Genomic DNA, 57,057 nt, shown 5'->3' with positions numbered 1-57,057 from the left:
CGTACTCGTTGTACGCGAGCGTCAGTCGCCCGTCGGAGACCTGCAGCGCGTATCCGCCGCCCTGGTCGCCGTGCGCGACCAGCGTGCCCTCTCCCGAGGCCAGGTCGGCGCGCACCTCCACGTCGAAGCTGCGCAGCTTGGTCAGCTTGCTCGCCCGGAACCGCTCCAGCGTCGGGGTGCCGGGATAGAGCGTGACCGGCCGTTCCAGCTCGAGTTCGGTCGACGGCCGGTGCGTGAACAGCGAGCCGTCGTCGCCGAGCGGGAACACCGTGTTGCTCCACGCTGACGCACGCCACTTCCCGGCCAGCTCGGCCACCCGCTCCGGATGCTCCCCCGCCAGATCCACGCGTTCGGTGGGGTCGTCCGCGAGGTCGTACAGCCGCCACTCGGCGTCGGTGAACGCGTCGGTCCAGCGGTGATCCGTGACGATCTTCCACCGGCCGCTCACGAAGGCGCGGTTGCCGGCGAACTCCGAGTACTGCTCCGTGCGGGGCGCCGGAGCGTCCGCATCCCGCAGCACCTCGTCGAACGGGACGCCGTCCACCTCTTTCGCCGGGAGCCCGGTGCGCGAGGCGAGCGGTTTGACGCCCGCCAGCGACAGCAGGGTCTGCCCGAGATCGGTCACGAAGGTGTACTGGTCGCGCACGCCGTCGTCACCCGCGTCGCGCGGCAGTCCGGCCGGCCAGGAGACCACGAGCGGGACGCGGATGCCGCCCTCGTACGTCGCCCCCTTGTAGAGCCGGAACGGGGTGTTCGACGCGTACGCCCATCCGGCCGGGTAGTGCGCGAACACGCGGGGGCCGCCGATCAGCGACGGGTCGCGGTCGACGTCGCGCTCCCAGTCGGCGGGCAGTCCGGCGAGCTGCACGAACTGGCTGAAGTAGCTGCGTGTGCCCTCCGCACCTCCCTCGCCCGTGCCCCCGTTGTCGGAGGCGACCACGATGATCGTGTTCTCGTACTCTCCGCTCTCGCGCAGCGCATCCACGAGTCTCGCGAGGTTCTGGTCGACGTTGTCGACGGCGGCCGCGTACACCTCCATGTAGCGGGCGAACAGCGCGCGCTGCTCGTCGCCGAGGTCGTCCCACGCCGTGACGGGAGCGAGCGGTTCCTCGTTGCGCGGGGCAGGCACCGTCTGCGGCGGGAACAGCCCGTCCCGCACCTGCCGGGCGAACCGCTCCGACCGGATGTGGTCCCAGCCGCGCTCGTACGCCCCGCGGTACTTCTCGATGTCCGCCGCCTTCGCCTGGATCGGCCCGTGCACGGCGTGATGCGCGAAATAGAGGAAGAACGGCTTGTCCGCGTCGTTGGCGCGCAGGCCGCGGATCATGCCGACGGCGCGGTCGGTGAGGTCGTCGGTCAGGTAGTAGTCGTCCGGGAACTCGTCGACGGTCACCGGGCTGTTGTCGCTCACCAGCCGGTGCGGGTGGAACAGCGTCGTGAAGCCGTCCATCGAGCCGTAGTACCGGTCGAAGCCGCGCTGCAGCGGCCAGGAGGCTTTGTCTGCGCCGTCGTGCATCTTCGACTCGGTGGTGAGGTGCCACTTGCCCACCATGAACGTGGCGTACCCGGATGCGCGGAACGACTCCGCGATGGTCGGGACGTCGTCCGCGATCTCCATCACGTAGCCCGGGAACCCCGGATCGGCGTGCACCACGGAGGCGAAGCCCGCCCTGTGCGGGTTGAGCCCGGTGAGCAGCGCGGCGCGCGCCGGGGAGCACACCGGCGTCGAGTGGTAGTTGGTGAACCGGTAGCCGGACTCGGCGAGCTGCTGCACGGCCGGGGTGTCGATCTCGCTGCCGAACGGCGACAGGTCGCTGAACCCGAGGTCGTCGAGCAGCACCACGATCACGTTCGGCGCACCCTCCCGCGCGCGGACGCGCGGCGGCCACGACGGGATGGATGCGCTCGCCACCTCGGCGACGAACCCGCCGAACCCCTCGTAGCCCCTGCTGTCCGCCGGCGCCCCGTTCGCGCCTGCCCCGGTCCCGCTCGCGCCGCTCACGCCGCCTGCTCGCGCAGCTTCAGCCACGCCGCCCGGCGCTCCGCCTGCCCGGCAGGGTCCGCGACCGGCGACGCCATCAGCAGCCGCTTGCTGTACGGGTGCTGCGGGTCGCGCGTGACCTGCTCGCCGTCGCCCGTCTCGACGATCTCGCCGCGGTACATCACAGCGACGCGGTGGCAGATCCTGCGCACCACCCCGAGGTCGTGCGAGACGAACAGGTAGGAGACGCCGGTGTCGCGCTGCAGCTCGATGAACAGGTCGATGATGGTCGCCTGAGTGGTGAGGTCGAGTGCGCTCACCGGTTCGTCGCAGACGATCAGGCGCGGCTTGCGCACCAGCGCGCGGGCGATGGCGATGCGCTGCCGCTGCCCGCCGGAGAACTCCTTCGGGTAGCGGTCGATCACCGTCGACGGCAGCTTGACCCTGTCGAGCATCTCCGAGACGGCCGCCCGCGCATCCCGCCGGCCGGTGCCCGCCGTCGTCAGCGGCTCCGCGAGGATGTCCCCGATGGTCATGGCCGGGTTGAGCGAGCCGTACGGGTCCTGGAAGACCACCTGGATGCTCGACGCGAGCGCCCTCCGCTTCGCGCCCTTCAGCCGGGTGATGTCCTCGCCGTCGAACCGGATGCTTCCGCTCGCGACGGGCACGAGGCCGAGGATCGCCTTGCCGAGGGTGGACTTGCCGGAGCCGGACTCCCCCACCAGGCCGACGCACTCTCCCGCGCCCACATCGATGGAGACCTCTTTCAGGGCGCGGAACGTCCCGCGCCGGGTGCCGTAGTCGACCACGACGTTGGAGGCGCTGAGCAAGGGGGTGTTCATGCGAGGACCGCCTTCCGCGGTTCGGTGGGTTCTGTCGGCCCGCTCGATGCGGCGAGAGACGCATCCAGTTCCGACCGGCTGGCCGCGCCGTCGAGCGAGGCGGCGATCAGCTCGGCCGTGTACGGGTCGGCCGGCTGCGAGAAGATGCGCTCCACCGTGCCGACCTCCACGATGCCGCCGTCGCGCATCACCACGACGCGGTCGCAGATGTCGGCGACGACGCCGAAGTTGTGGGTCACGATCACGAGCGCCATCCGGTACTCCTGCTGCAGTTCGCGCAGCAGTTCGAGAACCTCGGCCTGCACGGTCACGTCGAGCGCCGTGGTCGGCTCGTCGGCGACGAGCACCGACGGCTTCCCGGCGATGGCCCCGGCGATCAGCACGCGCTGGGCCATTCCACCGGAGAGCTGGTGCGGGTACGACTTCATCACCCTGACAGGGTCGACGATGCCGACCCTGTCGAGCATCGCCAGAGCCCGGGCTGCGGCGTCCGCCTTCGACAGCTTGTGCACCGAGCGCAGCGGCTCGGTGAGCTGGTAGCCGATCGTGTACGAGGGGTCGAGGTTCGACATCGGCTCCTGCGGTATGTACCCCACCTCGTGGCCGAGCAGTTTCTGCCTGTCGGCGTGCGCCATCCTGGTCACGTCGGCCCCGCCGATCCAGAGGGCGTCGGCCGTGTACTCGCCGCCGGCCGGCAGCAGGTCGAGGATCGAGAACACCGTCTGCGACTTGCCGGAGCCGGACTCGCCGACGATGCCGAGCACCTCGCCGGGGGCGACGTCGAGGGTGATGCCGTGCACCACCTCCACGGTCCCGCCCTCCGGCGTCACGTAGTTCACCCGCAGGTTCTGCAGCTGTACAGCGGAGTCGACGGACTTGTGGGCGACGGAGCCCGTCGACGCGGTGACGACCGCCGGCTCTGCACCGGATCGCCGTACGCGCCGCGAGGCCTTCCTGCGCCGCCCGATCGGAGTGCGCACGCTCACCACGTCGGCGAGCGTCGAGCCGAGCACCGCCAGCGCCGCGATGGTGATGCCGAGGGCCAGCGACGGCCAGAGCAGCAGCAGAGGGGTGGTCAGCATCGTGCGGAAGCCCTCGTTCATCATCGCGCCCCAGCCGGGCGTCTTCGCCCCGCCGATGCCGAGGAACTGGAGGCCCGCCTGCATGCCCATCGCCATCCCGGCGGTCAGCGCGGTCTGGATGATGACCGGGGCGTATACCGCCTTGACGATGTGCTTCGCCATGATCCTGGCGTTGCCGAGGCCGGAGACCTTGGCGGCATCCACGTACGGCTCGTTGCGCACCGCCAGCACGGTGGAGCGGGTGAGGCGGAAGTAGCCGGGCGCCATGAAGACGCCGAGCGTCGCCATCAGCACGGTGAAGTCGTTGCGCGTCCCCGCCGCGACGATCAGCAGGATGATCATGGCCGGGATGGCCTGCAGGGCGTCGCTCACCCAGGTGGCCGCCCTGTCGAAGAAGCGTCCGTAGTATCCGGCGGCCAGGCCGGCGGGAACGCCGACGACGACCGCGACCACGATGGTCACGAAGGCGCCCCACAGGGTCGACTGCGTTCCCCAGATGAGGCGGCTCAGCACATCCCGGCCCGCGCTGTCCCCGCCCAGTGGATGCGCGGGGCTCGGCGGCGCCTTCGTCAGCGCGAGGTCGACGAAGTTCGGGTCGTGCGGCGCGAGCAGCGGAGCGAAGAACGCGACGAGCACCACGAGCACCAGCACGGCGAACGAGATCGCACCGGCCGGTCGCTTGATGAAGCGGGCGAAGGTGGAGCCGCGACGCCCGGCGCGCGGGTCGATGATCACGTCGGTCGGAGTCGTCATTGCACCCTCGCTTTCGGGTTGATCCAGCCGAGCGCCACGTCGAGGACGAAGTTCACGATCACCACGAAGATGACCGTGACGACCGTGATGCCGAGCAGGATGGGGATGTCGCCGTTCTGCGACGAACCGCTGGTGAGCGCTCCGATGCCCGGCAGGGAGAAGATCTGCTCCACCACGATGGCGCCGCCGAGGAGGCCGACGAACATCAGCGCGAGCACGGTGAGGGATGCCGGAGCCGCGTTCCTGATCAGGTGCACGACCACGCGACGCTGGGACAGGCCGCGGCTGCGCAGGGTGCGCACGTAGTCCTGGTTGTTCGCGGAGATGATCGCGTTGCGCAGCTGCTCGGCGATCATCACGATGGCGCCGAGCGAGAGGGCGATGGACGGCAGGGTGATCGAGCGCAGCCACCCGTCGATGCTCTGCGACGGCTGCACGTAGCCGACGGCGGGGAACCAGTGCAGGTTCACCGCGAACCAGATCACCAGCACGAGGCTCACCCAGAAACCGGGGAGCGCGAACAGGATCACCGAGGCCGCCTTGATCACCTTGTCCAGCACGGAGCCGGGCCGGAGCCCGGCCAGCACGCCGAACAGGGCACCGAACACGGCGGACAGCAGGGTGGCCGCCGTCACCACGGAGAGGGTGACGGGGAGCTTGATCGCGATCTGCGCGTTCACAGGCTGGAAGTTGCGCCAGGACGTTCCGAAGTCGCCGACGATCGCGTGCGAGCCCCACTCCCAGAACTGCACGAGGAGCGGGCGGTCCGTACCGATCTTCGCAGCGAGCGCGGCCTGCTGCGCGGGCGTCGCCGACGAGCCGAGGAGCCCCGCCGTCGGATCGCCGATGGCGGCGTGGGCGAGGAAGAACGTGCCTGTCGCCACGACGAGCAGGAGGATCACGCCGGAGACGAGCCTCTTGACCGTGAATCTGATCATGTCTTGTCCTGTCGGAGACGGGGAGGGAGTGGAGCGGGAAGTGGGATGAAACGGGATGGCGGGCCGCGCTCTCACGCGGCCCGCCTGGGGTGCGTCAGCCCTTGGCGGTGATCTGGCGCAGGGTGGGGAACATCATGCCGGTCACCGGGGTGATCGAGATGTTCGAGGTGGAGACGTAGCTGTTGTTCGCCTGGTACCAGACGTCGAACCACGCCTTGCCGGTCACGAGCGTGTTCAGCTTCTCGATCTCGGCGGTCTGCTTGCTCGGGTCGGCGGAGAGGACCTTCTCGACCTGTGCCTGCACATCCGGGAACTTCTCGACCTGCGGGGTCGGGTTGAACCACTGCGGCAGGTTGATCATGCGCTGCACCGTCGCGACCGGGTTCGAGTCCATCGCGAGGAAGGAGACGAACATCGGGTAGGTCGGCGCGTTCTTCTGGTAGTCCATGTACTGCATGTCGTCCCAGGTGACTGTGATGCCGAGCTGGCCGAAGGTCTGGTCGACGACCGGCTGCCAGACCTGGAAGACCTGGGACATCGGCATGTGCAGGTCGAACCCGTCGGCGTATCCGGCGTCGGCGAGAAGCGACTTGGCCTTGGCGATGGAGAACTTGTACTCGCTGTTCAGGCTCTTCACGTTGCCCGGCGTGCCGTCGGGGAACACCTGGTTGGACACCGCTCCTGCTCCGCTGCCGACCGACTTCAGGATGCTCGCACCGTCGAACGCGTAGTTCAGCGCCTGGCGCACCTTCTCGTTGCCGAGGGGCTTGAACTTCTCCCCCGCACGGTCGGTGAACTGCAGACCGACCCAGCCGGAGACCTTGGCCGCGACGTTCCAGTTGTTCTCCTTGGCCTGCTTGAGAGCCGTATCGTCGGCGTAGTTCACGTTGATCTGACCGGAGGCCATCGCGTTGTCGCGGGCCGTCGCATCCTGGATCGGGTAGATCGCCAGCGGGTCGAACGGGAACTGCTTCGCGTCCCAGTGGTTCGCGACCTTCTTGAAGTGGTACTCGGATCCGGCGACGCTCGAGGTCTCGAGCGTGTACGGGCCGGAGCCCTCCGGGGTCTTCGCGAGCGTGCCGGCCGCGATGGCCTTGGGCGCCATCATCCAGCTGCGGCCGATGCCCATGAAGTAGAGCAGGGTGTCGTCGCGCTTGGTGAGGTCGATCTCCAGGGTCTTGTCGTCGACGGCCACGAACTTCGCGACGTTCTCGTACGCCTCGCCGGAGCGCGCGCCCTTCTTGAGGTAGTCGAGGCTCTTCACCGCTGCTGCCGCGTCGAAGGCCTCCCCGTCGCTGAACTTCACGCCGGTGCGGAGGGTCATGGTGACCTTCAGGAAGTCGTCGGAGACCTTCCAGGAGGTGGCGAGGGCCGGCGTGGGCTTGCCGTCGCCGTCGACGCTGACCAGCGGGTCGTAGACCGCCGACAGGTACGGGCCGTCGAAGCCGATGTCGGCGAGCGACGGATCCCAGCTGGTCACATCGGCGAAGTTCCCGATGTTGAGCGGGCCACCGGATGCGCCGGTCGTGGCCTTGGTGTCGCTTCCCCCTGAGCCGCATGCGGTCAACGCAAGCGCGGTCACGGCGGCGACGGCCACCGCGATCATTGCTTTCTTCATGTCTTCTTCTCTCGGTTGGCAAGGCAGGAGCTAAAACATCAATCGAACGCTGCGCAGGCGTACGACACAGCAGTTACTGATCCGGTCGTCAACCGAGGTTGGCTACACATCGCTGTGTCGTGGCGGTAATTCTACAGTTGTTGACAAGAAAAACAACCTGTGGAGAAAAACGGGGTGAGACGAGCTTTCCACGACTCGGCCGCTCCGCGAAATCGCCAAGATGTACGGGATGATATACGATTCACCCGAGGCTGCTCCGGCGGCCAGAACCTCCGACGACGAAGGGACCATCCGGTGCTCGAAGACTCGACCATCCACTCGATCGCGGACGAACTGGCGGCCGCAGAACGCGACCGCAGCACCGTGCCGCTGCTCACCGCCCGCCATCCGGAGATGAACGTCGAGGACTCGTACGCGGTCCAGAACGTCTGGAAGGAACGCGGCATCGCCGCTGGACGCAGACTGGTCGGCCACAAGATCGGCCTCACCTCCAAGGTGATGCAGCAGGCGACCGGGATCACCGAGCCCGACTACGGCGTCATCTTCGACGACATGGTCTTCGAGACCGGTTCCGTCATCCCGTTCGACGCGTACTCCAACGTGCGCATCGAGGTCGAGCTGGCGTTCGTGCTCGGCGAGAGCCTCACCGGCCCGGACTGCACGCTCTACGACGTTCTCGACGCGACGAAGTACGTCGTCCCCGCGCTCGAGATCCTCAGCTCCCGCATCGAGATGGCAGGGCGCACGATCGTCGACACCATCTCGGACAACGCCGCGATGGGCGGCATGGTCGTCGGCGGCCGACCCGTGGCCGTGGATGCTGTCGACCTGCGCTGGGTGTCCGCCCTCCTCTACCGCAACGAGACCATCGAGGAGTCCGGCGTCGCCGCCGCCGTCCTCAACCACCCGGCCTCCGGCGTCGCGTGGCTCGCGAACAAGCTCGCGGCCCACGGCACCACCCTCGAAGCCGGCGAGATCGTCCTCGCCGGCTCGTTCACCCGCCCGATGTGGGTGGAACGCAGCGACACCGTCCACGCAGACTACGGAACCCTGGGAGCCATCACATGCCGATTCGCCTAGAACCAACGCCGACGCTCGCCGACCGGCTGCGCACAGCATCCCGTCCCCAGTTCGGCATCTGGTCGTGCTCCGGCAGCGCGCTCGTCGCCGAGATCTGCGCGGGGGCCGGGCTGGATGTCGTGCTCATCGACGGGGAGCACTCCCCCGTCGGCCTCGAGTCGATCCTCGCGCAGCTGCAGGCCGTCGCCGCGTATCCGGTGACGCCGCTGGTGCGCGCGCCGATCGGCGACACGGTGATCGTCAAGCAGCTGCTCGACCTCGGGGCGCAGAACCTGCTCATCCCGATGGTGAACAGCGCGGAGCAGGCTGCCGAGATGGTCGCCGCCGTCCGCTACCCGCCGGCGGGCGTCCGCGGCGTCGGCAGCGCCCTCGCCCGCTCCGCCCGGTGGAGCAGGATCGACGACTACCTCTCCCGGGCCGACGGCCTGGTCTCCCTGTACGTGCAGATCGAGACGGTGGATGGGCTGGCGAACGTCGACGAGATCGCAGCGGTCGACGGCGTCGACGGCCTCCTGGTCGGTCCGGCCGATCTCGCGGCGTCGATGGGACTCCTCGGCCAGCAGACGCATCCCGACGTCGTCGCCGCGGTCGAGACGGCCATCGCGGCAGGCACGGCGGCGGGCAAGCCGGTCGGTGTGAACGCGTTCGACCCGGTCGCCGCCGACCGCTATCTCGCCGCCGGTGCGCGCTGGGTGCTGGTCGGCGCCGATGTCGCCCTGCTGGCGCGCGCCTCGGAGGCGCTGGCCGATCGCTTCATCGGCGGCGGTTCCGATGTCGCGCCCGCGAGCTACTGATGCGCGCTGGCGCACGCCTCACGGATCGTATACAATCTCAGATACAGTCCCCGATGACGAGGAGAACCACCCCGTGAGCGACATCAGCCTCCCCGGCAAGATCATCGCCGTGCACCTGAACTACCGTTCGCGTGCCGCGCAGCGAGGTCGCACACCCGCCACTCCGTCCTACTTCCTCAAGCCGGCCTCCTCCATCGCCGCCTCCGGCTCCGAGCTGGAACGCCCGGCGGGAACCGAACTCCTCGCCTTCGAGGGCGAGATCGCGCTCATCATCGGCCGACCGACCCGCCGCGTCTCGCCCGAGGACGGCTGGGCGGCCGTCTCCGGCGTCACCGCGGCGAACGACTTCGGCGTCTACGACCTGCGCGCGGCGGACAAGGGCTCCAACGTCCGCTCCAAAGGCGGCGACGGCTTCACACCCATCGGCCCCCGCATCATCCCGGCGGACGCCGTCTCCCCCGACGCCCTCCGCGTGCGCACCTGGCTGAACGGCGAACTCGTGCAGGAGGGGACGACGGACGACCTGCTCTTCCCGTTCGGTCAGCTCGTCGCCGACCTCTCCCAGCTGCTCACTCTGGAGCCGGGAGACATCATCCTCACCGGCACCCCGGCAGGCTCGTCCGTCACGCAGCCGGGCGACCTGGTCGAGGTCGAGGTCGACGCGCCGACGGCCCCGGATGCGCCGAGCACCGGCCGCCTCGCCACCCGCATCACCGAGGGCACCGTCCCGTTCGGCGACTTCGGCACCAAGCCCGCCGTGGACGACTTCCAGCGGTCGGAGGCCTGGGGCACTCCTCCCGCCCCCGCGGCTCCCGGATTCGAGTTGACCGACACCGTGCGCGCCCAGCTGCTCTCCGTCTCCACCGCCACCCTCAGCTCCCAGCTGCGGAAGCGCGGCCTGAACAACGTCTCGATCGACGGCCTCAACTCCACCCGGCCGGACACCAAGCTGGTCGGCCGCGCCAAGACGCTCCGCTACCTGCCGAACCGCGAAGACCTCTTCGCAGCGCACGGAGGCGGATACAACGCCCAGAAGCGCGCCTTCGACGCCCTCGGCCCCGGCGACGTGCTCGTCATCGAGGCCCGCGGCGAGCGCGGCAGCGGCACCGTCGGCGACGTGCTCGCCCTGCGGGCGCAGGTCGCCGGCGCTGCGGGCATCGTCACGGACGGAGGCGTGCGCGACCTCGCGATCGTCGCCGCGCTCGACATCCCCACCTACCACGCGGGCGGTCACCCGGCCGTCCTCGGCCGCAAGCACGTGCCGTGGGATGCGGACATCACCGTCGCCTGCGGCGGCGCGGCCGTGCAGCCGGGCGACGTGATCGTCGGCGACGCCGACGGCCTGCTCGTCATCCCGACCGCCCTGGTCGAGGAGGTCGTGGCCGACGCGCTCGAACAGGAGCGCGAAGAGGAGTTCATCGCCGAGCAGGTCGCTGCCGGCGCGACGATCGACGGTCTGTTCCCGATGAACGCCGAATGGAAGGACAGGTACCGCGTGTGGCTGACACAGCAGTAGGAACCGCGAAGACGGCGACGCCGAGCAAATCCCAACTCGCATACGACTGGATCAGGGAGCGCATCGACGACGGCAGGTACGTGTCCGGATTCCGGCTCGTGCTCGGCCAGATCGCCGGGGAGCTCGGCATCAGCGTCGTGCCCGTCCGCGAGGCGATCCGCCGGCTGGAGGCGGAAGGGCTGGTGACGTTCGAGAAGAACGTCGGCGCCCAGGTCGCCCTGCTGCACGACACCGAGTACACGTACACGATGGAGACGCTCGCCCTGGTCGAGGGCGCAGCGACCCAGATGTCCGCTCCCCTGCTGAACGGCGACCACCTGCACAGGGCCCGGTCGATCAACCGCGAGATGATCGCGTGCCTCGACGACTTCATCCCGCACCGGTTCACGGAGCTGAACCTGGAGTTCCACTCCGTCCTGTTCGAGGAGTGTCCGAACCCGCACATCCTGGATCTGGTGCACCGCGGCTGGAACCGGCTGAAGGTGCTGCGCGACTCCACCTTCAGCTTCGTTCCCGGCCGTGCCCGCGAATCCGTCGAGGAGCACGAGCAGATCCTGAAGCTCATCGAGCGGGGGGCCGAGCCTCTCGACATCGAGCTGGCTGCCCGCCGCCACCGCCTCGCGACCCTGGATGCGTTCCACGCCTATCAGGACGAGCACAAGCACCCGCAGCACTGAGACCACTACACATCAATTCACCGACCGCCGAAGGAGGCGTGCGCCCATGACGCAGCACTACATTCCGGAGAATCTGCCAGACAGCATCCAGCACTTCATCGACGGCGCCTTCGTCGACAGCGTTTCCGGCGCGACGTTCGACGTGCTCGACCCTGTGTCGAACGAGACCTACGTCACCGCCGCGGCCGGCCAGAAGGAGGACATCGACCTCGCCGTCGCCGCCGCCACCCGCGCCTTCAAAGAAGGCCCGTGGCCGCGGATGAAGCCGCGCGAGCGCGCCCGCATCCTGAACCGCGTCGCCGACGCCGTCGAAGCGCAGGATGCACGCCTCGCCGAACTGGAGACCTTCGACACCGGCCTCCCGATCACCCAGGCGCTCGGCCAGGCGCAGCGCGCTGCGGAGAATTTCCGGTTCTTCGCCGACCTGATCGTCGCCCAGGCCGACGACGCGTTCAAGGTGCCCGGCTCGCAGCTCAACTACGTCAACCGCAAGCCGATCGGCGTCGCCGGGCTCATCACGCCGTGGAACACGCCGTTCATGCTGGAGAGCTGGAAGCTCGCCCCCGCGCTCGCCTCCGGCTGCACGGTCGTGCTCAAGCCCGCGGAGTTCACGCCGCTCTCCGCCAGCCTGTGGGCGCAGATCTTCCGCGACGCCGGGGTGCCGGACGGCGTGTTCAACCTCGTCAACGGCCTCGGGGAGGAGGCGGGAGACGCGCTGGTCAAGCATCCGGATGTCCCGCTCATCTCGTTCACGGGTGAGAGCCGCACCGGCCAGCTGATCTTCGGCAACGCCGCTCCCTTTCTTAAAGGCCTGTCGATGGAGCTCGGCGGAAAGTCACCGGCCGTCGTCTTCGCCGACGCCGACCTGGACGCCGCGATCGACTCCACCCTGTTCGGCGTGTTCTCGCTGAACGGCGAGCGCTGCACGGCGGGCAGCCGCATCCTGGTCGAGCGCAGCGTCTACGACGACTTCTGCGCCCGCTACGCCGCCCGCGCCAAGAACATCGTCGTCGGAGACCCGCACGACCCGAAGACCGAGGTGGGCGCGCTCGTGCACCCCGAGCACTACGACAAGGTGATGAGCTACGTCGAGCTGGGCAAGCAGGAGGGCCGGCTCCTCGCCGGAGGCGGCCGTCCGGAGGGCATCGACCACGGCAATTATGTGGCGCCCACCGTGTTCGCCGATGTCGCACCGGATGCGCGGATCTTCCAGGAGGAGATCTTCGGCCCCGTCGTCGCCATCACGCCGTTCGACTCCGACGAGGAGGCCCTCGAGCTCGCCAACGGCGTCCGCTACGGCCTCGCCGCATACATCTGGACCAGCGACCTGAAGCGCGCGCACACCTTCGCCCAGAACGTCGAGGCCGGGATGGTGTGGCTCAACTCGCACAACGTCCGCGACCTGCGCACCCCGTTCGGCGGCGTCAAGGCGTCCGGGCTCGGTCACGAGGGCGGCTACCGCTCGATCGACTTCTACACCGACCAGCAGGCCGTGCACATCACCCTCGGCCCGGTGCACACCGCACGCTTCGGCGCCAACTGACCTTCACCCCTTACTCCCCCCTCAACGAAGAGAAAGCGATTCACCCCATGACCACCACCGCCATCCCCACCCCGAAGGCGACGCCGCCGGACGTCGTGCGTTGCGCGTACATGGAGCTCGTCGTCACCGACCTGCAGGCCAGCCGCGACTTCTACGTCGACGTGCTCGACCTGGTCGTGACCGAGGAGGACGAGAACGCGGTCTACCTGCGCAGCTTCGAGGAGTTCATCCACCACAACCTGGTGCTCCGCAAGGGACCTGTCGCCGCCGTCGCGGCGTTCGCGTACCGGGTGCGCACCCCGGAAGACCTGGACCGCGCCGTCGAGTTCTACACCGAGCTGGGCTGCCGCGTCGAGCGCAACGCCTCCGGATTCACGAAGGGCGTCGGCGACTCCGTCCGTGTCGAAGACCCGCTCGGCTTCCCGTACGAGTTCTTCTACGACGTGCAGCACGTCGAGCGCCTCGCCTGGCGGTACGACCTCTACACCCCCGGCGCGCTGGTCCGTCTCGACCACTTCAACCAGGTGACCCCCGACGTGCCCCGCGCCGTCAAGTACATGGAGGACCTCGGCTTCCGCGTCACGGAGGACATCCAGGACGAGGCGGGCACCACCTACGCCGCGTGGATGCGCCGCAAGCCCACCGTGCACGACACCGCGATGACGGGCGGCGACGGCCCCCGGATGCACCACGTCGCGTTCGCCACGCACGAGAAGCACAACATCATCGCGATCTGCGACAAGCTCGGCGCCCTCCGCCGCAGCGACGCGATCGAGCGCGGCCCCGGCCGCCACGGCGTCTCCAACGCGTTCTACCTCTACCTGCGCGACCCGGACGGCCACCGCGTCGAGATCTACACCCAGGACTACTACACCGGCGACCCGGACAACCCCGTCGTCACCTGGGACGTGCACGACAACCAGCGCCGCGACTGGTGGGGCAACCCCGTCGTCCCGTCCTGGTACACCGACGCCTCCCCGGTGCTCGACCTCGACGGCAACCCCCAGCCGCTCACCTCCCGCACCGACGACTCCGAGATGGACGTCACCATCGGGGCCGACGGCTTCTCGTACACCCGCAAGGGCGAGGAAACCCAGGGCTTCAAGCTCGGAGCCACCCTCTAACCGCGAGCCCCCTCCCCAAACAATCGAGTCCGAACTTGTTCACGCGACACGCCGGTGTCAGGCGTGAACAACTTCGGACTCGATGTTTTCGGGGGGGGGGGGTCAGAACGCGACGTCGGCCGCCGGAACGACGGCGAACGTCTGGTCGGGGTAGCGCAGCCCGGAGAAGTACCTGTTGGTGTGCGCGATGATCTGCTGGGCCGTCAGTTGCTCGCCGTCCCACTCCGCGTCCGTCGTGGTGTGGGCGTCGCCCACCAGCGTCACGTCGTAGCCGCGGACGGCGGCGGCCTGCGTCGTGGTCCTGATGCAGTAGTCGGACTGTGCGCCGGCGACCACGATGTGGGTCACGTCGAAGCCTTCGAGCAGCTCGTCGAGCCCGGTGTCCGCGAACGCGTCGCGGTACGACTTGCGCACGAGCGGCTCCCCGAGCGCTCTGGTGAGCCCCTCCGCGAGTCCCCAGCCTTCACTGTCCTGCGGGAAGTCGTGCTCGTCCTGCACCCAGATGATCGGCACCCGCTCGTCCCTCGCCCGATCGACCAGTGCGGCCGTGCGGCTGACGACGCCCTCTGCGTCGAAGCACTCCGCGAGCACCCCCCGCTGCAGGTCGATGACGATGAGGACGGTGGGGTTCACAGATGAGCGCACCCCCTCATCTTGCCGCACGGCACCGACACCCGCCCTCAGAAGGTCTCGACGTATTCCTCCCGCTCCCCCAGCTCCGGTCGTGCGCGGAATTCGACCGTCGTCCCCGAGCGATGGAGCTCGAGCACGGTCACCGTGTTCTCCCCCTCCACCAGCAGAGGAGCGGGGACATACAGGGTCCGCTGGGGGCCGATCTCCCAGTAGCGCCCGAGCAGGAAGCCGTTCACCCAGACGAATCCCTTGCCGAAGCCGGGCAGCGCGAGGAAGGCGTCGGCCGGTTCGCCCGCCCCGAGCACGACCCGCGCCGTCGAGAACCCGGCGGCGTCCGCATCCCTGGTCGCTGCGTACGCACAAGCGAAGCCGGCGACCTCGCTCGCCGTCCACTCGTCGAGCGGCAGCGCCCTGGCCGTCCAGCCGTGCACCAGCCTGCGCCCGACCTGCACACCGCCCAGGATGCCCTTCCCCTGCCCGAGCAGAGGCCCGTAGTTGATGCGTCCCTGGTTCTCCACCAGCAGCTGCAGCGCGATCGTCTCGCCTCTGCCCGTCACCGGGACGGATCCGTCGGCGTCGAGCGTGCCGCACGGCACACCGTCCACGAACACCTGGGCCCGGTCGTGCAGCCCGGTGACCGTGATCGCGTTCTCCCCGCGCGGCAGCAGCGGAGAAGCACTGTAGAGCACCATCCCGGAGGCGATCCCCAGCTCGTCGAAGCTCGGCGGCGCTGGGTGCTCGGCGGTCACGGGCGCCGACAGGAGCGCCTCCAGGAGCCCGGCGCCCTTCGTCACCCGCACGCTGCGTCCGGTCAGGATGCGCGGATCGCCGGGCACGGCGGGAACCGGCCTCCCGCTCACGGCCGAGAACCGCTCGCGGAAGGCGTGGAACTTCTCGGTGACCGCCCCGTGCTCCGCGATCGGAGCGTCCGAGTCGTAACTGGTGATCGTCGGCTGCAGCCGTCCATCGTGGTTCGCGCCCGCCCACAGCCCGAAGTTGGTGCCGCCGTGCGCCATGTACAGGCTCACCGAACCCCCCGCCTCCAGGATCTCGTCCAGGGTGGCGTCTGCGCTCGGCACAGAGCGCACGTGGTGCAGCTCGCCCCAGTGGTCGAACCAGCCGTTCCAGAATTCGGCGCAGAGGAACGGCTCCCCGTCGCGCCGTGCGCTGAGCAGAGCGGACGCCTCCCGTGCACGCGACCCGAAGGTCGCCGTGGCCAGCACCCCGGGGATGCTCCCCCCGTCGAGCATGAGGTCGGTCGGCCCGTCGGCGGTGTAGAGGAGTTCCGTCACGCCGCGCTCGGTCAGCGCGTCACGCAGCCAGGTCAGGTATCCCGCGTCGTCGCCGTAGCTGCCGTACTCGTTCTCCACCTGGACGGCCACGATCGGGCCGCCGTTCGACGCCTGCAGCGCCGCGAGGCGCGGGATGAGGTCGTCGAACCAGGTGGACACGGCGGAGAGGAACACGGGCTCCGAGCTGCGTGCCCGCATCCCGATCCTGCCGGTGAGCCAGGCGGGAAGGCCGCCGTTGTCCCACTCGGCGCAGATGTACGGGCCCGGCCGCACGATGACGTCGAGCCCCACCTCCCCGGCCAGCAGGATGAACGCTTCGAGGTCGCGCCAGCCATCGAACGACGACGGCCGATCTGCATGCCGCTGGTGGAAGTTCCACGCGACATAGGTGTCGACGGTGTTCAGCCCGAGCGCCGCGATCCGCTCGAGACGGTCCCGCCACTGCTCGGGATGCACGCGGAAGTAGTGCATCGAGCCGGACAGCACCCTGTGCGGCTCTCCCGCGCGCAGCAGCGTGCCGTCCCGGTAGCTCAGCAGGGCGGTGGTGGCCGTCAGCGTCATTTCACCGCTCCCGCCGTCATGCCGGCACGCCAGAACCGCTGCAGGGCGAGGAACGCCACGATGAGCGGGACGACGGAGACCAGAGAGCCGATCACCACGAGGGGCGGGGGCACAGCGACGTGGCTGGCGTTCCAGCCGACCAGGCCGACCGTGACCGGCTGCATGTGGTCGTCGCCGAGCACCATCGCGGGAAGGAGGTAGTTGTTCCAGATGTCGACGAACTGGAACAGGAAGATCGTCACCAGCGCCGGCAGCATCATCTTCGTGGAGATGGCGCGGAAGATCCGGAACTCGCTCGCGCCGTCCAGGCGACCGGCCTCGATCACCTCGTCCGGCACGGACTGCGCCGCGAACACGCGCGCCAGGTAGACGCCGAACGGGCTGACGATGCTGGGCAGCAGCACCGCGAGCGGGTTGTTGATCAGGTGCACGCCGGAGAACATCAGGTACAGCGGGAGCGTGAACAGGATCTTGGGCACGAGCACGGCCGCGAGGATCACGCCGAACGCCGCTCCCCTGCCGGGGAAGTCATATTTCGCCAGCGCGTATCCGCCCATCGCGGACAGGACGGTGCCGATCGCGGCGCCGACGCCGCAGTAGAGCAGGCTGTTCAGCATCCACTGCCAGAAGATCCCGTCGTTCTGGGCGGTGAGCCTGGCCAGGTTGTCGAACAGGCCGAACCCGTCGAACCAGAGACCGCTGCCGGAGAACTGCTCGCCGAACGGCTTGGTCGCCGCCACCAGCAGCCACCAGAGCGGGAAGAGGAAGTACACGGTGGAGACGGCGAGCAGCACCATCACGACGGTGCGGCTGAGCGGGGAGGTGTCCCTCCTGCTCCTGATGCCGCGAGGGCTGATGGCGGTCACGCCTTGTCTCCTTTGCTGGTGAGACGGAAGAACACGAACGAGATCACGCCGACGAGCACCGCCAGGATGACCGACTGCGCCGCCGCGTACGGATAGTTGCCAGCGCCGACGGCTGCCTGCGCAGACATGATCGGGGTGAACGTGGACGAGACGGACCCGCCGGAGATGGGCTGCAGCACCGTCGGCTCGTTGTAGAGCTGGGCGGACCCGATGATCGAGAACACCGCTGTGAGCACGATCGCGCTGCGCACCATCGGGATCTTCACGCTCCACGCCGTGCGGAATGCCGACGCCCCGTCGAGCTTCGCCGCTTCGAGCACCTCGGCGGGGATCGACTGCAGCGCGGCGTAGATGATGATCATGTTGTATCCGGTCCAGCTCCAGGTGACGATGTTCGCCACCGACCAGAGCACGGTGCCGTCGTCGAAGAACGGCAGCTGGATGCCGAGGGGCTCCAGCAGGTGGTTGATCGGGCTCGACGTCGTCGAGTACATGAACGACCAGACCAGTGCGGCGCTCACGCCGGGGATCGCATACGGGAGGAAGCTCGACAGCCGGAAGAAGCCCTTGGCGCGGGCCGACTTCGAGTCGATCAGCAGCGCAAGGGCCAGCGCGAGACCGAGCATCAGCGGCACCTGCACCACCCCGAACAGGGCCACCCGGCCGAGCGACGCCGTGAAGTCGGGGTCGGAGAACGCGTGCGCGTAGTTCGCGAACGGGTCGAACACCTGCGTCGGCGCCGTCAGCCCCAGTCCGGAGCGCTTCACCGTGAACAGGCTGCTGATGAAGGCATAGACGATCGGCGCGATGTACATGCCCAGGAAGAGCACGAAGAACGGCCCGAGGAACAGCAGCGGCGCCCGCCAGTCGAACGAGCGGCGCCTGCGCGGCGCCCGCCCGGTCGACGGCGCTGCGTCCGCGGTGGTCGCCATGCGCTCGGCGACGGCCAGGTCGGTCACGTTTCCTTCTCTCCGCACACGGGATGCGCGTGCTCGTCCACGGTGGATGCGGCGGCCGCCCGCGTGGTCGGCGCGCCGCATCCACCTGTCACTACTGGGAGACCGTCAGGCCCTGCTTCTTCAGCTCCGCCACCGTCTTCTGCTGCGCTGTCTTCAGCGCGTCGGCGATGGTGCCCTGACCGGCCCAGGCTTTGCCGAGGCCGTCGTCGAGGTCGGCGGCGGTCTTCGTCATCACCGGGCCCCATGTCCAGTCCTGGTTCACTTTCGGCGCCGCCTTCGCGAAGACATCGAAGATCTTCTGGCCGCCGAAGTACGGGTCGGCTTCCGTGAGCGCAGGCAGGTCGGTCAGCGCCGTCGCGGCCGGGTAGAGGCCGGCCTTCTGCACGAGCGTCGCGTACGTGTCCTTGTCCGTGCTCAGCCAGTGCGCGAACTCCCAGGCCGCCTTCGGCGTCTTGCAGCCCTTCAGCACGGCGGTCGCGGAGCCTCCCGCGTTGCCGACCTGGTCGTCCCCCGCCTTCCACTGCGGCATCGGCGCGACGGCCCACTTGCCCGAGCCGTTCGCCGCACCGCCCTTGATGACCCCCGCCTGCCAGACGGCCCCGACGACGGTGGCGATGCTGCCGTCGCCGAGGCCCGTGTACCAGGCCTGGTCGTACATCGGGGCGCTGCTGATCAGTCCTTCGGTGACGAGCCCCTGCCAGTAGTCGGCCACCTCCGCGTTGGCGTCGGAGGCCATCGAGACCTTCCACGCGTCACCGTCGACGCTGAACCACTTCGCGCCGGTCTGCCAGGCGAGCCCGGCGTAGTCGTAGTCGAGGTATGGGGACGAGATGAACTTCTTCGGGTCGGAGGCGTGGATCTTCTCCGCGTCCGCCTTGTACTCGTCCCAGGTGGCCGGGGCGGAGAGGCCGAGCGAGTCGAACAGCTCCTTGTTGTAGAACAGGCCCATCGGCCCCGTGTCGACCGGGGCGCCGTAGACCGCGTCGCCGATGCTCACCGAGCTCCATGCGGCGGGCTGGAAGTCCTTTTTGTCATCGTTCGCATACTGCGAGACGTCGTCGAGTGCCCCCTGCGCCGCGAAGCTCGGCAGGGTCTCGTATCCCACCTGCGCGAGACACGGGGCGTTGTTCGCGGTGACCGCGTTGAGCATCTTCTGGTAGCCGCCCTTCGAGCCGGGCTGCACCTCCTGATACGTCACCGTCACGTCCTTGTGCGATGCGTTGAATGCCTTGACGGCGTCGGCGTATCCAGGGGCCCAGCCCCAGAACGTGACCTTCGCCGTGCTCGGCTCGGTGGATCCTGCGCTGCCGGAACACCCGGCGAGCGACATCAGGCCGAGCGCAACCGCCCCCGCCGCGCCCGCCATGCGGATTGCTGCTGACTTCTTCACTGCCTCTCCTTTGATCACAGGAACCCGAGAGCGGGTTCGAGATGCGAGTGTCGCACAGAATTGATAGCGATAACAACTTGTCAATCCAAATTGATCGAAACGGCCGGAAATCTGCGCGAACACGCACATGCGCCCGCTATCATCGAGACCATGAGCAACACCGAGCTCCGGGACGCGGCGGCGAAGCCACCCGGCATGACCGACGTCGCGCGCGTGGCCGGCGTCTCCGCCCAGACGGTCTCCCGCGCCCTCAGCGGTCACCCCAACGTGCAGGAGAAGACCCGTGCGCGGGTGCTCGCCGCCGTCGAGCAACTCGGTTATCGCAAGAACAACGCGGCGCGCATCCTGTCGTCCGGGCACAGCAGGACCATCGGCATCGTGCTGCTGCAGACCAACTCGTACTCGCGCACGGCCGTCACGGCGGGTGTCGAGCAGGCGGCCCGCGAGGCCGGCTACGCCGTGAGTGCCGCCACCAGTCCGTCGCTCGAACCGGTCGCGATCGAGGAGGCCATGTCCCGGCTCGCCGAGCAGAGCGTCGAGGGCATCATCCTCGCGCTCCCGCTCATCCAGGTGACCAAGGGCATCGAAGAGCTCACCAAGGACATCCCCACCATCACGATCGACGGTTCGCGCACCTCCTCCACCGAGGTGGTCGCCGTCGATCAGTCGCAGGCGGCGAAGCTCGCCACGCAGCACCTGCTCGACCTCGGCCACGAAACGGTCTGGCATGTCTCCGGCCCCGCCGAGTGGCTGGATGCGGTGAGCAGGAGCGAAGGCTGGCGGACCACCCTGGAAGCAGCGGGCATCGCTCCCCCTCCCGAGCTGAAGGGCGACTGGTCGCCGGCATCCGGATACCAGAACGGCCTCATCCTCGGCCGCATCCCGGATGTGACGGCGGTGTTCGTCTCGAGCGACGAGATGGCGTTCGGCGTGATCAGGGCCTTCCACGAGCTGGGCAAGCGCATCCCGGAGGACGTGTCCGTGGTCGGCGTCGACGACATCGCCCTCGCCGAGTACTGCTCCCCGTCGCTCACCACGGTGGCCCAGCCGTTCTCCGAGATGGCCCGCCTCGCGGTCTCCCACCTGCTGCGTTACATCGCCGACCCCGGCACCACACTCGCCCCCGCCTCCGTCGAGCCCCGCCTCATCGTTCGCGCGTCCACCGGTCCGGCCCCTGCCCGCCCCTGACCGTCACTCGCCCGAGGCGGCGAGTCCCGCCGAATCCCAACGAAAAACCCTGGGCCCGACCCCCGCCCGACCGCTAGAGTGCGGATCGTGAGGATGCGACGGGCGGGTGCTCTGATCGGTGCCGCGGTGGCGGTGGCCACCCTGGTGGGGTGCACGGCGAGCGGCGGGGGCGGAGACCCGGCGCACACGCCGGCGGCCCCGGCCGGCCTGAGCACGGATCCGGGAGCGGACGCCGGTGTGCCCATCGCGCAGGGTGCCGTCACCGCCGCGATCGACCGGCTCCCCGCGCTCGCGTCGTCGATCCTGACGCAGACCGGCGTGCCCGGCATCGCCGTCGGCGTCACCTATCAGGGCAGGACCGTCTTCGCGAAGGGCTTCGGCGTCCGCGAGGTCGGCAAGCCGGGCCCCGTCGACGCGGACACGGTGTTCCAGCTCGCGTCGCTGTCGAAGCCCATCGGCGCCACGGTCATCGCCGACGAGGTCGGCAAGGGCACCGTCGCCTGGAACACCCCGGTGACGGCCAACCTCCCGTCGTTCGCGCTCGCCGACCCGTACGTCACGACGCACGCCACCATCGCGGACTTCTACGCGCACCGCTCCGGCCTCCCCGACCACGCCGGCGACGACCTCGAAGAGCTCGGCTACGACCGTGCAGAGGTGCTGTCCCGCCTGCGCTACCTCCCGCTCGAACCGTTCCGCGCCCAGTGGACGTACACCAACTTCGGCATCACCGCCGCCGCCCAGTCCGTCGCCGATGCCGCAGGAACCGACTGGGAGACGCTCTCGCAGCGCGACCTCTACGGACCGCTCGGGATGACGGCCACCAGTTCGCGCTTCTCCGACTACATCGCGAGGCCCGACCGCGCGGTGCCGCACGTGCTGGTCGACGGCCAGTACGAGGCCAAGTACCAGCGCGAGCCGGATGCGCAGTCCCCGGCCGGCGGCGTCAGCTCCTCCGTCACCGACCTCACCAAGTGGATGGCGATGGTCATCGACGACGGACGGTACGGCGGCCACGAGATCGTCGACGGCAAAGCACTGCTGCCGGCCATCTCCCCACAGATCATCACGGGCCCGGTCGCCAACGCCGAGACCCGCCCCGGCCAGTACGGCTACGGCTTCAACGTCGGCGTCGCCGCCTCCGGCCGCACCACGGTGAGCCACTCCGGCGCGTTCCAGCTCGGCGCGGGGACCACGTTCGTCACGCTCCCCTCCGCCGACCTCGGCATCGTCGTCCTGGTGAACGCGGCGGCCAACGGCACGGCGGAGACGTTGGCGATGCAGTTCCTCGACCTCGTGCAGTACGGCGCGCCGCGCACCGACTGGGCGAAGCTGTACAGCAACGCCTTCGCCCACATGGACGAACCCGTCGGCACCCTGGTCGGCCAGTCGCCTCCCACCTCTCCTGTCCCGTCCGCACCGCTCAGCTCGTTCGTCGGCACATACCAGAACCCGTACACCGGCCCGGCGACGGTCGCGGACACCGGCGGCACGCTCACCATCACGCTCGGCCCGAAGAACACCGTGTACACGCTGAAGCACTGGACGGGAGACGAGTTCGTCACGCCGCTCGACAGCGAGAACGCGCCGCCCGGCTCCCTCTCCGCGATCACGTTCTCCCCGCCGTCGGACGGTCGCAGCGCCTCGTTCGTGTTCGAGTACTACAACACGGAGAAGGTCGGCACCTTCACCGGCTGACCGGATGCGCGAGCGGCCTGTCGCGCCCGACGGCGCGGGCACCCGGCGGTTTCGGCCCCCAGGGGGCAGGATGGAGTCGTGGAACCCCTCGAAGTGGTGGCTGCCGTCCTCGTGCGCGACGGGCGTGTGCTGGCGTGCCGCCGCGCCCCCGGCAAAGACGCCGCAGGACTCTGGGAGTTCCCCGGCGGCAAGGTCGAGCAGGGCGAGACCCCGGAGACCGCGCTGGTGCGCGAGATCCGCGAAGAGCTCGGCGTCGGCATCCTGGTCGGCGAGCTGGTCGACCGCAGTGTCACGGAGGCGGGCGGACGCTCGATCGACCTGGCCTGCTACCGCGCGGAACTCACCGGTGAGCTGCCGACGCGCAGCACGGACCACGACGCGCTCCTCTGGGTGCGCACCACCGAGCTGGCGGCGCTGGAGTGGGCGGCGGCCGACGTGCCAGCCGTCCGGGTGCTCACGGCATGAGGGCGATGGTCTACGACCGCTTCGGCGGTCCTGTCGAGGTGCGCGACGTCCCCGACCCGGTGGCTCCGGAGGGTGGCGCGGTGATCCGGGTGGGGGCATCCGGTCTCTGCCGCAGCGACTGGCACGCCTGGGCCGGCCACGACGACACCGTCCACCTGCCGCACGTCCCCGGCCACGAGTTCGCGGGGACCATCGCAGCGCTCGGCGACGGCGTGACGGGCTGGCGGGTCGGAGACAGGGTGACCGCGCCGTTCGTCAACGGCTGCGGCGCATGCTCCTGGTGCGCATCCGGCCAGTCGCAGGTCTGCCCGGACCAGACCCAGCCCGGCTTCACGCACTGGGGCTCGCACGCGGAACTGGTCGCGATTCGCGCCGCAGACCTCAACCTGGTCGCCGTGCCGGACAGTCTCGACGACGACGCGGCGGCCAGCCTCGGCTGCCGCTTCGCCACCGCATACCGTGCCGTCCGGATGCGCACGGCCGTGCGTCCCGGCGAGTGGGTCGCGGTCTACGGCGCTGGCGGCGTCGGCCTGAGCGCCGTGATGATCGCGGCCGCTCTCGGCGCCAGAGTGGTCGCGGTCGACCGCAACCCGGCCGCGCTCGACCTCGCCGCCCGCCTCGGCGCAGAGCACGTCGTGCTCGCGGACCCATCCACTCCGGCCGCCATCGCCGACCTCACCGGAGGAGGCGCCGACGTGAGCATCGACGCCGTCGGCTCGTCCACCACCAGCACGGACGCCGTCCTGTCGCTGCGTCGCCGCGGCCGCCACGTGCAGGTCGGCCTGCTCTCCGCCGACCAGCTCCCCATCCTCCCCCTCGACCGCGTGCTCGCCTGGGAGCTCGACATCCTCGGCAGCCACGGGATGTCCGCCGCCGACTACCCGGGGATGCTCGACCTCGTCGCCTCCGGAGCCCTCCGCCCGCAAGCCCTGCTCTCCGGCGCCGTCAGCCTGGAGACCGGCGCGGCGATGCTCCCCGATGCGGAGACGGCGTCGCCGACGGGCATCACGGTGGTCCACCCGGCCTGAGCGCGCTCTCCTCCCGGAAACCCGGCATGATGGCCCTATGCGCCTCGCCGATTTCACCCCGCCAGACACCCAGGCCGCCCGCGCCGCGTACGAGTTCGCCGCAGAGCGGCAGACGCCGGCGCTGCTGAACCACTGCATCCGGTCGTGGCTGTGGGCGCTCGGTTTCGCCGAGCTGGACGGCGCGGACGACATCGACCACGAGCTGCTCTACGTCGCGGCGCTGCTGCACGACCTCGGGCTGGTCGAGGAGTTCGACAACGTCACGCTCAGCTACGAGGACGCCGGCGGGCACGTCGCCGCCGCGCTCACCGCCGGCGCAGGCTGGCCCGCCGAGCGCCGCACCCGCGTGCACGAGGTGATCGTGCGCCACAACTGGCCGACCGTGGATCCAGCACTGGATGCGGAGGGCCATCTGCTCGAGATCGCCACCGGCCTCGACATCTCCGGCGTACGCGCCGACCTGCTTCCTCTGGCCTTCCGGGAGGAGGTGCTCGCCGCATACCCGCGGCTCAGCATCGCCGCCGAGTTCGGAGCGTGCGTGACGGACCAGGCCGCGCGCAAGCCGACGACGCAGGCGGCCAGGATCGTCGCGAACGGCGTCGTGCGGAAGCTGGCGGAGAACCCGCTGGAGGCACTGGGCGCCTAGCGGCCGAACAGGGCGAGCAGCCTCGCGCCGAGACCTCGCCGTTTCGGCGGCGCATCCTCGTGAGCGACCGGCACCGTGTCCAGGAATGAGACGCCGCACTGCGGGCACTCCACGATCAGCTCGTGCACCGCGAGACCTGCGCCGTAGTACGGGTTCCGCACCACGTGCGCCTCAGCACCGCACGATGGACAGGTCGCCCGTGCTCCCCCGCTGCCGTCCTGCATGGTTCCATTGTGCGCCACGCCAGGCGGGCGGCCGCACGCCACCCGGCGCGCTGGCCATCCGGTCAGCCGAGCGTGAGGACGATCGCCTGGTCTTTCCTCGCCGGCGTTCCTTCAGCGGGGTCCACCGCCTTCACCGTCAGGCTGGATGCGTCTTTCCCGTTCCCGCCGCCGTTGCCGTTGCCGTTGCCGCCACCGGCATCCGGCTTCTTCACGCTCACGTTGGTGAACCCGGCCGCGGCCAGCGCCGCCTTCGCCGCACTCTCCGACTGACCGATCAGGCCACCCGGGATGGTCGCGGACTGCCCGTTGCTGATCTGCACCGTCACCGAACTGCCCTTGTTGACGGAGGATCCTGCTGCAGGATCGGTGCCCGCCGCCGTCCCCGCCGGCTGCGCGGAGTCGACAGGCGTCTGGTCGACCGTCACGTCCAGGCCGAGCCCCGTCAGGAGCGACTGCGCCTCGTCGGGGGTCTTGCCGGACACATCCGGGATCGTCACCTGGTCGCCGTACAGCACGGCGCTGGTCGGCTTGGTGAACGCGTCTCCCCCGTACAGGCTGTCGATCGCCTCGAGGATGGGCTTGGCGACGGAGAACTTCACGTCGCCGCCGCCCACCCCGTTGAAGTCGAGACTGCGCAGCGGGGTAGCCCCTGACACGTTGCCGACCCAGGTCGCCGTCGACACCTTGCTGGTGGAGGTGACGAGCCAGTTCTGCAGCGAGTCGTCCGTCGTGCCCGTCTTGCCCATGATGGGCGTCCCGTCGTACGGGTTGGCGCTGGCCGCCGTGCCGCCGCCGCGCATGACGCCCTGAAGCGCGTAGGTGACTCCGGCCGCGATGTTCGGCTGCAGCCCCTGCGTGCAGGTGGTCGGGCTGACCTTGTGGGCAGAGCCGTCCGCGTTCACGACCTTGTCGATGGCGACCGGCGTGCAGACCGTGCCGTTGTTGGCGATGCCCGCGTACGCGGTCGCCATCGTCAACGGCGACAGGTAGTTGACGCCGAGGATCATCGACGGCACGGACGTCAGCGGGTTGCTCGACGATGCGGGATGTACGCCGAGCGCTTTCGCCGCGTTGAGGATCGAGCAGAGGTCGACCTTGGTCCCCATCTTCGCGAACGCGGTGTTGACCGATTCGGCCGTCGCCGCCATCACCGAGAGCCTGCTGGCCGAGCCTTCGTCGTTGGTGACAGGCCAGTCCGGTCCGTTGATGTCTGCGCAGCTGTTCGTGAACTCGGAGGTCGGGAAGTCGTGCTGGGTGGCGTTGATGGTGTCGTACAGGCTGTTGCCCGCTTCGAGCCACGCCGCCAGGTCGAACGCCTTGAAGGTCGAGCCGGTCTGGAAGCCCTGCGATCCGCCGTACGCCTCGTCGGTGTTGTAGTTCACCGCCGTCGTGCCGTCCTGCGGCTGGTCGGTGTTGTTGAACGCCCGGTTCTCGACCATCGTCACGATCCTGCCCGTGCCGAGCTCCATCGAGACATTGGATGCGCCGAGGTCGATCCCCGCCATCGACGGCGGGATGTATGCGCTGAGCGACTGCTGCGCCACCGCCTGCAGGTCGAGGTTGAGGGTGGCGTAGATCTTCAGCCCACCGCGGTTGAGCGTCGCCCAGCGGTCGTCGGCGGTCGCACCGTATGCCGGGTCGTTGAGCACGACATCCCGCACGTAGTCGCAGAAGAACGCGGCGTTGTACTGCGAGGCGGCCGCGCATCCGGAGGTGGTCGGCGTGATGACGGGCTGCACGGGCGTCTTCTTCGCCGCATCCCGGTCGGCCGCGGTGATCTTGTGGTTGATGGCCATGCGGTCGAGCACGTAGTCGCGCCGCTCCTTGGTGGCCTTGTATCCGTCGGCCGCGCCGTTGTCCTTGTTGTTCGGTTCGTCGATGCGCAGGTTGGCCGGGTTGTTCAGGATGGCGACCAGCGTGGCGGCCTGCGGCAGGCTGAGCTGGGCGGCCGTGGTGTTGAAGTAGTAGTGCGCTGCCGCCTCGATGCCGTACACGGTGCCGCCGAATCCGACGACGTTGAGGTAGCCGAGCAGGATCTGCTCCTTGGTGTACTTCTTCTCCAGCCCGACCGCGTACCGCATCTCCTGCACCTTGCGCTGCAGGGTGACCCCGGCGGCGTCGGTGTAGCAGGCCTGCAGCTTCTTCGCGTCGGTGAGCGCGTCACAGCGTTCCACCTCGACGTTCTTGACGTACTGCTGCGTGATCGACGACCCGCCCTGGACCGAACTCCCGCTGACGGTCGACAGCGCCCCGCGCACGGTCCCGAGCAGGTCGACGGCACCCTCGGAGTAGAACCGCGGGTCCTCGGCGGCGACGGTGGCGTCCTTGACGGTCTGCGCCACATCCTTCCAGCCGACGTCCTGCCTGTTCTGCGCATAGAACGAGGCGATCGGGACATCCGCCCCGCCCTTCTTGGCGTACACCGTGGTGTTCTGCGCGAACGGCTGGATCTCCAGGTTCGACGGCAGCGCCTCGAACGCACTGGACGCGGCAGCCGCCGTCTGGCCGACTCCCAGGAATCCGGGCATGACGAACACCGAACTCAGCACGGCCGCGATGAGCGCGACCACCCCGAACTGCGCGATCAGCCCCGCCCGCGACCTCGCCGGCAGGATCTCATAGCCCCGCAACGGATCGAACCGCCGCGAGAGCGCGACGAACCACGGCCGGTCACGGAACTGCGGGCGGGAAGACATCCACCCAGCGTTTCACCGCAACACTCAGAAACCACTGACGCACGGCAGCGAACCCTGTCCGTCCTTTCAGACGCGCGGGGCGGGGCACTCAGGTTGGGACGGTTCCCTCGGCGTCGGCCTGCCGCGCCAGCGCCGCCGTCTGGTGTCTGTGCCCCACCAGCTCGTACCCCACCACCACGACAGCAGGCGAAAGCGTGATCAGCACCAGGCTCACCCCGATCGGTCCCCCCATCGCCGCCACAGCGACAGAGGCGGCGAGCATCCCGACCGTCCCGGCGAACAGCCAGACGTGGAACGGGTCGCCCTCGTGGACGAGATACGTGTAGAGCAGGAAGAGCACGATCGAGAACAGCAGAACGGGCAGGGCAACACTGAGGACGGCGCCTGTCTCACCGATCGCCGCCTCACCCTCCACCACGTACGCGACGACGTGCAGCCCGGCGCCCGTCGCTGCGATGGATGCATACAGCACAATGTGGCTATACCCCCAGCCGACCGCGCGCCTTCTGTGCCTTCGCAGGATCGCGGCGGACGGGACGATGAAGTAGGTCCACCACAGTCCGAAGGTGAGTCCGACGCCCGCGACGACGACGAGCACGGCGTCGACGCTCCAGCCCTGCTCGCCCACCAGCGCCGCGACCGAGGTGACGGTGCCGAACAGCACCTCACCGAGGGCGATGATCGTGAGCAGTCCGTACCGTTCGGCGATGTGCCCTGCGTTCCACGGTGTTCCCCGCAGCTTCACCTCTGCGACGATGGGACCGCCGAGCTCGACGATGAACAGCAGCGGGGCAAGGAGGAGGGCGGTGGCGAACGGGACGGAGGCGAACGCCAGCAGCACCCAGCCGAGCTGCGCCGCCGTGACGAATCCCGCATAGGTGAGCGCGACGCTGCGCCGCGCCTCGTCCTGCGCGGCCGCGCGCAGCCACTGCGCGACCATCGCGATCCGCATGACGACATAGCCGGCGACCATCACTCCGTTGTCGAACGCCCTTCCGCTCTCGACGGACGCGAACATCGCCGGAAGCCCGAGCGCGAGCACCACGACGCCGATCATCTGGACCATCGTGGTCACCCGGTAGAACCAGTCGTCGGTGTCGTATGCCGACGCGAACCAGGAGAAGTTGATCCACGCCCAGCAGATCGCGAACATGGCGAACGCGAATGCGGCGACCCCCGGCCCGGCATGCCCGCCGGCCACCAGGTGCGACAGCTGGTCGCCCGCCTGCCCGAACGCGACGACGAACGTCAGGTCGAACAGCAGCTCCAGGGGCGTGGCGGCACGGTGCCGCTCATCCGGGTCGCGGCCCCGCATCCGGAGGAGCCGGTGGCTGAGGCCGGTCGGTGCAGGCTCGGACATGGGCCTATTGTGGCGCGCGACCCCGACTCACGAAAGAGTGGGTGCACTCGAAGGTGAAGTAGACTTCACTCGCTCCATCTCCGAGAGGCCTTCAATGAAGAACCGCACCACATACATCGTCTTCCTGGCCTGCTGCCTGCTCGGGCTCGCGGCCATCGCCGCCTGGGGGAACTCCACGGCCTCCGCCCGCCCGGTCTATCCGTGGCTGCTCGGTGCGATCGTGCTGATCGGCGCCATCGGCACCTTCGCGTTCCGCACTGCGCGGGAGCGAGCGACGCTGGCTGCGGAGGAGGAGAGCGTCGAATCGCACACCGCGCTGCGCGTTCGCGCAGCGGCCTTCGTCGACGCCCTGGTCCTCGCGGTCCTCCTCGGCGCCCTGACGTTCACCGTCGGCTCGGATTGGCCACCCGGCTTTGTGATGCTCGGCTACGTCGTCGCGCTGGTGATCGACGTCTGGGCACGCTCGGCCGTCAGCACGACCAGATACGGAAGTCAGGATGCGGAACAGGATTCGTGAGCACCGCCTCGCGGCCGGACTGACGCAGAGCCAGCTCGCCACGGACTGCGGCGTGTCACGACGCACGATCGTCGCCCTCGAGAACGACACGTTCCAGGCCAGCCTGACGCTCGCATTGAAACTCGCCCGCCGCTTCCATGTCCCCGTCGAAGACATCTTCAGCTTGGACTGATCGCGGTCACCGTCCGGGAAACCGGCTGCTAGCGGCACGTGCTCCAACTGGGATTCACGTGCACGATGAGCTGCTTGCTGCCCGGACATTTCGCGTTGTACGAGAGGGCAACAACACCGGCCGTGATGATCGCGCCGACGACAGTGCGACCACGATGCCGCCGGCGACCAGTGCCGCGAGTGAACGAAAGCTCTTCATGTATTCATCTCCTGTCGGCGGCAACAGTGCCGCTCACACGAAATCTAGCATTAAGAATCTCGGGCGTGTCGAGCGAAGCGCGCAAAAGAGACCGGCCGTCCGTATTGCCCCCAGTTCGAGTGTGGTTGGGGCCGTGACAGCGTGCAAAATCCGAGCGAGTCGCTAGCCTCTGAGTGATTCACAACGGAGGAAGCATGGATTTCGCTGAAGTACTGACCGCAATGGCGCTGAAGGTGAAGAATCAGCGCGACGCGATCCAGACGGAAGAGGCCACCAAGAACGCGTTCGTCATGCCGTTCATCTCGAACGTGCTGGGTTACGACGTGTTCAATCCGCTCGAGGTGGTGCCCGAGTTCACTGCGGATGTCGGCATCAAGAAGGGCGAGAAGATCGACTACGCCATCATGCGTGACGGCGAAGTGCAGATGCTCATCGAATGCAAGAAGTCGAACGAGAGCCTCAAGATCGAGAACGCTTCCCAGCTGTACCGCTATTTCGCCGTCACCAACGCCCGCATCGCGGTGCTCACCAACGGCGAGACCTACCACTTCTACACGGATCTCGACGCACCCAACCGTATGGATGCGAAGCCCTTCCTGGTCCTGGACCTGCTCGACCTCGACGAGACGCTGATCCCCGAGCTGCGGAAGCTCACCAAGGACGCCTTCGACCTCGACTCGATCATCAACGCTGCAGGCGAGCTCAAGTACATCGGCCAGATCAAGCGCGCCCTCGCTTCGCAGTTCCGAGAGGCAGACGACGATTGGACCCGTTTTTTCATCAGCCGCGTCTACGAGGGGGCGATCACTCAGCGCGTGCGCGAGCAGTTCGCGCCGCTCGTCGCGAAGGCGACCAAGCAGTTCCTCAACGATCAGGTGAACGAGCGGCTCAAGACCGCGCTCGGCGGCTCCAACTATGCGCCCATCGAGGCGGCGCCGGAGGATGCCGTGACGAGTCATCCGCCGGCGCAGGAAGACCTCGACAGGGACACCGAGATCGAGACGACCCTCGAAGAGCTCGAGGGTTATCAGATCGTCAAGGCGATCGCCTGCAGTGAGGTGAAGCCGCAGCGGGTGGTGCACAGGGACTCGAAGTCGTATTTCGCCGTCCTGCTCGACGACAACAACCGCAAGCCGATTGCCCGCCTGCACTTCAACGGCAAGGCGAAGAAGTACATCGGACTATTCGACGAGGACAAGAACGAGACGAGGCACGAACTCGCCTCACTCGACGAAATCTACGCCCACGCCGCGCACATCCGTGAGACGGTCAGGCATTTCGCCGACAAGTAGACCGACACACAAAGAGGCGGCGCCCCCTCCCGGGGACGCCGCCTCTCTCACCTCAGCACTGCCGCGGCTACGCCGCCCGCGCCATCCACTCCGCAGCACGCGCACCGGCGGTCACCCGCACGGCGCCGTCCACCGCGTCGACGGTGACGGTGCCGCCGTCGGTCAGCTCGCCGCTCACCATGAGTTCGGCGATCCTGTCGTCGATCTCGCGCTGGATGACCCTGCGCAGGGGGCGGGCGCCGTATTCCGGCTCGTAGCCGGCGTCGGCGATCCATTCCACCGCGGCGTCTGTCGCCTCGAAGCCGATCGAGCGCGCACCGAGGCGGGCGCTCGTCGCCGTAAGGAGGAGGCGCACGATGTCGCGCAGCTGCTCGGCGTCGAGCTTCCTGAACAGCACGATCTCGTCGATCCTGTTGAGGAACTCGGGACGCATCGCCTCGCGCAGTTTGCCCATCACGCGGTCGCGCAGGTCTTTCTCCGACGCGAAACCGGATGCTGAGGCGTCGCCGCCGACCGGCACGAAGCCGAGGGCGCCGCTGCGGGATGCGAGGAACTCCGAGCCGAGGTTGGAGGTCATGATGACCACCGTGTTGCGGAAGTCGACCGTCCTGCCCTGGCCGTCGGTGAGGCGGCCGTCGTCGAGCACCTGCAGCAGCAGGTTGAACACGTCGGGATGCGCCTTCTCGATCTCGTCGAACAGCACGACAGAGTACGGGTTGCGGCGCACACGCTCGGTGAGCTGACCTGCCTCGTCGTATCCGACGTATCCGGGAGGGGCACCGACCAGACGGGCGACCGTGTGGCGTTCGCCGAACTCGCTCATGTCGAAGCGGAGCATCGCCTTCTCGTCACCGAACAGGGAGGCGGCGAGCGCCTTCGCGAGTTCGGTCTTGCCGACGCCGGTGGGGCCGAGGAAGAGGAAGCTGCCGACGGGGCGGCGCTCGTCTCCGAGCCCTGTCCTGTTGCGGCGCACCGCCTTCGCGACGGCGACGACCGCGTCGTCCTGACCGATCACGCGCTCGTGCAGCTCGGTCTCGAGCTTGGCGAGGCGTTCGCGGTCCGCTTCTCCGATGCGGCTGACCGGGATGCCCGTCGCCCGCGAGATGACGCCGGCGATCTCCGGCTCGTCGACCACAGCATCCGGCCGGGGCGCGGAGCCGAGCTCGTCCAGCGAACGCTGCACCGCCTCGATCTCGTCGCGGAGGCGCGACGCCTCCTCGTAGTGCTCGGACGCGACGGCGGAGTTCTTCTCCGACTCGAGGGTGGCGAGGGTCGCCATCAGCTCTGTCGTGTCGACGCGCTTGCCGAGACGCAGGCGGAGGCGAGCCCCTGCCTGGTCGATGAGGTCGATGGCCTTGTCCGGCAGGAAGCGGTCGGAGACGTAGCGGGCGGACAATTCGACGGCCGCGCGGATCGCGTCGTCGGTGTATCGCACGCCGTGGTGCTCCTCGTACGCTCCGCGGAGCCCGGAGAGGATGAGCACCGCGTCCTCGATGCTGGGCTCGCCGACCGTCACGGGCTGGAAGCGGCGTTCGAGCGCCGGGTCCTTCTCGATGCGGCGGTACTCCTTGAGCGTGGTCGCGCCGACCAGGTGCAGGTCGCCCCTGGCGAGCCGCGGCTTCAGGATGTTGCCGGCGTCCATGCCGCCGGACTCTCCCGAGCCGCCGGCGCCGACCACGGTGTGCAGCTCGTCGATGAACACGATGAGCTCGTCCTTGGCCGCGCTGATCTCGTCCATCAGCTTCGTGAGGCGCTCCTCGAAGTCGCCGCGGTAGCGGGTGCCGGCCACCATTCCGGCGAGGTCGAGCGACACCACGCGCTTGTCGCGCAGCTGCTCCGGCACTCCGCCGTCGACGATCGCGCTGGCGAGGCCTTCGACGATCGCGGTCTTGCCGACGCCCGCCTCACCGACGAGCACCGGGTTGTTCTTGGTGCGGCGGGACAGGATCTCCACGGTCTGCTCGATCTCGTCGAGCCTGCCGATCACCGGGTCGAGCTTGCCGTCGCGGGCGAGCGCGGTCAGGTCGGTGCCGAACTGGTCGAGCATCGGAGTGGTGGATGCGTTCTCCGCGTCCTCTCCGTCAGCGGCCTGTCCAGCAGCTCCGGCGCCGACGGTCGTGGTCTGGCGCATGGCGGAGGTCAGCGCATCCGGGGTGACGCCTGCTGCCTGCAGCACCTGCCCGGCCGGGGCGTCCTGGATGATGACGAGCGCGAAGAAGAGGTGCTCGGGGTCGATGTACGTCGATCCGGATGCGCGGGCGACCTGGTACGCGTGGAACAGCGCCCGCTGGGCGGACGGGGTGATGGATGCGGCATCCACGTCGACGGGGTCGCCCGTCTGCGGGAGTCGCTGCTCTGCCGCGGCGGCGACCGCCTGCGGGTCTGCGCCGATGCGGCGCATGGCGTCTGCGGCGGGCTCTGCCGTCGCCATGACGCGGAGGATGTGCAGGGCGTCGAGCTCCCGGTGGCCGTGTTCGAGCGCGAACCGTCCGGCCTCGGCGAGGGTCTCCTGCGTGCGCCGGCTCAGGAACCGGCTGATGTCGATGGAGCGCGCGGTACGCGCACGCTCACCCGCGAGGTAACGGGCGAGGAACTCGTCGAACGAGTTTCCTTCGTTACTGTCGGGAGTGAAGTCTTCGGGCACGAAATCTCCTGTGTGTTGAAAGTTGAGTGAACTGCACTCAAGTTCAACGCTGCGGGGTGCGAGGTATTCCCGCGGGCCCGAACACGGCCGCGGCGCGTTCGCCGTCGACCGTCGGCCGCGTTAACCTTGGTGGATGGAAAGTCGCGCCGGCTCCAGGAATGGCGTCGCGAATGCCAAGGCGAGGGCGCTGTACGACGCTGTAGCGTCAGCGCTCCAGTCCCCCATGCACGCCGACGCCGACACGGTCTCCGTCGAGCACGACGCCGCCCGATTCCTCGTCCGCTTCAGCGACCTCCCTCTCGCCGCGTTCCGTGCGCGGGTGCCGCTGTCCACGCCGCCCGCCCAGGCCAAGTCCGCCGTCGCGAACGCCGCGCGGAAGGCGCACGCGAACATCCTGCAGTGGCGGGAGCTCGGCTACCTCAACGAGGTGGGGGCCAAGATCACCGCTCTCCGCGACGGCGGTGCGTACGCAGGCCGCCTGTTCGAGGCGTACGGCGCAGGGCGGCTCGACGAGGCGGAACTCGTGGCGCGGCTGCGCGAGATCCCTCCGGTCCCCCTCGACGGCCTGCCGCTCGGCCAGGGCGGTGGAGGACCGATGGAGGTCGCGGGCACAGCACTCCGGCGGCACCTCATCTCCTCTGCGCTGTTCGAGCACATCGTCGAGGAACTGGCGGACGCGGGACACCAGGCCTGATGCCGTCCACCGGGCTGAGCCGCGCGGAGGCGCGCAGGATCGCGGTGACCGCGCAGCGCCTCGACGCCGACCGGCCCACCGAACTGATCCCCCTGGTCGAGCAGCTCACCCTGCTGCAACTCGACCCGACGGCGGCCATCGCACCGAGCGCAGAGCTGATCGCCTGGACCCGTCTCGGCTCCGCCTTCCGGCCGGAGCAGCTGCGCCAGGCGGTCGAGACCGACCGCACCCTGTTCGAGCAGAAGGCGCAGGACGACCAGAGCACCCCGCCCATCGCCATGCTCCGCCCCACCTCCGCCCTCGGCCTGCACCTCGACGCGATGGCCAGGTGGCCGCGCGAGGGAAGCGGCGTGCACGCCTGGCTGGAGGCGAACGCGCAGTTCCGCCTGGATGTGCTCGCCCGGCTGCGCACCGACGGCCCTCTGCTCTCCCGCGACATCCCGGATACGGCGGCCGTGCCGTGGGAGTCCAGCGGCTGGACGCACGGCCAGAACGTGACCAGGATGCTCGAGTTCCTCTCCGCCCGGGGCGAGATCGCGACCGCAGGCCGCATCGGCAAGCAGCGCACGTGGGACCTCGCGGAGCGCGTCTATCCGTCCGGCATCGAGGTCGTCCCCGAGGAGGAGGCCGCACGCATCCGGGATGCCCGTCGCCTGCGCTCGCAGGGCATCGCCCGCGCCGCGATGGTCGGCGAAGCGGGCGTGCCGGTCGAGATCGAGGGCAGCAGCCGGCCGTGGCGGGCCGACCCGGATGCGCTGGACGCTCTGGATGCCGGCGCCGGCCACGCGTTCTCCGGCCGCACCGCGCTGCTCTCGCCGTTCGACCGGCTCATCCACGACAGGGTGCGCACGCTGGAGGTCTTCGAGTTCGAGTACCTGCTGGAGATGTACAAGCCGGCCGCGAAGCGACGCTGGGGCTACTTCGCGCTGCCGATCCTGCACGGCGACCGGCTGGTCGGCAAGCTCGACGCGACCGCGGACAAGAAGGCGGGCGTCCTCCGCGTCTCCGCCGTGCACGAGGACACACCGTTCACGCCGGAGACGCGGGATGCGGTCGACGCCGAGATCGCCGACCTCGCCGCCTGGCTCGGCCTCGCCGTCGAGCGCGCCTAGTTCGCCGCGACCGGCGCCTTCCCGTGCGGGTCGCTCGCGTTGAGCGCAGCCACCACCATCTCGTAGTCGCCGCGCGCCTCTCCGTAGCGCAGGAACTTCACCCGGTCGACCAGGATCTCCCGCGCATCCGGCTGCGTCTCCAGCAGCTCCATGACCTCGGAGACGAACGCGTCGAGCGGCATCGCCACCTCGCTCTCCTCCTGGCCGGGCAGCAGCCCGGTGCGCACCGCGGGTGGCACCAGCTCGACGACGCGCACGCTCGTGTCGGCCAGCTGCAGCCGGATGCTCTCGCTCAGCTGGTGGATGGCCGCCTTGGTCGCGTTGTAGCTCGGCGTCACGGCGAGCGGGGCGAACGCCAGACCGGACGAGACGGTGACGATGGTCGCATCCTGCCTGCTCTGCAGGTGCTCGGTGAACGCGGCGATCAGCCGGATCGGGCCGAGCAGGTTGGTGACGACGGTGGCCTCGGCGGACGCTAGGAATCCTGCTGCCGAGTGCCAGTCCTCCACCCGCATGATCCCGGCCATCGCGATCAGTACGTTGAGGTCGGGATGCGCGGCGATCACCGCTGCGGACGCCGACCGGATGCTCTCCGGGTCGGCCGTGTCGATCCGCACGGTGTGGATGCCCGGGTGCTCGTCCGCGATCCGTTCGAGCAGTTCTGCCCGGCGGCCGCCGACGATGACGGTGTTGCCCTTCGCGTGCAGGGCGACGGCGATGGCGAGGCCGATCCCGCTGGTCGCGCCGGGGATGAAGACGGTGTTTCCTGTGATGTTCATGCTTCGAGTGTCCGGGGGCTGCGCGCCTCCCGGCAGAGAGCGGTTATCGGGGGATGCGCGATCCCTGGCTCGCCACGGCCGGACGACGGATGATGGACACATGGACCGCGCAGACCTCGCCGATTTCCTCCGCAGACGCCGGGAGGAGTTGCAGCCCTCCGACGTCGGTCTCGCGTCCGGCGCCCGCCGCCGCGCGCCCTGCCTGCGGCGCGAGGAGGTGGCGCAGCTGGCGAATATGTCCGCCGACTACTACACCAGGCTCGAGCAGCAGCGCGGCCCGCAGCCGAGCGAGCAGATGCTCGGCTCCCTCGCCCGCGCCCTCCGCCTGAGCGGCGACGAACGCGACTACCTGTTCCGCGCGGCAGGCCACAACCCGCCCGACCGGTTCGCCGGGGCGGCGCACGTCGCCCCCGCTCTGCTCCGCGTGCTCGACCGGCTCGACGACACCCCCGCCCTGATCCTGTCCAACCTCGGGGAGACCCTGGTGCAGAACGGGATGTCGGCCGCGCTGCTCGGCGACCGCTCCGGCTTCACCGGCATCGAGAGGTTCGAGGCGTACCGCTGGTTCGTGCATCCGGAGACCGAGCGCATCCGGTACCCGGAGGACGACAGGGACAGGCAGAGCCGCGCGCAGGTCGCCTCGCTGCGGGTCGCGTACGGCGCGATGGGCTCCTCCTCCCAGGCCGGCGAGCTGGTGCGCACCCTGCAGCGGGAGAGCGCGGAGTTCGCCGAGCTGTGGGACAGGCACGAGGTCGCCAACCGGTTCGAGGACCACAAGACCTTGGTGCATCCGGAGCTCGGCCCGATCGAGTTGGACTGCCAGGTGCTGTTCACCGAGGACCAGTCGCAGTGCCTGCTCGTCCTCACCGCTCCACCGCGCACCGACGGCGCGGAGAAGCTCGCCCTGCTCGGCGTGCTCGGGATGCAGGCGTTCAGCTGACCGTCTTCTCGGTCTCCTCTTCCCGCTTGCGCCCCAGCACCTGTGTCGGGATGCCGCGGGACAGCGCGAGGGAGCCGACCGAGATCACGATGAGGCCGAAGATCGAGATCCTGAGCGACGAGAGCTGCGACTCCCGGTAGATCGACTCCAGCGTCTTCGCGTCGCTCTCCGACAGTCCGGCGTCCTCCCCGATCTTCTGCACGCTGTCCGCCGGGACGATGTCGACGCCGCCGTTCGTCCGCTCCTGCACGGTCGACTGCACGCTGTCGGGAAGGCTGCTGCTGGACACACCCGAGGCGAACGACGTGGCGAGCGCGCCGATCAGGATCGAGCCGATCAGCGCCGTGCCGAGCGACGAGCCCAGGTTCTGGAACACGCCCTGCAGGCCGCCGACCTCGCTGGACTGCTTCTCGCCGACACTGGACATGTTCACGTTGCCGAGCTGGGAGGCCAAGAGCCCGAGCGCCCCGCCTGCCAGGAACATCCCGATGCCGAACAGCCAGCTCCGCAGGTCGGCGGTGACCGCACCGAGCAGGATGAGCGAGCTGACCACCAGGATCACCTGCCCCACCCGCACGATCCGCCTCGGCGACCAGAACCGGGACAGCATCGTGCCGAGCACGGAGAACAGGATGAGCGCGATGGAGAGCGGGAAGATCTTGAGTCCCGTGGACAGCGCATCCAGCCCCAGCGTCATCTGCAGGTAGACCGGCACCATGAAGAACAGCCCGGCCGTGACCGCGTACTGCGCGCCGAGCACGCTGAGGCCGCTGCGCAACTGCCGGATGCCGAACATCTCGATGTGCACGAGCGGCGATCTGCCGGAGTCGGCCAGTTTCCGCTGCCTTCGCGCGAACAGGAACAGCAGCACGCCGCCGATCAGCATGAACCAGGCCGTCAGCGAGATCCCGAACGGGTTGATCGGCACGCCGCCGATCACCGGGGAGTGCAGCGGGATGAGCCAGCCCCAGGTCTTGCTCTGCAGCATCCCGTAGACCACGAACACCAGGCCGAACGCCGACAGCAGCACGCTCCACAGGTCGATCCTCGACTTCGTGCGTCCCGTCGCGTCGCGCACCACCCTGCTGAAGAGCACGACGATCGCCATGATGACCACCTCGGAGACGAACACGTATCGCCAGTCGAGGTAGGTGGTGACGTACCCGCCGATCAGCGGCCCGGCGGCGACCGCCGCACCGGATACGGCTCCGATGATCGCGTACGCCGTGATCCTGTCGTGCCCGCGGTAGTTGTCGGCGATCAGGGCGGCGATGGCCGGGATGACCAGCACGGCCCCCAGCCCCTCGATCACGGACCAGCCGAGGAACAGCGTCTCGATGTTCGGGCTCACCGCGGTCAGCAGTGACCCCAGCGCGTACACGCACGAGCCGATCACGAACGCCCTGCGCCTGCCCCAGACGTCGCCCAGCTTCGCGCCGAGCAGCATGAACGCCGCCATCGTCAGCGTGTAGAAGGTGATCGCGGCCTGCATCGCCGCGACCGTGGTGTGCAGGTCGGCCACGACGGTCGAGATGGAGACGTTCATCACGGTGCCGTCGAGCACCATCACGAACTGGGCGCTTCCCAGGACGATGACGACCGACCACTTCCTCATGTGCGGCTCCCGACTCTGCGGGGTGTTCCTCCCCGACCGGATGCGCTCAGTATGTTCCTCCGCGCGCATCGGCCGCAATGGCGCGGTCAGCCGCGGTCGGCGCTCCTGGCCGCGCGCACCAGGATGCGCGCGGCGTCCCTCGCCTGCTCTGCGGCGTCCGCCGTCCCCGCGATGGCCGCTGTGGTCTGCGCGCCCTCGGCGAGGATCGCGAGCTGGGGAGCGAGCGACGGGGATGCGCCGGCCTCCTCGACGAGCCGTGCGACGTACTCCTGGAACGACTGCTTGTGCTTCCTGGCCGCCGCGACGACATCCGGATGCCCGCCGCCGAGCTCCCCGAACGCGTTGATGAAGCCGCAGCCGCGGAACGAGTCGTCGGCGAACCAGTCCGCCAGGTAGTCGTAGATGGCGAGGAGCTTCTCTTCCGGGTCGTCGACGGTGGCGACCCTGCCTGCGACGCCGTCCGTCCACATCCGGTGTCTCCTGTCGAGCACGGCGAGCACGAGGTCGTCCTTCGACGGGAACTCCAGGTACAGCTTCCTGAGCGACACGCCCGCCGTGTCGCGGATCTCGTCCATGCCGACGGCCGTGATGCCGCGCGCGTAGTAGAGGTCGTCCGCCGCGTCGACGATGCGGTCCCGCACAGCTTCTCCGGTCATAGCCAGAAGTATAGCTTGCGCGAGAACCATCGTTCTCATATGATCGTCAACAGCAGCCGAGAACGACCGTTCTCGGCGAACAGCACACACGAAAAGGGATACGGACATGGCGTTCATCACCGTCGGCGAAGAGAACAGCACCCCCATCGAGCTCTACTACGAAGACCACGGGACGGGCCGGCCCGTCGTCCTCATCCACGGCTTCCCGCTGGACGGCCACTCCTGGGAGAAGCAGTCCGCCGCCCTCCTGGACGCCGGCTACCGCGTGATCACCTACGACCGCCGCGGCTTCGGCCAGTCCAGCCAGCCGGCCACCGGATACGACTACGACACCTTCACCTCCGACCTCGCCACCGTCCTCGAGACGCTCGACGTGCGGGATGCGGTCCTCGTCGGCTTCTCGATGGGCACCGGTGAAGTGGGCAGGTACCTCGGCACCCACGGCTCCGAGCGGGTCAGCAAGGCCGCATTCCTCGCACCGCTGGAGCCGTACCTGCTGAAGACGGACGAGAACCCGGACGGCGCGGCTCCGCTCGAGTTCTTCCAGGGCATCGTCGACGCGGTGAAGGCCGACCGCTATGCGTACTTCACCGCCTTCTACAACGACTTCTACAACCTGGACGAGAACCTCGGCAGCCGCATCAGCGAGGAGGCCGTGCGCAACAGCTGGGCCGTCGCGGCCGGAAGCGGCGCCGTCGCATCCAGTGCTGCTCCGCTCACCTGGTTCACCGATTTCCGCGCGGACATCGCGAAGGTCGACGTGCCAGCTCTCATCCTGCAGGGCACGGCGGACCGCATCCTGCCGATCGACGCCACAGGCCGCCGCTTCACCGCAGCGCTCCCCGACGCGGAGTACGTCGAGATCGAGGGCGCCCCGCACGGCCTGCTCTGGACCCACGCCGACGAGGTGAACGCCGCCCTGCTGGCCTTCCTCGCCAAGTAGCCGAACAGGCAACACCCCACCGAGCGCCGGGGCGGACGGATCATCCGCCCGCCCCGGCGCTCTCGGCTGGCATACGACATTCCCCTAGTTCCTTGCCAGACAGCCTGCGTAACCTTCGAGGTCCGCCGCACTGCCGGCTTCACGTACGGAGGGGAAACGCATGACGACACGGTCGCTGCCTGCGCCGCGCGCCGATCGGCGGCCGTTCCGCGTCGGCTTCTTCGCCCGTCGCCGCCTGATCGAGCAGGCCAGGCAGGATGCGGCGACCACCGCCTCCGGCCCGGCCAGGGATGCGGACTCCGGCGAGCCGACCACCCCGCACGTCCAGGCGATGCAGGCCCACGCCGACGGATACGCCCGGCGCGAGGAGCAGCGCTTCTTCGCGAGGATCGACCGCGAACTCACCGAGTACCGCGTGCTGTCGAGGGCGCTCGACACCGACCTCGCCGACTACGACGCGCTCACCGGCGACGTCCGGCTCGACGACCGCGAGTTCATCGCCAACGGCACCGGCCCCGGCTTCGAGGAGCTGCGCAGGCTGGAGCGGCGCATCAAGCGCGGCAAGCGCCGCGTCGACGAGCTCTCCGCCCTCATCCACTCGCGGTTCACCGCCGCGAAGCTGCGCACCAACCGCTACTACGACCACGCGGACGAGAAGCTCGCCGTCTACTGGGGCGCGTACCGCAGGGAGCTCGCACCGGACAGGGGGCTCGACAGGGCGCCGGTCCTTCGGCGCTCCGAGTGGCTCACCACGAAAGAGAACACCCGGCTTCTCGAACTCTGGCAGGGGAGAAACGATGTCAAAGCGTGACCGGCAGCCCGCCGACTACTCCGTTCCGAAGACCGGCCGACTCCGCCGCCGGCTGTTCTGGCGCCTGCGCAGGATGCGCGCCGCCGTCGACGTCGAGACGCTGGAGGTGTTCGAGCACGAGCTCGCCGCGTTCGAGCGCGGTGGCATCGCGGAGATCGAGCGGCAGCGCACCCGCAACCTGGCCGCCTGCGCCGCCCGCGTCACCGCGTCGCAGAAGCGCGAGGAGCTGATCCGCGGCTCCATCGAGCGCACCGAGCACCAGCTGAAGCGCGCCGAGGTCGCCGCCGAGCGACTGGATGCGCGCCTGCTCGGCCACGACCCCGACCTGCACAACTACGCCTGAGACGGAGTGGAGACACATCATGGCCAGAGACATCGTCGAGAGACCGCCGCGCATCCGTCCCCGCGTCGGGCACATGTCGCGCTTCGCGCACGTGCTCGTCTACCTGCTGCTGCTCGGGATGATCACCGTCGACTACGTGCTGCTGTCGCAGGCGCTCACCCTGCTGCTGCGCAACGACAGCCAGTACGGCTCGATCGGGCTGCAGATGTACGTGATCACGCTGGGCATCTCGCTCGCCGTCGTCACCCTGCCGCACGTCGTCGCCGTCGTCATGCGGCGCATCCAAGCCAGGGTCATGGACAGGCGCTGGTCGATCGCCGCCGTGCTGATGTCGCTGATCTGGGTGGCGCTGCTCACCGCCATCACCGTCGCCAGGATCAAGGCGGGCATCGACGCGCAGAACGCCGGCGGCCTGACCGGCCTCGTCGGAGGCTCGGCGGCACCGGCCGCGACCGGCTTCTCCTGGACGGCGCCGGACACGATCATGGCGTTCCTCATGCTCGGCGTGCTCGCCACCTCCGGAGCGATCAGCTTCATCGTGGCGTGGCTCACCACCCGCCCGCTGCTCAGCGCCTCCGAGAAGGCGCACGCGCACGTGGACGAGCTGCGCCGCTACCGCGACCGCCTGCTCGGCGAGGCCGTCGCCGCCCGCGAGGAAACCGCCCAGGCCATGCACCTGGCCGCCGCGGACGGCGCCAGATACACCGGCGCCAGGATCACCTTCGCCTCGCGCGTCGACGTGCTCCGCGCCCAGCTCGCAACCCGGCTCGCCCAGCACGAGCGCGACCCGGAGAGCACCAGCCAGATCATCCGCGAGCTGCGCGCCAGACGGCTGAGCGACCCCGAGCTCGGCCAGGGTGCCCAGCCCGGTCGGCTGACCGACTGAGCCCCCTCCTCCCGAACGTCTCCCGAAAGGACGACCGTTGACCTCCCGACCTCTCGCCAAGGCCTTCGTCGCCATCGCGGCCGCCGTCGCCCTGGGTGCCACCATGACCGCCTGCGCATCGGCCACCGCATCCGGCGCGGCCTGCGACCAGTCGCAGAAGCGCAACATGGGCGTCGTCGCCGGGAGCACCGCGAACGCCCCCGTCACGAACCTCCCCGCCTCCGCCGTCGACCAGTTGAAGGCGGTCGGCGCCAGCAACGGCAGCGTGACGGTGGTCGTCCCCTCCGGCACCCCGCAGGTGATGGGCACGACGGTGATCGGCTCGACGGCTCAGGATGCCGTGGTCTGCCAGAACGACCAGCGCACCAAGCTCACCCAGATCACCTCGTACATCAACGGCCTCGCCTCCGCATCCCCCGAGGTCGACTTCCTCGCCTCCATCGACCAGGCCGCCCGCAACCTCGGCTCCCACCCGATGGGCGTCCTCGTGATCGGCAGCGGCCTGCAGACCACCGACCCGCTGAACTTCTCCACGAGCGGCGTCCTCTACGCAGATCCGGCCCAGGTCGTCAGCGACCTGACCTCCCGCGGCCTGCTCCCCACCGACCTCAAGGGCGTCACCGTCTACTGGTCCGGGATGGGCGATGTCGCGGGAGCGCAGACCCCACTGACCATCCCGGCCAGGAGCAACCTCACCGCCATCTGGACCGCGATCGTGAAGGCGGCAGGGGGCACCCTGTCCCTGCTGCCGGAGCCGGCATCCGGCGCCGCCCGCTCCGGGCTCCCCGCCGTCTCGGCGGTGCCCGTCGAGGCCGTCCAGACAAAGACGGACTGGACGAAGCCCATCGTCATCCGCAACAGCGACCTCCTCTTCACGAAGGACACGGCCACGTTCTCCGACCAGGCGAAAGCCCAGTCCGTCCTCGGCGAGCTGGTGCCGTCGATCGAGCAGAACGGTCAGCCGATCACGGTCACGGGCACAGCGTCCAAAGACCAGGCGACGGACAACACCGCGGACACGGCCCTGTCGCTGAAGCGCGCGGACGCCGTGAAAGCCGCCCTGGTGAAGCTCGGCGTCTCCCCCGGCCTGCTCACCACGGCCGGAGTCGGCTACGACTGGTGCGGCTGGAAAAGCGAGACGGACGCGGCGGGAAAGTACTCGGACGCCCTCGCAGAGCAGAACCGCTCCGTCATCCTCACGTCCGCCGGCGTCTCCCTCTGCAGCTGACTACCGTCCCGTCCCGTTCACCCGGGCGAGCAGGGACGCGAGCTGCTCCACGTCTCCGCGATCCCATTTCCGCAGGTTGCTGTAGAACACCCGCTGGTCGCTGGCACGCACCTCGTTGACCTTCTCGATCGCCTCCGTCGTGGCGACCAGATAGCTGGCCCGCCTGTCCTCCGGGTCGCTGCGTCTCTCGACCAGTCCGAGGTCTTCCAGGATGCGCACCTGGCGGCTGACGACGCTCTTGTCGGTGGACAGCATCCCGGCGAGGGCGCCGGCGTGGACCGGTCCCGTCCTGGCGAGGGTGCTGAGGAGTTTGAAGCCGACCGGCTGCAGGTCGGGATGCACGCCGGCCGCCCGGTCGCGCATCCCGGCGCTCACCTTGTTGAAGAGGACGGTGAACTGCTCCTCGACGGAGGCGATGGCCTCGTCGTTCTCGCGGGTGGCGGCGCCGCTCGGCGCCACCACCCGTTCCGCGTTGCTCATGGCCGCGATCATAACCGACCGGCTAGCGCTGTTCCTCCGAGCGTTCGGACGGCGGACGCACAGCGCCGACCGAGCCGGTGACCGGGGCGCCGATCATGGCCTCCGCGACCTCGATCGCGGTCTCTTCGGCCTCTTCCGCCCCGTTGTGACCTGTACGCTCTCGCATCTTCTCGAGCGCCGTCTGCGTGCCGAGCTTGATGTTCGGCAGGAACAGGATGGCGATGATCGTGATGACCGCGAGCGGCACCGCGATGAGGAAGATGTCTGCGACGGCCTGGCCGTAGACGGACTCGATGATCGTGCGCACACCGACGGGGAGCTTGTTGACCTCCGGCAGCGTGCCGCTCTGCAGCGACTTCGCCACCTCGGCGCCCGCAGCGCCGAGCTTGCCGATCGCGACCTGCAGGTCGTGCTGTCGCTCGCCGAGCATCGTGACCACCTTGGAGCCGAGCACGCTGCCCATCACCGAGACGCCGACCGTGCCGCCGAGGCTGCGGAAGAACGCCACGGACGAGCTGGCGACGCCGAGCTGCGACGGGTCGACCGTGTTCTGCACGATCAGCACGAGGTTCTGCATCACCATGCCGACGCCGGCGCCGAGGATGAACATGTAGATCGAGACGATGACGTAGTTGGTGTCGTACTCGATCGTGCTCATCAGGTAGAGGCCGATCGTGAGCATGATCGAACCGACGATCATGTACGGCTTCCATTTGCCGAAGCGGCTGATCAGGTTTCCGACGACCATGGACGAGATCAGCAGACCGCCGATCATCGGCAGCGTCAGCAGACCGGACTCCGTCGGCGTCGCACCGCGGGCGAGCTGCATGTACTGGCTGAGGAACACCGACGTCCCGAACATCGCGACACCCACCGAGATGGATGCGATCACCGCGAGGGTGAACGTGCGGTTCTTGAACAGGGACAGCGGGATGATCGGCTCCTTGACCAGAAGCTCGGTGATGACCGCAGCGACGAGCATCAGCACGGAGGCGCCGACCATCCACGCGGTCGTCCAGCTCCACCAGTCGAACTGCGTGCCGGCCATGCTGACCCAGATCAGCAGGAGCGAGACGCCACCGGCGATGAGCACGGCGCCGAGGTAGTCGATCTTGACCTTGCCCTTCGGGCGCTTCGGCAGGCGCAGCGTGAGCTGCAGCAGGATGATGGCGAGGATCGCGACGGGCACGCCGACGAAGAAGTTCCAGCGCCAGCCGATCGAGTCGGTGAGCAGACCGCCGATCAGCGGTCCTCCGATGGTGCCGACGGCCATGATCGCCCCGAACAGGCCCATGTAGCGACCGCGGTCACGCGGGCTGATGATGTCGGCCATGATGATCTGACTGAGGGCGGTCAGACCGCCGGCGCCGAGACCCTGCACGACACGGAATGTGATCAGCATCTCGGGGTTCTGCGAGAACCCGGCGAGCGCGGAGCCGAGCACGAACAGGCCGAGGGCGAGCTGGATGAGCAGCTTGCGGTTGAGCAGGTCGGCGAGCTTGCCCCAGATGGGCGTGGACACCGTGGTCGCGAGCAGCGTGCTGGTGACGACCCAGGTGAAGGCGGACTGGTCGCCGCCGAGTTCGGAGATGATGCGGGGCAGCGACGACGAGACGACGGTTCCGGCGAGGATCGAGACGAACATCCCGAGCAGCAGGCCGGACAGCGCTTCGAGCACCTGCCGGTGTGACATGGACGCCGACGGCGCCTCTTCCTCTCGGGTGAGAGAGCGTGACATGTTTTTCCTTCGTAATTGGTTGACGAGGAGCAACGATATATAATTAGGTGACCGAAATCAACTAATTCTCTGCATTGCTGCAAAATTTCTCAATATGCAAACTCCAGCACCGGCCGCCGAGCCCGGCCTCCGCGAGCGCAAGAAGGCGCAGACACGCGCCAGCCTCGAGCGCGCCGCCGTGACGCTCACCCTCGACCGCGACATCGACGACGTCACCATCGACGAGATCTGCGCGGCCGTCCCCGTCTCGCACCGCACGTTCTTCAACTACTTCGACTGCAAGGAGGACGCGCTCCTCGGCTTCCGCCACTCCTGGGGCGACGCCGCCCTGGTCGCGGAACACCTCGAACGCGTCTACGCGGGCAGCATCGTCGAGTGCGTCGTCACCACGCTGATCCGGGGCCTCCCCACAGCCACCGACCCCGACCTGCACGCGGCCAGGATGCTCATCGCCTCCCGCAACCCCGGACTCATCCAGAGCAGGATGCGCCGCCTCGACGACCTGCGCTCCGGCCTGGTCGGCTCCATCGCCGACCTGATGCTGCGCGAGGGACTGGTGGACGCTGACGGTCCCGTCTCCGCCGAGGCCCAGGCCGAGCTCGTCGTCGTCACCTGCATCGGCAGCATCCGCATCGCCCTCCGCGAGTGGGCGGACGCCGGCGCCGTCGGCAGCCCGGACGAGGTCGCGGCGCGCAGCGTCGCCGTTGCGCGTACCCTCAGCGCGCTCTCCTGAGCTCCGCCTACTCCCGCCCGCGGTTGCGCCGCCGCACCACCCGCGGCGCACGCCCGGCCAGGAACGACTTGCCAGGGTCGACCACGAAGCCCTGACGCAGCGCCTCGCGGCCGATCAGCATCCGGAAGCCCATCTGGTCACGGTTGCTGAGCGTGGTCTCCGCCGTGATGGTGCGCCCGAACAGGTGCACGTCCACCAGCACGACGATGCGCTCCTCCGCATGCCCGGACGAGCTGCGGACGGTGCGGCGGTCGTGCACGGGGCACTCCACCGTGACCACGTCGTCCTCCGACCTCTGCCACGGCCGCACCCGGAAGCGGACCGTGTCGCCGTCGTCCTCGATGTCGAAGGCGTGCAGCGCAGAGCTGCGCGCGCCGGTGTCGAGCTTGGCTTTGATCCAGGGCACGCCGACATCGGGCAGGCTCACCCATTCGCGCCAGCCCACGATGGTGCTTGAATGGAGGTCGTCTTTCACACCCACCATCTTGGCAGGACACCCCCGATGAAACTCGCGCTCCTTTCGCGCGCCCCGCAGGCGTACTCCACTCAGCGGCTCCGAGCGGCCGCGCTGCAACGGGGGCACAGAGTGAAGGTGCTGGATACGCTGCGCTTCGCCATCGACCTGTCCGGCGACGAGCCCGACCTGCAGTACCGGGGCAAGCTGCTGTCCGACTACGACGCGATCCTGCCGCGCATCGGCAACTCGATCACGTACTTCGGCACGGCCGTCGTGCGCCAGTTCGAGCAGATGGACGTGTACACGCCCAACACCGCGAACGGCATCACCAACTCCCGCGACAAGCTGCGGGCGACGCAGATCCTGTCCCGCCACAACATCGGGATGCCGGCGACGGCGTTCGTGCACAGCCGCGCCGACGTGCGCCTCGCCATCGAGAAGGTGGGAGGGGCGCCCGTCGTCATCAAGCTGCTGGAGGGAACGCAGGGCATCGGCGTCATCCTCGCCCCCGAGGTGAAGATCGCGGAGGCCATCATCGAGACGCTGCACTCGACCAAGCAGAACGTGCTGATCCAGAGCTTCATCTCGGAGAGCCGCGGCCGCGACATCCGGGCGCTGGTCGTCGGCGACCGCGTCGTCGCCGCGATGCGCCGCAGGGCGAACGGTGACGAGTTCCGCTCCAACGTGCACCGCGGCGGCTCCGTCGAGCCGGTGGAGCTGTCGCCGGAGTACGAGCAGGCCGCCGTGCGCTCCGCCCAGATCATGGGCCTCCGCGTCGCCGGTGTCGACATGCTGGAGGGCAACGACGGCCCTCTGGTCATGGAGGTCAACTCCTCCCCCGGGCTGGAGGGCATCGAGACGGCGACCGGGCTGGATGTGGCCGGTGCGATCATCGACTTCATCGACAACCAGGTCGCGTTCCCCGAGATCGACGTGCGTCAGCGCCTCAGCGTCTCCACCGGATACGGCGTGGCCGAGCTGGTCGTGCACGGCAACGCCGACCTCGTCGGCAAGCGGATGCGCGACTCCGGCCTCGGCGAGCGCGACATCACCGTGCTCACCCTGCACCGCGGAGCGACCGTCATCCCGAACCCGCGCGGAGACGTCGAGCTGGAGGCGGGCGACCGTCTCCTCTGCTTCGGCAAGCTGGAGGAGATGCGCTCGATGATCCCCGAGCGTCGCCGTCGCCGCACCAAGGTCCGCAAGCTGCCAAAGGAGCCGCTGCCGGAGAGCTAGGCTCCCACTCTCTCCCAGCCGGACGCGAGCGGCAGCGGTTCTCCCGGCAGCGAGGCCCAGGCGTCCCAGTCCACCGATAACGGGAACGCCTGCGCTTCGACGGCCGCCACCGCCCGCCGTCGTGCGTCTTCGACCGCGGCGATCCTGGCGGCGTCGAACTTGCCCGTCTCCTCCGCCCAGGCGAGTTCGTCCTCGTCCTTGAGGCTGTGGCTGCCGTCCGGCTCTGCGATCACATCCAGGATCCAGTCGGCGGTGTCGAACCCGAGCGGCGTGCGCACCCACGGCGACTCCAGGTTCACGTAGGCGTGCTCCGTCCACCCGTCCGGGGTGAGCCAGCGCCACATCGACCACGGCTGTCCTGGCACGTGCACGCGCAGCACGCCGTCGCCCGTCCAGACGTGCTCCTCGTAGCCGCCGCCCCAGCCGCCGGGCAGCATGTTGCGCCCGCGCGGCCCTCCGCGTCGCCCGACGGCCACTCTGCCGACGGTTCCCGCCGGCTGCCAGAGGGCGATGCACCGCTCGGAGTCTTCGACCACGTAGTGCTGGTAGACGCTGCTGATGCGGTCGTCGGAGACCCAACGGAGGAGTGAGGTCGCTGTGGTCGCGGTGGTCTGCGGCATGGAGTGGAGTCTAGCCGTGCAGGGCAGGCTCCCCGCTCCGCTCGACCTCGTGCTCGTCGTCGAGGAACGCCTCGTGGTGATAGCCGGACCCGTCGAGCACGACCACCGTCGATTCCGGCACCTCCAGGAACACGCCGGGCAGGTCGTTGAGCGGTTCGGACACCACGAGGTGGGCACGCCGGTCGAAGATCTTGAAGCGTTCGATGTCGGGGTACATCTCCAGCAGGGTCGGGATGTCCACCGAGTGGAACAGCGACCGCGTCCTGTGCTGCGTCGAATACCGGAAGGCCCAGATGGTCTTCCCGTCCGCCACGGCGAGAGTCCCCTGCATCGGGAACCGGATGTCGTGCGCGTGCCCGATCTCTTCGACCTTCCGGATGGCCGCGGCGACCGCCGAGATCGGGTCGTCCCGCAGCCCGTAGGAGAGGGCGAGGTAGAACAGCACCTCGCTGTCCGTCGTGCCCTGGATGTACGGGTACAGGGCGGGGTCGACCGCCATCGTGAGGTCCCGTTTGATCTTCGGGAACTCGTCGATCGCCCCGTTGTGCATGAACATCCAGTGCTCGTAGCGGAACGGGTGGCAGTTGGTCTGCTGGATCGGTGGATGCGTCGCCGCCCGCACGTGGGCGAAGAACATCGGGCTCTCGATCGCCGTCGAGAGCTCCCGCAGATTGGCGTCGTTCCACGCCGGTTCCGTGCTGTGGAAGATCGCGGGGGTGTCGTCGCGGGTTCCCCCACTCGGGTACCAGCCGAGGCCGAAGCCGTCGCCGTTGACCGGCTCTGCTCCGAGAGACGAGTTGAGCGACTGCGCGACGATCGAATTCTGCGCGTCGAGCACCAGGGTCGACGGTCTGAGCGGCCCTCCGGAATATGCCAGCCATCTACACATCGCACGACCTCCTCGTCAGTGCTTTCGGTATGGGCTCATCCTCTCACCGGGGAGGCCCACCGACTAGCCCGGGTTTCCGCTGGCCGCCCAGGCGCGCGCGACCATCGGGATGGTCCCGTCCTCCTGGATCGGCAGGTGCCCGACCAGGTGATCGCGGAGCCGGTCCCGTGCTGCGGCATCCAGCCCCGCGACGTAGCCTGGTGCCGGCCCCTGCCCGCCGAGGAACGGCGTCCAGTAGTCGTCGAAGTCGCCGAACACGGTCTGGATGTCGATCGCCCGCACGGTCACGCCGGTCAGGCCGGCGGCGGCGAACTCCTCCCCCAGCGCCTCCGGCCGGCACAGGGGGAACCGGGCGGCCTCGTCCAGCTCGGCCGCCGCCGGATCGAGCTCGACCGCCGCATCCCAGAAGCAGCGCAGGAACTCCATCCGGCCGCCGTAGTCCCACACCGTCGCCGCGACCATCCCGCCCGGCCGCACCACCCGGACGGCCTCGGCGAGCGCCACCTGCACCTCCGGCACGAAGTTCAGCACCAGCCCGGACACCGCGACGTCGATGGATGCGCCGGGCAGAGGAAGCGCGTCTGCCGACCCCCGCAGCAGCCTCGCCCTTCCGCCCAGGTTCGTGGCGGCCGAGCGCAGGAAGCCGTCCGACGGTTCGACCCCGACGACCGACGCCGGGTCGCACCTGTCCAGGATCGCGCCGGTCAGCGCTCCGGTGCCGCACCCCACATCCAGCCAGTCGAGTCCGGGCCCAGCACTCAGTCCGTCGAGGAACGGCACAGCGAGCAGCCTGCTCCACCGCCCCACGTACCGCTCGTACGCGTCGCCGCGCTCCCAGGTGTCTCCGCCGTCCCCGTCCACGGTCCCCAGTGTGCGCCTCCCCCGCCCGCGGCGCACCGAATCGCCCGCAAACACTGGACTATTGTTGCCACCCGCAACAGAATGCAGTTATGAGGGGCCCTCATGTTATCCGCACTCCGGATCAACGACTGCGGATCTTCGTCAGTTCCACGCTGCAAGAGCTCGCCGATGAGCGTCGCGCCGCGCGGTCCGCCATTGAGCGCCTGCACCTCGCGCCCGTCATGTTCGAGCTCGGCGCCCGCCCGCATCCGCCCCGCGATCTGTACCGCGCCTACCTCGAACAGAGCGACGTGTTCCTCGGCCTCTACTGGGAGCGCTACGGCTGGGTGGCCCCGGAGGAGGAGGTCTCCGGCCTCGAGGACGAGTACAACCTCTGCCCGGACGACCTCCCGCGCCTGCTCTACGTCAAGACGCCCGCCGAGCGCCGGGAGCCCAAGCTCACCGAGCTGCTCAACCGCATCAGGGACGACGACCGCGCCGCGTACAAATACTTCGAGTCGGCGAAGGAGCTGGCCCGCCTCGTCGAGGCCGACCTCGCCACCCTGCTCGCCGAGCGCTTCGAGCAGAGCAGGTCGTTCGTGCCGCTCGACGTCCCCGCCGACGCGGACAGGGTCGCGGAGCCGGTCCGCCTTCCCGAACCGCTCACCGGGCTCATCGGCCGTCACGCCGACCTGGATGCGATCCGCGACCTGTACAGCGCGGGCGCCCGCCTCGTCACGCTCACCGGCCCCGGAGGCATCGGCAAGAGCCGCCTCGCCCTCGCGGCGGCGCGCGCCGTCACCCCCGCGTTCGTCGACGGCGCCGTGTTCGTCGACCTGTCGGCCGTCCACGACCCCGACCGGGTGCCCGCCGCCATCGCGCAGGCGCTCGGCGTCCGGGACACCGGAGACGCCCCCATCATGGAGAACCTGGCGACGGCCCTGCAGGACAGACACCTGCTGATGGTGCTCGACAACTTCGAGCAGGTGCTCACCGCCGCTCCCACCCTCACCGCGTTGCTCGCCGCAGCGCCCGGCGTCTCGATGATGGTCACCAGCCGCGCGCTGCTCCGGCTCACCGCCGAGCAGAGTTTCGAGGTCGGTCCGCTCCCGGAGGACTCGTCCGTCAGCCTCTTCGTCGAGCGCGCCCACGCCGTCAAGCCGGACTTCGAGGTCACGGACGAGAACCGGTCGGCGGTCACCGGCGTCTGCGCGGCCGTCGACGGGATGCCGCTGGCCATCGAGCTCGCCGCGGCGCGCATCCGGGTGCTCTCCCCCGACGACCTGCTCGACAGGCTCGACCGCAGCCTCTCGGTGCTCGTCGGCGGTTCCCGCGACCTCCCCGAACGGCAGCAGACGCTCCGCAGGACGATCGAGTGGAGCACCCAGCTGCTCGACGACGACCAGCGCAGGCTGCTCGCACGCCTCGGCGTGTTCGAGGGCGGCTTCACCCTGGAGGCGGCGGAGGCGATCGGGTCGGAGGTCATCGGTGCGGACGCGAGCGCGGAGGGAGCCGCTGCCGTCCGCGACGTCCTCGGCGACCTCGCCGCCCTCGTCGACAGCAGCCTGGTCCGGCAGCAGGACGGGGATGGGCGCGCCCGGTTCGCCATGCAGGCCATCGTGCGCGAGTACGCCAGGGAGCAGCTGTGGGACGCCGGTCTGCTGCACGCCGCCCGCGAGGCGCACGCCCGCTTCGTGCTCTCGCTCGGCGACAGCGCCAAAGAGGAGCTGAAGGGCGGCAGGCAGCGCGAGTGGCTGAGACGGCTCGGCGACGAACGGGACAACCTGCGCGCGGCCGAGCGGTTCCTGCTCGGCAGCCGCGACTGGGACCGCGCCGCCCACCTCGCGTACAGCCTCTACCTCTACTGGTGGGTCTCCGGCCTGCTCGGCGAGGTCAGGACCTGGATGGACGAGGCCCTCGACTCGGGAAGCGACCTCAGCGACCACACCAGGGCGATCGCCCTCTACTTCACCAGGACCATCATGTTCTGGAAGGACCCGGACGGCAGCGTCGCCGCCGAGCTCGCGGAGAGCGCCGACCTGTTCCGCAGCGTGAGCGATCCGGACGGCGAGGGCCTGACCCGCATCTCCCTCGCCCTCGCGCTGCTTGCCGGCGCGAAGCCCGACCCAGAGCGCGCGGAGGAGGTCATGCAGGAGAGCCTGCGCCTGTTCCGTTCCAGCGGCAGCGTGTGGGGCGAGTCGATGGCGCTCGTCCTCCTCGGCCGCGTCTCGCTGCGGAAGCAGGACATCCAGGAGGCGAGGGACCGGTTCGCGAGGAGCCTCGCCCTCACCCGCTCCGCCGGGGATGCGGTCGGAGAGCGGATCGCCACCTACCACCTGGGCTGGGCGCAGCTGATGCTCGGCGAGACGGACGACGCCCGCGCCGACTTCGCCCGCAGCGTCACGGTCTCCGCCGCGCTCGGCCACGTCGAGGGTCTGGCGTACGGCCTGGAGGGCATGGTCGCCATCGCCGCCATCGCCGGTGACGTGGACCGGGCAGGGCGGCTGGCCGGCGCCGCCAGGGCGCTCCGCGAGCGCAGCGGTCTGCACAACGGACCGACGTTCACCTTCCACCAGAAATACCTCGACCGGCTCACCGCCGCCGGCGACGGCGCTGCCCTGGATGCGGCCATCGCCGCCGGCCGCGAACTCTCGGTCGAGCAGGCGGTCGCCGAGGCACTCGCCGAGGTCGGCGCCTGAGCCGTCACCGCCTTCCGGCCTCGCCGCGCACCGCGTCCGTATCCGCCGGATCGCGCTGCCGCCTGCTCAGGTACAGGATCGGTATCCCGATCAGCTCCACCACCCCACCGATCACCAGGGACGTCCCGTACCCCCAGGCGTCGGCCGCGCGCCCGAGCGCCGGCTGGATGAACACCCCACCGAGGCTGCCGAACAGCGAGTCGAACGAGAGCACCGTCGCCCGCTGCTTCGACGGGATCATGTCGTTCAGGTACGCCTGCCGCACCGGCCCGGCCACCGCGAACACGAACCCCCACACCACTAGGAACACCACCGCCAGCCAGAACAGGCTCGTGATCCCGAGCACCACCAGCACCACCACGCTGCACAGCGATGCCCCGATCACCGTGGTGGTCCGCCGCGCGAACAGCCCCCGGATGCGCGGGGCGAGCACGCCGCCCGCCACCTGCGCCAGCGACAGGATCGCCGCCGCCAGCCCGGCCACCGAGTACGCGGTCGGATCCCCGTACAGCTCCAGCAGGTACGGCTGCAGCGCGTAGAACGCGTAGATGCCGACCCCGGATGCGAACGGTGCAGACAGGATCACGTAGCGCACCGAGCGCCTCCGCAGCCCGTGGTCGATGGACTGGACGAGCACGTTCCTCGTCGCCTTGAGCGGCCCCATCGACCGGTCCGGCGTGAACCCGATGTCCTTCATCACCACCGCCGCGAACACGAACATCACCACCAGGACCCCCGCCCGCAGCAGGAACGGCACGCCCAGGTTCGTCGCCTGAGCGATCACCCCGCCGAGCACGGAGCCCGCGAACATCGCGACGCCCGTCACCACCAGCCCGCGCCCGAACACCGCCTCGAGACTCCCCGTGTACTCGGTGGCGGCCAGCGCATCCACCAGCCAGGCGTCGACGGCGCCGGAGAAGAAGGTGAACCCCAGGCCGAGGAGTACGGACACGAGCGCCCACCAGACGAACGGGGCGTGCGAGAGCCAGAGCATCCAGTACAGCGCGGTGGTCACCGACAGCGTCACCGTGCCGAGCAGATACGACGCCTTCCTGCCGACGGTGTCGGCGACGACGCCGGTCGGGATCTCGAAGACCACCATCCCAGCGGTGAAGAACGCGTTCGCAGCGAACGCCTCGAAGTTGGTCAGCCCGGCGTCCAGCAGGAACAGCGTGTTGATGCCCCAGATGAAGGACGCAGCCAGCGTGTTGCCGAGCAGCAGGGTCAGGTAGATCCTCTGCACTCGCCGTGCCGCCGGGTTCATGACCAGCGTCCGCTCCGCGCATCCGGTGTCGTCACACCTGCCATCATCGACCCGCGCGGCCCGTGACGCCAGGCTCGCGCGAGCGGCTGAGCCCGCTGAGGACTACCGTTGAACGTATGACAGCACCGGATACAGCGCAGGACGAGGCAGAGACTGCCCGCGAAGCGACGACATTCTCTGAGCTGGGACTCGACGGGGCTGTGCTGAAGGCACTCAAGGACGTGGGTTACGAGACCCCGTCCGCCATCCAGGCCGCGACCATCCCACTCCTCCTCGAAGGCCGCGACGTCGTCGGCCTCGCCCAGACAGGCACCGGCAAGACGGCGGCGTTCGCGCTGCCGATCCTGTCCAGGCTCGACACCTCCCAGAAGACCCCGCAGGCACTCGTCCTGGCACCCACGCGCGAGCTCGCGCTGCAGGTGTGCGAGGCGTTCGAGAAGTACGCAGCGCACGTGCGCGGCGTCCACGTCCTCCCGATCTACGGCGGCCAGGGCTACGGCGTGCAGCTGTCCGCGCTCCGCCGCGGCGTCCACGTCGTCGTCGGCACGCCCGGCCGCATCATGGACCACCTGGCCAAGGGCACCCTCGACCTCTCCGAGCTCAAGTACCTCGTGCTCGACGAGGCGGACGAGATGCTCAAGATGGGCTTCGCCGAAGACGTGGAGACGATCCTCGCCGACACCCCGGACGACAAGCAAGTGGCGCTGTTCTCCGCCACGATGCCGGCCCAGATCCGCCGCATCTCCAAAAAGTACCTGCACGACCCGGAAGAGATCACGGTCAAGAACAAGACCACGACCTCGGCCAACACCACGCAGCGCTACCTGATGGTCTCGTACCCGCAGAAGGTGGATGCGCTCACCCGCATCCTCGAGGTCGAGAACTTCGAGGGCATGATCGTCTTCGTCCGCACCAAGAACGAGACGGAGACCCTCGCCGAGCGCCTGCGCGCCCGCGGATACTCGGCCGCCGCCATCAACGGCGACGTGGCCCAGGCTCAGCGCGAGCGCACCGTCGACCAGCTGAAGTCGGGCAAGCTCGACATCCTGGTGGCGACGGATGTGGCCGCCCGCGGTCTCGACGTCGAGCGCATCAGCCACGTCGTCAATTTCGACATCCCGATCGACACGGAGTCGTACGTGCACCGGATCGGCCGCACCGGCCGCGCCGGCCGCAGCGGCGCCGCGATCAGCTTCGTCACTCCCCGTGAGCGCCGGCTGCTGGCCGCGATCGAGAAGGCCACGCGTCAGCCGCTGACCCAGATGCAGCTGCCCACGATCGAGGACGTCAACGTCACGCGCCTGGCGCGCTTCGACGACGCGATCACGGATGCGCTGGGCCAGGAGGACAGGATCGCCCGCTTCCGCGACATCATCACCCACTACGTGGAGCACCACGACGTGCCGGAGGCCGACGTGGCCGCGGCACTCGCCGTGGTGGCTCAGGGCGAGGAGCCGCTGCTGCTCTCCCCCGAGGACGAGCTCTCCCGCCGGGTGGAGCGCGACGGCCGCAGCGCGGAGCGCACGCGCGACTCGCGCGACGGACGCGACACCCGCGACTCCCGGGGCGACCGCTCCGCTCGTTCGGACCGTCCGGAGCGCCGCAGCCGTCCGAGCGGCAAGCCGATGGCGTCGTACCGTCTGGAGGTGGGCCGCCGTCAGAAGGTGGAGCCGCGCCAGATCGTCGGCGCCCTGGCCAACGAGGGCGGCCTGAGCCGCGAGGACTTCGGAGCCATCCAGATCCTCCCCGCGTTCTCCCTGGTAGAGCTGCCGGCGGATCTGCCGGGAGACGTCCTCCAGCGCCTGGAGAGCACACGCATCGGAGGCAAGCTCATCGAGCTGCGCCCCGACCGCAGGGGCGGCACCGTCCACCGCGACGACCGTGCTCCGCGGGCGGACCGCGACGATCGCCCGGCGCGCAAGCCGCGCCACAAGTAGCGCCAGCACCCCTGCCACAACGGAGAAAGGGCCGCCCGGTTTCGGGTGGCCCTTTCTTCATGTCCGCACCGGCATATAGCCGTCTGTGTGGTGTTGTGGTGGTGTTAAATGCGAAAGAGCCACCCGGTGTGGGGTGGCTCTTTCTAAAAGGAGTCCGGCGGTGTCCTACTCTCCCACAGGGTCCCCCCTGCAGTACCATCGGCGCAGAGAGTCTTAGCTTCCGGGTTCGGAATGTGACCGGGCGTTTCCCTCTCGCTATGGCCGCCGAAACACTATTGATGTATCAAAGTGAACGGACCAATCAGCTGATTGGTTCGGTTCTCGACCGTACATCGAGAACCACATAGTGGACGCAAGCATTCTTCAGGCCTCACACACCA

Annotated in this window: 50 protein-coding genes and 1 rRNA gene (1 of these 51 only partly in view); 26 read left to right on the top strand and 25 right to left on the bottom strand. The window is 69.1% G+C overall.

Features of this window, described 5'->3' with window-relative positions; translation table 11 throughout:
* The 5 genes from B7438_RS16595 to B7438_RS16575 form a co-directional block, all read right to left on the bottom strand.
* Positions 1-2,002, bottom strand: partial view of an arylsulfatase gene (locus B7438_RS16595; protein ID WP_085370789.1) — the 5' portion only. The gene continues 350 nt to the left of window position 1, outside the view; only the first 2,002 of its 2,352 coding nucleotides appear in the window; it begins with the start codon at positions 2,000-2,002; the stop codon falls past the left edge of the window.
* Positions 1,999-2,823: an ATP-binding cassette domain-containing protein gene (locus tag B7438_RS16590; RefSeq protein WP_085370788.1), complete on the bottom strand. Its 825-nt coding sequence runs from the start codon at positions 2,821-2,823 to the stop codon at positions 1,999-2,001. The genes B7438_RS16595 and B7438_RS16590 overlap by 4 nt, the downstream gene beginning before the upstream one ends.
* Positions 2,820-4,658, bottom strand: coding sequence for a dipeptide/oligopeptide/nickel ABC transporter permease/ATP-binding protein (locus B7438_RS16585; RefSeq protein WP_085370787.1), 1,839 nt, complete (start codon positions 4,656-4,658; stop codon positions 2,820-2,822). Before B7438_RS16585 ends, B7438_RS16590 begins: the two co-directional genes overlap by 4 nt.
* Positions 4,655-5,596 (bottom strand): ABC transporter permease, encoded by a 942-nt coding sequence (locus tag B7438_RS16580; RefSeq protein WP_085370786.1) that lies wholly within the window; start codon positions 5,594-5,596, stop codon positions 4,655-4,657. The genes B7438_RS16585 and B7438_RS16580 overlap by 4 nt, the downstream gene beginning before the upstream one ends.
* Before the next feature lie 94 nt (positions 5,597-5,690).
* Positions 5,691-7,214 carry an ABC transporter substrate-binding protein gene (locus B7438_RS16575; RefSeq protein WP_085370785.1) on the bottom strand — a complete coding sequence of 508 codons (1,524 nt, stop codon included), beginning with the start codon at positions 7,212-7,214 and terminating at the stop codon, positions 5,691-5,693.
* Between the two features lie 294 nt (positions 7,215-7,508).
* On the opposite strand from B7438_RS16575, the gene hpaH reads away from it, so the two are divergent.
* From hpaH to hpaD, 6 genes are all read left to right on the top strand, one after another.
* On the top strand, positions 7,509-8,294 hold the full coding sequence (gene hpaH / locus B7438_RS16570; protein WP_085370784.1) for a 2-oxo-hept-4-ene-1,7-dioate hydratase: 786 nt from the start codon (positions 7,509-7,511) through the stop codon (positions 8,292-8,294).
* A complete protein-coding gene (locus tag B7438_RS16565; RefSeq protein WP_085370783.1) occupies positions 8,279-9,088 on the top strand; it encodes an HpcH/HpaI aldolase/citrate lyase family protein in 810 nt (269 codons plus the stop codon). Before hpaH ends, B7438_RS16565 begins: the two co-directional genes overlap by 16 nt.
* Positions 9,089-9,161: 73 nt before the next feature.
* Positions 9,162-10,604 carry a fumarylacetoacetate hydrolase family protein gene (locus B7438_RS16560; RefSeq protein WP_085370782.1) on the top strand — a complete coding sequence of 481 codons (1,443 nt, stop codon included), beginning with the start codon at positions 9,162-9,164 and terminating at the stop codon, positions 10,602-10,604.
* On the top strand, positions 10,586-11,281 hold the full coding sequence (locus tag B7438_RS16555; protein ID WP_085370781.1) for a GntR family transcriptional regulator: 696 nt from the start codon (positions 10,586-10,588) through the stop codon (positions 11,279-11,281). The genes B7438_RS16560 and B7438_RS16555 overlap by 19 nt, the downstream gene beginning before the upstream one ends.
* A gap of 46 nt (positions 11,282-11,327) precedes the next feature.
* On the top strand, positions 11,328-12,824 hold the full coding sequence (gene hpaE / locus B7438_RS16550) for a 5-carboxymethyl-2-hydroxymuconate semialdehyde dehydrogenase (RefSeq protein WP_085370780.1): 1,497 nt from the start codon (positions 11,328-11,330) through the stop codon (positions 12,822-12,824).
* 47 nt (positions 12,825-12,871) lie between these two features.
* Positions 12,872-13,948 (top strand): 3,4-dihydroxyphenylacetate 2,3-dioxygenase, encoded by a 1,077-nt coding sequence (gene hpaD, locus B7438_RS16545; RefSeq protein ID WP_247597328.1) that lies wholly within the window; start codon positions 12,872-12,874, stop codon positions 13,946-13,948.
* 102 nt (positions 13,949-14,050) lie between these two features.
* Here the strand turns inward: hpaD and B7438_RS16540 are convergent, their stop codons facing one another.
* From B7438_RS16540 to B7438_RS16520, 5 genes are all read right to left on the bottom strand, one after another.
* The gene (locus B7438_RS16540) at positions 14,051-14,593 is read right to left on the bottom strand and encodes a cysteine hydrolase family protein (RefSeq protein WP_179150855.1); all 543 of its coding nucleotides are present in this window, start codon (positions 14,591-14,593) and stop codon (positions 14,051-14,053) included.
* Between the two features lie 35 nt (positions 14,594-14,628).
* Positions 14,629-16,434: a glycoside hydrolase family 35 protein gene (locus B7438_RS16535; RefSeq protein ID WP_085370778.1), complete on the bottom strand. Its 1,806-nt coding sequence runs from the start codon at positions 16,432-16,434 to the stop codon at positions 14,629-14,631.
* Complete coding sequence (locus tag B7438_RS16530) at positions 16,431-17,300, bottom strand: carbohydrate ABC transporter permease (RefSeq protein WP_247597327.1); 870 nt, start codon at positions 17,298-17,300, stop codon at positions 16,431-16,433. The genes B7438_RS16535 and B7438_RS16530 overlap by 4 nt, the downstream gene beginning before the upstream one ends.
* Positions 17,297-18,259, bottom strand: a complete 963-nt coding sequence (locus B7438_RS16525; RefSeq protein WP_256922087.1) for a carbohydrate ABC transporter permease — start codon at positions 18,257-18,259, stop codon at positions 17,297-17,299. Before B7438_RS16525 ends, B7438_RS16530 begins: the two co-directional genes overlap by 4 nt.
* Before the next feature lie 91 nt (positions 18,260-18,350).
* Positions 18,351-19,649, bottom strand: a complete 1,299-nt coding sequence (locus tag B7438_RS16520; RefSeq protein ID WP_218775181.1) for an extracellular solute-binding protein — start codon at positions 19,647-19,649, stop codon at positions 18,351-18,353.
* A 150-nt stretch (positions 19,650-19,799) separates the two neighbouring features.
* Between B7438_RS16520 and B7438_RS16515 the strand changes: the two genes are divergently transcribed.
* The 5 genes from B7438_RS16515 (at position 19,800) to B7438_RS16495 (ending at position 24,674) form a co-directional block, all read left to right on the top strand.
* A complete protein-coding gene (locus tag B7438_RS16515; protein ID WP_256922086.1) occupies positions 19,800-20,837 on the top strand; it encodes a LacI family DNA-binding transcriptional regulator in 1,038 nt (345 codons plus the stop codon).
* Positions 20,838-20,930: 93 nt separating this feature from the next.
* Complete coding sequence (locus tag B7438_RS16510; RefSeq protein ID WP_085370796.1) at positions 20,931-22,535, top strand: serine hydrolase; 1,605 nt, start codon at positions 20,931-20,933, stop codon at positions 22,533-22,535.
* A 78-nt stretch (positions 22,536-22,613) separates the two neighbouring features.
* Complete coding sequence (locus B7438_RS16505) at positions 22,614-23,000, top strand: (deoxy)nucleoside triphosphate pyrophosphohydrolase (RefSeq protein ID WP_143466015.1); 387 nt, start codon at positions 22,614-22,616, stop codon at positions 22,998-23,000.
* Positions 22,997-24,028: a zinc-dependent alcohol dehydrogenase family protein gene (locus B7438_RS16500; protein ID WP_085370776.1), complete on the top strand. Its 1,032-nt coding sequence runs from the start codon at positions 22,997-22,999 to the stop codon at positions 24,026-24,028. The genes B7438_RS16505 and B7438_RS16500 overlap by 4 nt, the downstream gene beginning before the upstream one ends.
* A gap of 37 nt (positions 24,029-24,065) precedes the next feature.
* Entirely contained in the window at positions 24,066-24,674 is a 609-nt protein-coding gene (locus B7438_RS16495; RefSeq protein ID WP_085370775.1) for an HD domain-containing protein, read from the top strand.
* Here the strand turns inward: B7438_RS16495 and B7438_RS20390 are convergent.
* The 3 genes from B7438_RS20390 to B7438_RS16485 form a co-directional block, all read right to left on the bottom strand.
* On the bottom strand, positions 24,671-24,898 hold the full coding sequence (locus B7438_RS20390; RefSeq protein ID WP_143466014.1) for a hypothetical protein: 228 nt from the start codon (positions 24,896-24,898) through the stop codon (positions 24,671-24,673). The genes B7438_RS16495 and B7438_RS20390 overlap by 4 nt on opposite strands.
* A 62-nt stretch (positions 24,899-24,960) precedes the next feature.
* Positions 24,961-27,594 carry a transglycosylase domain-containing protein gene (locus B7438_RS16490; protein WP_085370774.1) on the bottom strand — a complete coding sequence of 878 codons (2,634 nt, stop codon included), beginning with the start codon at positions 27,592-27,594 and terminating at the stop codon, positions 24,961-24,963.
* Positions 27,595-27,682: 88 nt separating this feature from the next.
* On the bottom strand, positions 27,683-28,954 hold the full coding sequence (locus tag B7438_RS16485; protein ID WP_218775179.1) for a low temperature requirement protein A: 1,272 nt from the start codon (positions 28,952-28,954) through the stop codon (positions 27,683-27,685).
* Between the two features lie 94 nt (positions 28,955-29,048).
* Here B7438_RS16485 and B7438_RS16480 point away from each other — a divergent pair, with 94 nt between their 5' ends.
* From B7438_RS16480 to B7438_RS16470, 3 genes are all read left to right on the top strand, one after another.
* On the top strand, positions 29,049-29,471 hold the full coding sequence (locus B7438_RS16480) for a hypothetical protein (RefSeq protein ID WP_085370773.1): 423 nt from the start codon (positions 29,049-29,051) through the stop codon (positions 29,469-29,471).
* Positions 29,452-29,643, top strand: a complete 192-nt coding sequence (locus B7438_RS16475; protein ID WP_085370772.1) for a helix-turn-helix transcriptional regulator — start codon at positions 29,452-29,454, stop codon at positions 29,641-29,643. The genes B7438_RS16480 and B7438_RS16475 overlap by 20 nt, the downstream gene beginning before the upstream one ends.
* A gap of 392 nt (positions 29,644-30,035) precedes the next feature.
* A complete protein-coding gene (locus B7438_RS16470) occupies positions 30,036-31,133 on the top strand; it encodes a type I restriction endonuclease (RefSeq protein ID WP_085370771.1) in 1,098 nt (365 codons plus the stop codon).
* 67 nt (positions 31,134-31,200) lie between these two features.
* Here B7438_RS16470 and B7438_RS16465 read toward each other — a convergent pair whose 3' ends face one another.
* Positions 31,201-33,777 carry an ATP-dependent Clp protease ATP-binding subunit gene (locus tag B7438_RS16465; RefSeq protein ID WP_085370770.1) on the bottom strand — a complete coding sequence of 859 codons (2,577 nt, stop codon included), beginning with the start codon at positions 33,775-33,777 and terminating at the stop codon, positions 31,201-31,203.
* A 133-nt stretch (positions 33,778-33,910) separates the two neighbouring features.
* Here B7438_RS16465 and B7438_RS16460 point away from each other — a divergent pair, with 133 nt between their 5' ends.
* Both B7438_RS16460 and B7438_RS16455 read left to right on the top strand, forming a co-directional pair.
* The gene (locus tag B7438_RS16460; protein WP_143466012.1) at positions 33,911-34,471 is read left to right on the top strand and encodes a hypothetical protein; all 561 of its coding nucleotides are present in this window, start codon (positions 33,911-33,913) and stop codon (positions 34,469-34,471) included.
* On the top strand, positions 34,471-35,583 hold the full coding sequence (locus B7438_RS16455) for a DNA glycosylase AlkZ-like family protein (RefSeq protein WP_085370768.1): 1,113 nt from the start codon (positions 34,471-34,473) through the stop codon (positions 35,581-35,583). The genes B7438_RS16460 and B7438_RS16455 overlap by 1 nt, the downstream gene beginning before the upstream one ends.
* Here B7438_RS16455 and B7438_RS16450 read toward each other — a convergent pair.
* Positions 35,580-36,362 (bottom strand): SDR family oxidoreductase, encoded by a 783-nt coding sequence (locus B7438_RS16450; RefSeq protein ID WP_085370767.1) that lies wholly within the window; start codon positions 36,360-36,362, stop codon positions 35,580-35,582. The two genes, B7438_RS16455 and B7438_RS16450, sit on opposite strands and share 4 nt — an antisense overlap.
* A 100-nt stretch (positions 36,363-36,462) precedes the next feature.
* Between B7438_RS16450 and B7438_RS16445 the strand changes: the two genes are divergently transcribed.
* The gene (locus tag B7438_RS16445) at positions 36,463-37,302 is read left to right on the top strand and encodes a helix-turn-helix transcriptional regulator (RefSeq protein ID WP_085370766.1); all 840 of its coding nucleotides are present in this window, start codon (positions 36,463-36,465) and stop codon (positions 37,300-37,302) included.
* Here B7438_RS16445 and B7438_RS16440 read toward each other — a convergent pair.
* Both B7438_RS16440 and B7438_RS16435 read right to left on the bottom strand, forming a co-directional pair.
* On the bottom strand, positions 37,295-38,917 hold the full coding sequence (locus tag B7438_RS16440; RefSeq protein WP_085370765.1) for an MFS transporter: 1,623 nt from the start codon (positions 38,915-38,917) through the stop codon (positions 37,295-37,297). The two genes, B7438_RS16445 and B7438_RS16440, sit on opposite strands and share 8 nt — an antisense overlap.
* Before the next feature lie 86 nt (positions 38,918-39,003).
* The gene (locus tag B7438_RS16435) at positions 39,004-39,573 is read right to left on the bottom strand and encodes a TetR/AcrR family transcriptional regulator (protein WP_085370764.1); all 570 of its coding nucleotides are present in this window, start codon (positions 39,571-39,573) and stop codon (positions 39,004-39,006) included.
* Positions 39,574-39,679: 106 nt separating this feature from the next.
* On the opposite strand from B7438_RS16435, the gene B7438_RS16430 reads away from it, so the two are divergent.
* The 5 genes from B7438_RS16430 to B7438_RS16410 all read left to right on the top strand — a co-directional run bounded on the left by B7438_RS16430 (position 39,680) and on the right by B7438_RS16410 (position 43,784).
* The gene (locus tag B7438_RS16430; protein ID WP_085370763.1) at positions 39,680-40,516 is read left to right on the top strand and encodes an alpha/beta fold hydrolase; all 837 of its coding nucleotides are present in this window, start codon (positions 39,680-39,682) and stop codon (positions 40,514-40,516) included.
* A 160-nt stretch (positions 40,517-40,676) separates the two neighbouring features.
* Positions 40,677-41,327, top strand: a complete 651-nt coding sequence (locus B7438_RS16425) for a hypothetical protein (protein ID WP_085370762.1) — start codon at positions 40,677-40,679, stop codon at positions 41,325-41,327.
* Positions 41,314-41,670 (top strand): hypothetical protein, encoded by a 357-nt coding sequence (locus tag B7438_RS16420; protein ID WP_085370761.1) that lies wholly within the window; start codon positions 41,314-41,316, stop codon positions 41,668-41,670. The genes B7438_RS16425 and B7438_RS16420 overlap by 14 nt, the downstream gene beginning before the upstream one ends.
* Positions 41,671-41,689: 19 nt before the next feature.
* Positions 41,690-42,556 (top strand): hypothetical protein, encoded by an 867-nt coding sequence (locus B7438_RS16415; RefSeq protein ID WP_085370760.1) that lies wholly within the window; start codon positions 41,690-41,692, stop codon positions 42,554-42,556.
* Positions 42,557-42,593: 37 nt separating this feature from the next.
* Positions 42,594-43,784 (top strand): OmpA family protein, encoded by a 1,191-nt coding sequence (locus tag B7438_RS16410; protein ID WP_256922085.1) that lies wholly within the window; start codon positions 42,594-42,596, stop codon positions 43,782-43,784.
* Here the strand turns inward: B7438_RS16410 and B7438_RS16405 are convergent, their stop codons facing one another.
* Together B7438_RS16405 and B7438_RS16400 are read right to left on the bottom strand one after the other, a co-directional pair.
* Complete coding sequence (locus tag B7438_RS16405) at positions 43,785-44,264, bottom strand: MarR family winged helix-turn-helix transcriptional regulator (RefSeq protein ID WP_247597323.1); 480 nt, start codon at positions 44,262-44,264, stop codon at positions 43,785-43,787.
* A gap of 22 nt (positions 44,265-44,286) precedes the next feature.
* Complete coding sequence (locus B7438_RS16400; protein ID WP_085370792.1) at positions 44,287-45,957, bottom strand: MDR family MFS transporter; 1,671 nt, start codon at positions 45,955-45,957, stop codon at positions 44,287-44,289.
* Positions 45,958-46,096: 139 nt separating this feature from the next.
* Between B7438_RS16400 and B7438_RS16395 the strand changes: the two genes are divergently transcribed.
* Complete coding sequence (locus tag B7438_RS16395) at positions 46,097-46,735, top strand: TetR/AcrR family transcriptional regulator (RefSeq protein ID WP_085370758.1); 639 nt, start codon at positions 46,097-46,099, stop codon at positions 46,733-46,735.
* A gap of 7 nt (positions 46,736-46,742) precedes the next feature.
* Here B7438_RS16395 and B7438_RS16390 read toward each other — a convergent pair whose 3' ends face one another.
* Positions 46,743-47,219: a RimK/LysX family protein gene (locus tag B7438_RS16390; protein WP_085370757.1), complete on the bottom strand. Its 477-nt coding sequence runs from the start codon at positions 47,217-47,219 to the stop codon at positions 46,743-46,745.
* A gap of 18 nt (positions 47,220-47,237) precedes the next feature.
* Here B7438_RS16390 and rimK point away from each other — a divergent pair, with 18 nt between their 5' ends.
* Entirely contained in the window at positions 47,238-48,428 is a 1,191-nt protein-coding gene (rimK, locus tag B7438_RS16385) for a 30S ribosomal protein S6--L-glutamate ligase (protein ID WP_085370756.1), read from the top strand.
* Here the strand turns inward: rimK and B7438_RS16380 are convergent.
* The 3 genes from B7438_RS16380 to B7438_RS16370 form a co-directional block, all read right to left on the bottom strand.
* Positions 48,425-49,048, bottom strand: a complete 624-nt coding sequence (locus tag B7438_RS16380; protein WP_085370755.1) for a DUF402 domain-containing protein — start codon at positions 49,046-49,048, stop codon at positions 48,425-48,427. The genes rimK and B7438_RS16380 overlap by 4 nt on opposite strands.
* Before the next feature lie 10 nt (positions 49,049-49,058).
* Complete coding sequence (locus tag B7438_RS16375; RefSeq protein WP_085370754.1) at positions 49,059-49,937, bottom strand: class II glutamine amidotransferase; 879 nt, start codon at positions 49,935-49,937, stop codon at positions 49,059-49,061.
* A gap of 63 nt (positions 49,938-50,000) precedes the next feature.
* Complete coding sequence (locus tag B7438_RS16370; RefSeq protein ID WP_085370753.1) at positions 50,001-50,798, bottom strand: class I SAM-dependent methyltransferase; 798 nt, start codon at positions 50,796-50,798, stop codon at positions 50,001-50,003.
* Positions 50,799-50,887: 89 nt separating this feature from the next.
* Here B7438_RS16370 and B7438_RS16365 point away from each other — a divergent pair, with 89 nt between their 5' ends.
* Positions 50,888-53,476 carry a DUF4062 domain-containing protein gene (locus B7438_RS16365; protein WP_085370752.1) on the top strand — a complete coding sequence of 863 codons (2,589 nt, stop codon included), beginning with the start codon at positions 50,888-50,890 and terminating at the stop codon, positions 53,474-53,476.
* 4 nt (positions 53,477-53,480) lie between these two features.
* On the opposite strand, the gene B7438_RS16360 is transcribed toward B7438_RS16365, so the two are convergent.
* The gene (locus B7438_RS16360) at positions 53,481-54,740 is read right to left on the bottom strand and encodes an MFS transporter (protein WP_085370751.1); all 1,260 of its coding nucleotides are present in this window, start codon (positions 54,738-54,740) and stop codon (positions 53,481-53,483) included.
* Positions 54,741-54,856: 116 nt separating this feature from the next.
* On the opposite strand from B7438_RS16360, the gene B7438_RS16355 reads away from it, so the two are divergent.
* Complete coding sequence (locus B7438_RS16355; RefSeq protein ID WP_085370750.1) at positions 54,857-56,677, top strand: DEAD/DEAH box helicase; 1,821 nt, start codon at positions 54,857-54,859, stop codon at positions 56,675-56,677.
* Between the two features lie 152 nt (positions 56,678-56,829).
* Here the strand turns inward: B7438_RS16355 and rrf are convergent.
* Positions 56,830-56,946, bottom strand: a 5S ribosomal RNA gene (gene rrf / locus B7438_RS16350).
* Between the last annotated feature and the right edge of the window lie 111 nt (positions 56,947-57,057).

The organism is Leifsonia sp. NCR5 (genome assembly GCF_002105485.1).
GTDB lineage: Bacteria > Actinomycetota > Actinomycetes > Actinomycetales > Microbacteriaceae > Leifsonia.
This window is presented reverse-complemented; position numbering and strand designations above follow the sequence as displayed.

Bases quoted from the DNA above. Each gene is read 5' to 3' on its own strand.
- B7438_RS16590 (WP_085370788.1), bottom strand. From the start codon at position 2,823: ATGAACACCCCCTTGCTCAGCGCCTCCAACGTCGTGGTCGACTACGGC.
- B7438_RS16585 (WP_085370787.1), bottom strand. From the start codon at position 4,658: ATGACGACTCCGACCGACGTGATCATCGACCCGCGCGCCGGGCGTCGC.
- B7438_RS16580 (WP_085370786.1), bottom strand. From the start codon at position 5,596: ATGATCAGATTCACGGTCAAGAGGCTCGTCTCCGGCGTGATCCTCCTG.
- B7438_RS16575 (WP_085370785.1), bottom strand. From the start codon at position 7,214: ATGAAGAAAGCAATGATCGCGGTGGCCGTCGCCGCCGTGACCGCGCTT.
- B7438_RS16565 (WP_085370783.1), top strand. From the start codon at position 8,279: ATGCCGATTCGCCTAGAACCAACGCCGACGCTCGCCGACCGGCTGCGC.
- hpaE (WP_085370780.1), top strand. From the start codon at position 11,328: ATGACGCAGCACTACATTCCGGAGAATCTGCCAGACAGCATCCAGCAC.
- hpaD (WP_247597328.1), top strand. From the start codon at position 12,872: ATGACCACCACCGCCATCCCCACCCCGAAGGCGACGCCGCCGGACGTC.
- B7438_RS16535 (WP_085370778.1), bottom strand. From the start codon at position 16,434: ATGACGCTGACGGCCACCACCGCCCTGCTGAGCTACCGGGACGGCACG.
- B7438_RS16515 (WP_256922086.1), top strand. From the start codon at position 19,800: ATGAGCAACACCGAGCTCCGGGACGCGGCGGCGAAGCCACCCGGCATG.
- B7438_RS16510 (WP_085370796.1), top strand. From the start codon at position 20,931: ATGCGACGGGCGGGTGCTCTGATCGGTGCCGCGGTGGCGGTGGCCACC.
- B7438_RS16500 (WP_085370776.1), top strand. From the start codon at position 22,997: ATGAGGGCGATGGTCTACGACCGCTTCGGCGGTCCTGTCGAGGTGCGC.
- B7438_RS16495 (WP_085370775.1), top strand. From the start codon at position 24,066: ATGCGCCTCGCCGATTTCACCCCGCCAGACACCCAGGCCGCCCGCGCC.
- B7438_RS20390 (WP_143466014.1), bottom strand. From the start codon at position 24,898: ATGCAGGACGGCAGCGGGGGAGCACGGGCGACCTGTCCATCGTGCGGT.
- B7438_RS16490 (WP_085370774.1), bottom strand. From the start codon at position 27,594: ATGTCTTCCCGCCCGCAGTTCCGTGACCGGCCGTGGTTCGTCGCGCTC.
- B7438_RS16485 (WP_218775179.1), bottom strand. From the start codon at position 28,954: ATGTCCGAGCCTGCACCGACCGGCCTCAGCCACCGGCTCCTCCGGATG.
- B7438_RS16480 (WP_085370773.1), top strand. From the start codon at position 29,049: ATGAAGAACCGCACCACATACATCGTCTTCCTGGCCTGCTGCCTGCTC.
- B7438_RS16475 (WP_085370772.1), top strand. From the start codon at position 29,452: ATGCGGAACAGGATTCGTGAGCACCGCCTCGCGGCCGGACTGACGCAG.
- B7438_RS16470 (WP_085370771.1), top strand. From the start codon at position 30,036: ATGGATTTCGCTGAAGTACTGACCGCAATGGCGCTGAAGGTGAAGAAT.
- B7438_RS16460 (WP_143466012.1), top strand. From the start codon at position 33,911: ATGGAAAGTCGCGCCGGCTCCAGGAATGGCGTCGCGAATGCCAAGGCG.
- B7438_RS16455 (WP_085370768.1), top strand. From the start codon at position 34,471: ATGCCGTCCACCGGGCTGAGCCGCGCGGAGGCGCGCAGGATCGCGGTG.
- B7438_RS16450 (WP_085370767.1), bottom strand. From the start codon at position 36,362: ATGAACATCACAGGAAACACCGTCTTCATCCCCGGCGCGACCAGCGGG.
- B7438_RS16445 (WP_085370766.1), top strand. From the start codon at position 36,463: ATGGACCGCGCAGACCTCGCCGATTTCCTCCGCAGACGCCGGGAGGAG.
- B7438_RS16440 (WP_085370765.1), bottom strand. From the start codon at position 38,917: ATGAGGAAGTGGTCGGTCGTCATCGTCCTGGGAAGCGCCCAGTTCGTG.
- B7438_RS16435 (WP_085370764.1), bottom strand. From the start codon at position 39,573: ATGACCGGAGAAGCTGTGCGGGACCGCATCGTCGACGCGGCGGACGAC.
- B7438_RS16430 (WP_085370763.1), top strand. From the start codon at position 39,680: ATGGCGTTCATCACCGTCGGCGAAGAGAACAGCACCCCCATCGAGCTC.
- B7438_RS16425 (WP_085370762.1), top strand. From the start codon at position 40,677: ATGACGACACGGTCGCTGCCTGCGCCGCGCGCCGATCGGCGGCCGTTC.
- B7438_RS16420 (WP_085370761.1), top strand. From the start codon at position 41,314: ATGTCAAAGCGTGACCGGCAGCCCGCCGACTACTCCGTTCCGAAGACC.
- B7438_RS16415 (WP_085370760.1), top strand. From the start codon at position 41,690: ATGGCCAGAGACATCGTCGAGAGACCGCCGCGCATCCGTCCCCGCGTC.
- B7438_RS16405 (WP_247597323.1), bottom strand. From the start codon at position 44,264: ATGAGCAACGCGGAACGGGTGGTGGCGCCGAGCGGCGCCGCCACCCGC.
- B7438_RS16400 (WP_085370792.1), bottom strand. From the start codon at position 45,957: ATGTCACACCGGCAGGTGCTCGAAGCGCTGTCCGGCCTGCTGCTCGGG.
- B7438_RS16395 (WP_085370758.1), top strand. From the start codon at position 46,097: ATGCAAACTCCAGCACCGGCCGCCGAGCCCGGCCTCCGCGAGCGCAAG.
- B7438_RS16390 (WP_085370757.1), bottom strand. From the start codon at position 47,219: ATGGTGGGTGTGAAAGACGACCTCCATTCAAGCACCATCGTGGGCTGG.
- rimK (WP_085370756.1), top strand. From the start codon at position 47,238: ATGAAACTCGCGCTCCTTTCGCGCGCCCCGCAGGCGTACTCCACTCAG.
- B7438_RS16380 (WP_085370755.1), bottom strand. From the start codon at position 49,048: ATGCCGCAGACCACCGCGACCACAGCGACCTCACTCCTCCGTTGGGTC.
- B7438_RS16375 (WP_085370754.1), bottom strand. From the start codon at position 49,937: ATGTGTAGATGGCTGGCATATTCCGGAGGGCCGCTCAGACCGTCGACC.
- B7438_RS16365 (WP_085370752.1), top strand. From the start codon at position 50,888: ATGAGGGGCCCTCATGTTATCCGCACTCCGGATCAACGACTGCGGATC.
- B7438_RS16360 (WP_085370751.1), bottom strand. From the start codon at position 54,740: ATGAACCCGGCGGCACGGCGAGTGCAGAGGATCTACCTGACCCTGCTG.
- B7438_RS16355 (WP_085370750.1), top strand. From the start codon at position 54,857: ATGACAGCACCGGATACAGCGCAGGACGAGGCAGAGACTGCCCGCGAA.